The organism is Streptomyces sp. NPDC053673, assembly GCF_055585225.1.
Genome location: NZ_JBVJKN010000001.1, coordinates 54,544 through 111,473 on the forward strand (window position 1 = coordinate 54,544; position 56,930 = coordinate 111,473).

Here is a 56,930-nt window from a genome sequence, read left to right on the forward strand (position 1 = left end):
GACGTCATGACATCGATCGCCGCTTCCGGACTCTCCGACGCCGAACTGGAGATGTTCTTCTTCCTGCTCACCGTCGCCGGGAACGACACCGTTCGCAGCGCCGCGCCCGGCGGGCTCCTGGCGCTCGCCGAGCACCCGGACGAGCAGCGGCGGCTGCGGGCGGGGGAGGTGGCGGTGGACACCGCCGTGGACGAACTGCTGCGCTGGCACCCGCCCGTGCTGTCGTTCCGCCGCACGGCGACCCGTGACCTCACGCTCGGCGGGCAGGACGTGTGCAGAGGCGACAAGGTCGTCGTCTTCCACGCCTCGGCCAACTACGACGAGCGCGCCTTCACCGACCCGTACCGCCTCGATCTGTCCCGCTCGCCGAACCCGCACGTGTCCTTCGGGAACGGCCCGCACGTCTGCCTCGGCGCCCACTTCGCCCGCCTCCAGCTGCGCGTGCTGCAGGAGGAGGCACGGGAGGTGCTGCCGCCGCTCACCCTGGCCGCACCGCCCCGGCGGCTGGTCTCCAACTTCATCAACGGCATCAAGTCGCTGCAGTTGGCACTGGGCCGGGATCCGGCGAGGAGTCGGCCGTCACACGGTCCAGGTGCGGAAGATGGTGGCCGAACCGCTCCCGCTTGGTCCGCAGATAGGCGAGATTTTCCTCGCGCGGCGGGGTGAGCAGCGGCACCTGCTCGGAGACCTCGACACCGTGCTGGAGCAGCGCGTCGCGCTTGTCCGGGTTGTTCGACAACAGCCGTACGGAACGCACCCCCAGGTCGTGGAGCATGTCCGCCGCCACCCGGTAGTCGCGGGCGTCGGCCGGGAGCCCGAGAGCGAGATTCGCCTCGACGGTGTCCAGTCCCTCCGCCTGGAGCTGCATCGCCTGGAGCTTCGCCAGCAGGCCGATTCCCCGGCCCTCGTGCCCCTGGAGGTAGAGGAGCACACCACGCCCCTCGCTCACGATCGCGCGCAGCGCCGCGTCCAGCTGGTCCCCGCACTCGCAGTGCCGGGACCCGAAGGCGTCCCCGGTCAGGCACTCCGAGTGCACCCGGGCCAGTACGTCGTCGCCTTCGACGTCGCCGTACACCAACGCCATTTGTTCGTCCCCGCGACTGAGGTCCAGGTAGCCGACGGCGCGAAAAACGCCGTAACGGGTGGAAAGCTGGACCGTTGCCCTGCGTTCGACATCCAGGGAACGAACCTCTGTGTGCGGGGCGACATAGGTGTCTGTCATGGGTGGATCCTGTCGGGTAGTCTCTGGCCGGAACATGAAATCAATCGGAATATCTCAACTGGTCCTTCTGTTCAAGGGTGTTCGAGCAGGACAACTCGGGCCACAAGGAATAGAGCCGGGCAAGAAAGGGTCGGGGACATGAGTGGCCCGTATGCGCGACCGCCGGAATGGGGACTTCTGCCGCTGGAGACGACGGAGGACGCGGGGGCGGCGCGGGCCCGGATCGCCGTTCTGCCCGTGGGTAGTTTTGAGCAGCACGGACCGTACCTCCCCCTGATGACCGACACCATCATCGCCTGCGCCGTCGCCAGGGAGATCGCCGCAGCGTATCCGGTCCTCCGGCTGCCTCCGCTGACCGTCTCCTGCTCGCACGAGCACGCCGACTGGCCGGGCACCGTCAGCATGTCCGCCGCGACCCTCCACGCCGTCGTCCGGGACATCGCGGAATCGCTTCGCCGTTCCGGCGTCGCCGCACTGGTCCTGGTCAACGGACACGGCGGGAACTACGTCCTGCGCAACGTCGTGCAGGAGTCCGTGGGCAGCGGCACGCGCATGGCGCTTTTCCCCGGCTCGGACGACTGGAACGCGGCAAGGGACCGGGCCGGCGTACAGACGCCGTCCCACACCGATATGCACGCGGGTGAAGTCGAGACCTCGATCCTGTTGCACGAGGACCCGGAACTCGTCCCCTCCGGACATATGACCTCCGATTTCGTCGCCGACGACCGACGGCATTTGCTCACTCTCGGGATGCGGGCCTACACAGCGACCGGAGTCGTCGGCCGTCCGTCCTTGGCAACTGCCGAGAAGGGAAAGGAATTGCTGGCCGGACTCGTCGATTCGTTCGCCGGGTATTTCTCGCTCCTGGACCCGGCCGCGTCCCCGGACCCGGCCTCGCGGGGCACCCGATGAGCGGGACCGCCGCGGGGCGGCGCGCCCGCACGCTCGACGCGCCGGGAGCCTGGGACCTGCTGCTCGGACTGCGGACCGAGGCGGAGGCCGAGGCCGCCGGACTGCTGCGCGACGCCGACGGCCGGCGCCGCTGGCGGGACGCGTCGCACGAGGCGGACGTCCTCGCCGACCGCTACCTCCCCCTGTGCCTGGCCGGCCCCCGGTTCACCTTCGCCCAACTGGGCCAGAGTCTCGACGGTTTCATCGCGACCCGGAAGGGCGACGCCGACTACGTCACCGGCGCGCAGGACCGTGAGCACCTGCACCGCCTGCGCGCACTGTCCGACGCCGTGGTCGTCGGTGCCGGCACCGCCGTCGCGGACGATCCCCGGCTGACGGTCCGCGCCTGTGCCGGGCCCAACCCGGTGCGTGTCGTCCTCGACCCGCACCGCCGGGTGCCGACGCGACACCACGTGTTCACCGACGGGGCGGCGCCGACCCTCTGGGTGGTGAGCGCCGACAGCGAGTGCGGGCGCGCTGCTGCGGACACCGAGGGCATGAACGGCGTCGACGTGCTGGTCCTCCCCGACACCGCGGCGTTCGCCCCTCGGCGCCTGGTGCACGAGCTCGGGCGCCGCGGCCTGGGCCGTGTGATGGTGGAGGGCGGCGGCGTCACCGTGTCGCGCTTCCTGCACGACGGTGCGCTGCACCGGCTCTACGTCACCGTGGCACCGGTCCTGATAGGCGACGGTGTCCCAGGGCTCGGCTTCCCCGGCCCCGACCTGATGCGGGACGCGCTGCGGCCGCCGGTGCGACGGGCCGCCCTCGGCGAGGACACCCTCTTCGAACTCGACCTGCGCACGCCGCAGTCCGCCGATCCACTCGACGGCGAGCACGACGACTCCGGGCAGGGCCGCGGCGAACGCGAGCAGTCCGTAGGCCACGGCGACGGCCAGCCCCTGGGCGGAGCCCAGGCCGGCAGCTCCGAACGCCCAGGCGGTGACTCCCTCCCGGGGGCCCCAGCCGCCGATGTTCAGCGGTAGCACCATGGCGAGCAGCGCGAGCACCATCAGCGGCAGCAACCGGGCCGCCGGCGCCGTCGATCCGGCAGCTCGGGCGGCGAGGAGGAACAGGCCGAGGTGCCCCGCGAGCACGGCCACCGACGAGACCAGCACGCCCGGCCAGCTGCCCCGGGCGAGGAGCCCGAGGCGCGCCTCGGCGAGCGTGGTCCGGGCCGCGCGGCGCCACCGCGAGGTGCCCGGCTTCCCCCGGCGCCTTGCCACGCCCACGACCACCAGCCCGCAGACCGCGGCGACGGCAGCGGCGGCTCCCGTCGTCGCGGTGAGCCGGACCGCCTCCGCGGGGGCGGGGGCGACATGCGCGATCAGGAGCGTCGCACCGGCGGCGACGAGAACGGCCTGCCCCGCGATCCGTTCGAGCAGGACCGCCCGGACGCCCCGGCCGACGGCACCGGCGTTCCGTCCGTGCCGTACCGCGCGGTGGACGTCTCCGAGGACACCACCGGGCAGCGCCGCGTTCAGGAACAGCGCGCGGTAGTAGTCCGCCACGGCCCGGCCGAGCGGCAGCCTGATGCCCAGACCACGGGACACCAGGCACCAGCGCCACGCACTGAGCACGGTGGTGAACAGGCCGAGGCCGAGGGCGGCGAGCAGAGCGGAGCCGTCGATCCCGTGCAGCCCGTCCCGCAAGGCGCCGGTGCCCTGCCACCACAGCACCGCCGCGAGGATCCCCGCTCCGGCGAGCATGCCGAGGCGGGCCCGGACCGCGCGGATCACGAGGCGCCGCCCGTCCGCCGGGGCAGGGCGAGTACGTCACTGTGGTGCACCACCACAGCCAACTCGCCCGCCTCGCACGCCGCCAGACGCCGCCGCAGATAGGCGTCGGCGCGGGACGCGAGCTCCGGCCGCTGTTCCCGCGCGGCGCCGACCCAGCCCCGCAGCCACTCGGCGGTCAGTTCCGTCATCAGCGCCGCGTCGCGGGCGCCCGGGGCCGCGTCCTGCAGTCCGGCGGCCGCCCGGGAAGCGGCACCGAGACGCCACGGGCTGGTGTGCACCTGTACGGTCATGCCCTGACGGGCGAAGGCCACGGAGGCCGCCGCGACGGCGTCGGGCCCGAGCAGCCGGCGGCCGTGGTCCACCCGGCGCTGATGGGCGTTGAACGCGTCGGTGATCTCGGCGTCCATCGGATCGGCCGGGGTGAGGTCGACCCGGCCCAGCACGGACAGCGCCAGCAGTGCCGGGCAGCCGGCACCGGCGCAGGCCGCGACCAGCCCGTCCAACTCCTCGCGGGTGAGCACGTCCAGCAGGGCCGAGGCCGTCACCAGCGAGGTGCCGGCGAGGCCGTCCGCCGTCAGCCGGGCGATGTCACCACGCTCCGTCGTGACCGTGACCGGGCTGCCGTCCGCCGCCGTACGGGGCAGCCGGCCGGCGGCGAGGTCGAGCAGCTCGGGGTCGTGGTCGTGCAGGATCCAGTGCTGCGGCCCGTTCAGTCGAGGTGCCAGCCAGCGTCCCATGGAGCCGGTGCCGCAGCCGAGGTCGCGGATCGCCAGTGTCGTGTCCCGGCCCGGCCGGTGCCCCGGGCCGGCGGGGCCCGTCAGATGGCGGCGCAGCGGGCCGAGGAGTTCGGGCGCGCGGGACGCGGCGTCGGCGGCCTCACGCAGGGCCAGCCACTCCGGTGCGTAGCGCGTGACATCGGTCGTGGTCATGCGGCCTCCAGGGGTTCCTGCCGGATCTGTTCCAGCGCCTTGGCCAGGCTCCGTGACGTGGTCTCCCAGCCGGCCAGTGCGGTGCGCCGCCGTCGCGCGGCGGCCTTGGAGCGGTGCCGTTCGCCGGGGTCGCCGAGCCAGCGGCGCAGCGCCGCGGCGAGTGCCGCCGGATCCTCCGGCGGCACGAGGGTGCCCGGCACACTGCCGTCGGGTGTGTGCCCCATCGCCTCCGGGACTCCGCCGACGGCCGTCGCCAGTACGGGAACGCCGCGCGCGAGCGCCTCGGTCACGGCCATGCCGTACGTCTCGGCGCGCGACGCGAGCACGAGGAGGTCGGCGGCGGCGTAACTCGCGTTCAGCCCGGGGCCCTTCCGGGGGCCGGTGAGGTGCACCCGGTCGCCGAGACCGAGTTCGCGGATCAGCTCCCGTACCCGGCCGACGTAGCCGGGACTCTGGCCCAGCCCGCCGACGCACTCACAGGTCCACGGCTGGTCGGCGACCGACGCCAGGGCCCGCACCAGCAGATGCTGCCCCTTGCGGGGGGTCACCGACGCGACGCACAGCAGGCGCGGGGGCCTGCCGGTGCCGGATGCGGTAGCGGTCCCGGCACCGGTCGCCAGGGGCGCGATGTCCACTCCCGGGGCGGCGACATGGACCCGGGCGGGGCTGAGGCCGTGGTGGTCCACGAGCCGGCCCGCTGCCCACTCGCTGGTCGCCACGACCGCTGCCACGGCCCGCAGTGTCCGGCGCTCGCCCTCGTCCAGCGCCGCGGCCACGTCCGGGGCGAGGCCGGTCTCGTCGCCCAGTGGCAGGTGCACCAGCACCGCCAGGCGCAGCCGTTCGGCCTCGGGGACGACGACCTCCGGGACACCGCAGGCGACGAGTCCGTCCAGGAGGACGAGGGAGCCGTCCGGCCAGGCGCGCAGCGTCCGGGCCAGTTCCTCGCGCGCCTCGGCCCCGGGGTTCGGCCAGTCGCCCGCGACGGTGTGCTCGTGCACCTGCCAGCCGAGCTGCGGCAGTTCCCGGCACACCCGGCGGTCGTAGGTGTTGCCCCCGCTCGGTGACGCCGGATCGTCGACGCCTGCCGGCATCACGACCCGGACGGAGCGGCCGGGCGGGGCGGAGGCGGCCGCGCCGTTCGCTGCCCGGCTCACACGGCCCGCTCGTAACTCGCCCACGCGATGTGTGACTCGTGCAGGGTGACGGTGATGCCGGTCAGGCCCCGGGCGCCCTCGCCCAGCGCTCCGGCGTGCACCCGGTCGGCCAGGCGGTCGGCGATGACCTTGGCCAGGTACTCCGTCGAGGTGTTGACGCCGGCGAACTCGGACTCGTCATCGAGATTGCGGTAGTTGAACTCGCCCACGACGGCGTTCAGTTCGCGGGTGGCGAGACCGATGTCGACGACGATGTTGTCGGCGTCCAGCTCGGGACGCCGGAAGGTGGCGTCCACCAGATAGGTGGCTCCGTGCAGACGCTGGGCGGGTCCGAAGACCTCGCCGCTGAAGCTGTGCGCGATCATCAGGTGCTCGCGGACGGTGACGCTGAACAAGTGCGGTGACCTCCCGGTCGACGGTTCCGGCAGCCGACGGCTCTGCCTGCCCTTCACTACGGCCGCAGTGTCTCGTGCGTTCAGAGGACCAGGTCATCGGGTACCCGGGTCGCTCGGAACCGGGCCGTACGGGGCCCGTGCCGGGTTGCCGGACCGTCCGGGGACCTGTGCCCGGTTGCCGTGTTGCCGGCTCGCCGGGTTGCAGGTCGCCGGTCGCCGGTCGTCAGGGCCCGACGGTGCGGGCGGCCCCGGGCCGGACGCGATCGACGGCCGTGTCCGCGTCGTACCGGACGCGGTGGCACAGCCCGGGAAGGTCCCCCGCGGTGATCCTGGACATCACGGACGGCAGCTCATCGAACGCGCATTCGCCGGTGATCAGTGCGTCGAAGGCCGGGTCGGCGAGCAGGTCGAGCGAGAGCGCGAGCCGGTCGGCGAAGGTCCTGCGAGAGCGCCGCGCCTCCGCGACCCTGCCGACCTGACTGCCGCGCAGGACCAGACGGCCGGAGTGGAACGCCTCTCCCAGCGGGAGGCTGATCCGCCGGTCGCCGTACCAGCTCAGCTCCAGGACCGTGCCCTCCGGCGCGAGCAGTTCCAGGGCGCGGGTGAGTCCCGCCTCGGTCGCGCTGGCGTGGACGGCCAGGTCGCAGTCCCCCAGGGCGTCCTCGGGGAGCGCGAAGTCGACACCCAGTGCCCCGGCCACGGTGGCGCGGGCGGGATCGGGGTCGACCAACTGGACGCGGACGCCGGGGTACCGGGAGACGAGAGCCGCGACGGAGCAGCCGATCATGCCGGCGCCGACCACGGCGATTCGGTCGCCGACCATCGGCGCAGCGTCCCACAGCGCATTCACCGCGGTCTCCACCGTGCCGGCCAGCACCGCCCGTCCGGCCGGGACGGTGTCCGGCACGGGGGCCACGGCACTCGCCGGGACGACGTAGCGGCTCTGGTGCGGGTGGAGACAGAAGACCGTGCGCCCGACGAGGTGCCGCGGCCCCTCCTCGACCAGGCCGACGCTGAGATAGCCGTACTTGACGGGCCCGGGGAACTCGCCGTCCTGGAACGGCGCCCGCATCGCGGAGTACTGGCTCTCCGGTACGCCCCCGCGGAAGACCAGGCTCTCGGTCCCCCGGCTCACCCCGGAACAGAGCGCGCGCACCACGACGTCGTCGGCGCCCGGCTCGGGCAGCGCCACGTCCCGGATCTCGCCGTTGCCGGGGGAGCGGAGCCAGAAAGCACGTGCGGCGCGCTCCATCGACGGCCTCCTGCTGAACGCTCGCGGGTTGATTTACGTTCTGACAATCATGACGGCGCGCACACAGTACGCGGCGGGCATCGACTCTGTCACACGGCCGGAGGTACGCAGTGGCCCTGAGCGGCACGAACAGCACGAAGGCGCTGATCCCGGAGACGGCCGTGGGAGCGGGCGCGCAGATCCTGCTGCTGGCCGTGCTCGGCACGGCGACCGGATTCGGCCCCGCCGGATGGCTGACCGGCCTGGCCTTCACGGTCGTCACCTGGGCCCTGCTCACGCGTGCGCTGCGCCGTTCGCGGGGCGGACCGTTCGGTCCGGCCAACAGCGTGACCCTGGCCAGGACGACGCTTGTGGGGGGTGTGACGGCGCTGGTTGCCGAGTCCTTCGTGAGCCGTCCGCCGACCGTGCTCCTCGCCGTCCTCACCACGGTGGCGCTGGTCCTCGACGCGGTGGACGGCCAGGTCGCACGGCGCACCGGGACGGAGTCGTGCTTCGGAGCACGCTTCGACATGGAGGTCGACGCGTTCCTCATCATGGTGCTCAGCATCCATGTCGCCATGCCGATGGGCGCCTGGGTGCTGGTCATCGGAGCCATGCGCTACGCCTTCGTCGCGGCGGCCCGGGTGCTGCCGTGGCTGCACGGGCCGCTGCCCCCGAGCCTGGCCCGCAAGACGGTGGCCGCCCTGCAGGGGATCGTCCTCCTCGTGGCCGCCGCCGGGATCGTCCCGCGCCCGGCCGCGTACGTGGCCGTCCTCGCGGCGCTGGCATCGCTCGTCTGGTCCTTCGGACGGGACGTCAGGTGGCTGTGGGTCGTGAGGATCCGGGACGGCGCGGCCGTGTCCCGGGGGGCGGCGCACGCGAGGACGTGACGTGAACCGCCCCGCGCCCCGGGCGGTCAGGGGGACGGCGCGGCCGGAACGGACGGAGCGGCGCCGGGCTGCGGACCGTAGGCGGTCAGGAAGCGGTCCCGGAACGTGTCCATCCGCCAGACCGGAGCCCCGGGGCCCGGTGCCAGGCCCTCCTGCCAGCCCCATCCGGAGATCCGCCGCAGCACGGCCGGGTCGCGGGCGACGACGCTGATCGGTACGTCCCGGCCGAGTTCGCCGTCGGTCACCGTCCCGACGGGCTGGTGGTCGCCGAGGAAGACGAGCACGGTGTCGTCGTCGCCGTACTTCTCCACGTAGGAGATCAGGCTGGTGAGCGAGTACGTGATGGCCCGCTGGTACTCGGTACGCACCTGGTCGGGGTCCCTCCACACGTCCTCGGGATCCTTGCCCTCCTTCTTGACGGAGTGGTAGATCGAGCCGTCGCCGATCTCCTCCCAGCCGAGCGTTCTGGGTATCGGTGCCCAGGGGTTGTGGCTGGAAGCGAGAACTATCTCCGCCATCAGCGGCTCGTGGTCCCGTTTGCCGTGCTCCAGGCGTTCGAAGGCCGCCAGGCTGAACTGGTCGGGTACGGGCGTCCAGCTGAACTTCGGTCCCTGGTAGCCGAGGTTCCGGGAGTCGTAGACGTGGTCGAGACCGTAGAACCTCCCCTCCGGCCAGGACCGGGTGACGCCCGGCATGATGCCGACCGTCCGCCAGGCGCCTGCGTTCCGGAAGGCGCCCGTGAGGGTCAGCCGGTCGCTCGAGGTGAGGCTGCGGTAGCGCTGCTGATTCTTGATCCACAGGCCCGACATGAAGGTGGAGTGGGCGAGCCAACTGCCGCCGCCCGACGTCGGGGAGGTGAGAAAGGCGCTCCGGGAGAGGAAGCCGTCCGCGCGCAGCCGCCGGGTCCCGTCCGCGAGCACCGCCCTGGTCTGCGGCGCCATCCGGGGATCCTGGACCGCGCTGCGCCCGTAGCTCTCGATGAAGACGAAGAGGACGTCCTTGCCGCGCAGCCCGGTCAGCAACTGGTCGGCCGGGGTGCCGCGGAAGGCGTCGACGTCGGCCTCCTCCGAGAACGCCTGCCGGTCCTTCAGGCCCGCACGCACCTGGAGCGCGTGCTCCTGGGCGAACTCGGCCGTGGCGCGGGAGGCGAGCGGCACGGCGGCGATCTGTGTGCCGAACGCCGCGCAGGTGACCCAGGCGGTCCCGAGCAGGAGCGCCCCACGGCCGGCCGCGGCGCTGTGCCGGACGGCGACGCGGCTCAGCCGGACGACGGCCAGGGCCATGAGGACGAGCAGGGCGAGCACCAGGACCACGACCCCGGCCACGGCGGCTATCGCCCCGGTCGTCCCGGCGGAGTCGCTGAGGAACGCCTCGGCGTCGTCGAGCAGAATCCAGTCGAGCACCGGGTCGAACGGGCGGTCGAGAACCGAGTAGAAGCCCATGTCGAGCAGCTTCAGGACGGTCAGCAGGCCCAGCCCCGTCCCCGCGACCACGGCGGCCGCCCGCCTCCATTTCGGCCGCAGGACGAGCAGTACGGCCGTGCCGAACACGGCCTCCACCGGGATGCGGACGAACGCGGCGGGCGTGAGGCGGGGGAGTTCGTCCGGCAGCAGGAGGGCGACGTGCACGAGCACGGCGGCCAGGACGGTGGTGCCCCGGGTCACGGCCCGTGCGGCGCGCGGGTGCTTCTTCCGCCGGCCGTCGGGGACGGACCCGCCGGGGTCGTCGCCGTGGCGCACGGCGTCGGCGTCCGCCGGCTGCTGTGGCGAGCCGCGCCGTGGAGAGTCCTCCTCCGTGACGACGGCATCCTGGTCCGGCAGTTTTCGAGAGTGTGTCCAGAGCGACACCCGAAGGTCCTTCCGTGCGGATCGCGTTGACGGCACGGCGAACCTGACCCGTGGGCCCGGGGCCGCGGTTACCCGTACGGCCTGCCGACGGCATCCGTTCAAGTACGGGCGACGACGGGCGACGACGGGCGACGCCCGGGCCCGGGCGTCGCACACCACGCCGCTTCCCCGAGAGACCTCAGTCCTTGGCGCGGTGCGAGTTCCGGACAGCGGGCAGCGGCTCCTGCGCGGCACGGGTCACGTCGGCGACGAGCTCGACGACATCGGGCCCGTACGCCTGGGTGTTGACGACCTTGAGCAGCAGGACGAAGGAGCTGCTGCCGTGCTTGCGGGCCAGCTTCTGGTGGTGGCGGGCCAGATAGCGGGTGGCCGCCTGATTCGTTATCGCGCGCTGTCCGCAGAAGAGGAAGACCGGTCTGCCGGCCTCGCCGGCGGTCAGGCGCGCCAGGATGACGTACTCCGTGGTGCCCGCCTCCAGGCGGTAACGCTCGGAGCCGATCTGGAAGGCGCCCCGGTCGGGGCCCGGCTCCACATCCGTGTTGATCTTCACGCCGGGGAGGAGGGAGGAGAGATGGGCGGCCATCCGGCGATTGGAGTACGGGCCGCCGACGCAGAACTCCGTGCGCTCGCCGAATCCCTGCTGAGCGACATCGTGCTGGACGATCTGGGCGTTCGCCCCGCAGTCCTTGATCAGGGCGGAGAGTTCGAGCAGGGCGAACACGTCGAAGCGGTGGACCGCGCCCTCGCTGCCGGCCTCGCGATTGACGACGAGCAGACACTCGGAATTGCCGGGCAGACCGAAGAAGGCCTGCTTGCGGCGGAGCTTACGGCGCCACAGATACGTCCGGGCGAGCCAGCCGAGCGAGGCACTGATACCGGCGGCCACCACACCGAGCACGATGTTGCGCAGGTCTTCATTCATGGGCGCGCATGCTAGCGGGCCGTGCGGAACAGTGTTCGAGGCGGTCCTGACGAGCGGCGTACGGTGAAGTTACGCTCCGCGGACGTTCGCTGACCGGAGGTACGGATGCGTAGGAGTGCCGCTCGTCTCGTCACGATACCCGCCGTCGCGCTGGCGGTGCTGTCCGTAGGTGCGGCCGCGCCACCGACGCCGGCCCCAACCCCGGCCCCGGCCCCGGCCCCGGCCCCGGGTGTCCCGGTGAAGAAGCCGGTGGCCGTCGGCTACGGGGGAGCGGTCGCGAGCGTCGACGCGGACGCCTCGGCCGCGGGCATCGAGGTGCTTCGGCGCGGTGGCAACGCGGTGGACGCGGCGGTGGCGACGGCCGCGGCGCTCGGCGTCACCGAGCCGTACTCGGCGGGCATCGGCGGGGGCGGCTTCTTCGTCTACTACGACGCGAAGACGCGCACGGTCCACACGATCGACGGGCGGGAGACCGCGCCGCGCTCGGCGGACGCCTCGCTGTTCGTGGAGAACGGCAAGCCCATTCCCTTCGAGGAGGGCATGACCAGCGGCCTCGGCGTCGGCAGCCCCGGCACACCCGCGACCTGGGACGCGGCGCTCGACGCATGGGGAAGCCGGCCGCTCGGTCAGCTGCTGAAGCCGGCGGAGCGGCTTGCGAAGGACGGCTTCACCGTCGATGCGACCTTCCGCTCCCAGACCCAGGCGAACGAGGCGCGGTTCCGCGACTTCCCGGCCACGGCCGAGGTGTTCCTGCCCGGTGGGCAGCTGCCGGTGGTCGGGTCCGTGTTCAAGAACCCGGATCTCGCGCGTACCTACGAGGAGATCAGGCGCGAGGGCACCGGCGCGTTGTACCGGGGCCCGATCGCCCGGGACATCGTCGACACCGTACGAAAGCCCGGCGTACGGGAAGGCGCGACGCGCATCGTGCGGCCCGGTGACCTGACCCTGCGGGACCTGGCGGCGTACGAGACGCAGCAGCGGCGGCCCACGAAGGTGTCGTACCGGGGACTGGACGTGTACGGCATGGGTCCGGCGTCGTCGGGCGGTACGAGCGTGGGCGAGGCCCTGAACATCCTGGAGCGGACGGATCTGTCGGGCCTCTCGGAGGCGAAGTACCTGCACCGCTTCGTCGAGGCGAGCCGCATCGCGTTCGCGGACCGCGGGCGGTGGGTCGGCGACCCGGCGTTCGAGGACGTGCCGGTCCGGGAGCTGCTGTCGCAGCGGTTCGCCGACTCGCGCGAGTGCCTGATCCGCGACGACGCCGTGCTGACGAGCCCGCTCGCCCCCGGTGACCCGCGCAACCCGGCGGCGTGCGCGAGCGGCGGTACGGCGGCGCCGACGACGTACGAGGGCGAGAACACGACGCACCTGACCGCGTCCGACAAGTGGGGCAACGTCGTCGCGTACACCCTGACGATCGAGTCGACGGGCGGCAGTGCCATCACCGTCCCCGGGCGGGGCTTCCTGCTCAACAACGAGCTGACGGACTTCTCGTTCGCCCCGGCCGATCCGGCGGTCCACGACCCGAACCTGCCGGGGCCCGGCAAGCGCCCCCGCTCCTCCATCTCCCCGACGATCGTCCTGGACGACCGTGGCCGGCCGGTGCTGGCCCTCGGCTCCCCGGGCGGCGCGACGATCATCACCACGGTGCTCCAGACGCTGACGGGCGTCCTCGACCGCGGGCTTCCCCTGGTCGACGCGATCGCCGCCCCGCGCGCCAGCCAGCGCAACCAGCCGACGACAGAGCTGGAACCGGCGCTGTGGAACAGCCCGTTGCGGGCGGAGCTGGAGGCACTGGGCCACGCGTTCCGCCAGAACCCGGAGATCGGGGCGGCGACGGGTATCCAGCGCCTGCCCGACGGCCGCTGGCTCGCGGCGGCGGAGAAGGTGCGACGGGGCGGCGGCTCCGCGATGGTGGTCCGCCCGGCAGGCACACCGTAGGACCCGGGGCGGGTACGCGGGCCGGACCGGTCGGACACCGGTTCCGGCCCGCTGCGCTGTCACCCGCACGGGCGGTCCCGGTGGCGCCGCCGGGGACGAAGCCGCTTGCTGGTGAGGGGGGAGAAAGCGAGCGGCCCCGTGGACGCGAACGAACAGCGGATGGCGACGCCCCGGGCTGCGGGCGTGGCCGGGATCATCTTCGCTCTGCTGCTCGCGGCAGCGATCGTGCTGGTCCGGCTGGCGCTTCCGGAAGGGGCCGAGAACGCCGACGCCGGTGCGTTCGACGACCCGTCGAGCCGCGAGGCGGTGCACACGGCGCTCGGGCTCGTTCCGTTCGCCGGCATCTTCTTCCTCTGGTTCATCGGCGCCCTGCGTACTCGGGTCGGGGACGCGGAGGACAGGTTCATCGCCACCGCGTTCCTGGGCAGTGGCCTGATCTTCGTGGCCACGCTCTTCGCCGCCGCCGCGGCCGCCGACACCGTGCTGGCCACGGGAACCGCCACCACGGGCACGAACCCACCGCACGTGGGGTTCGGACGGGACTTCGCGTACACCCTGATGACGACCTATGCGATGCGGATGGCGGCCGTGTTCATCTTCACGACCTCGGCCATGGGGCGTCGCCTCGGCGCCCTTCCGCGCCCGCTCACGATCCTGGGATATCTCTGCGGTCTGACGCTGCTCCTCGCGCCGCGGGGCATTCCCTGGTCCGAACTGGTCTTCCCGTTCTGGGCCCTGATCATCAGCGTCCACATTCTCCGGGCCGGGCTGCGGTCCCGGCCCGCCCCCGTCGGCGTTCCGTGACCGTCACTCCTCCGGCTCGCCACGGCGAGCGGGGACACGCTCGCACTCCCATGCTGATGTCGGGGAAAGACCAGTCCAGGAAGGACGGATCTCGGTGAGGCTTGTCGTCGATCTCAACCGATGCCAGGGGTACGCGCAGTGCGCGTTCCTCGCTCCCGATGTGTTCGCCATGCACGGCGAAGAGGCGCTGCTCTACAACCCGCACGCAGACGAGGAGCAGCAGGAGCACGTGGCGCAAGCCGTCGCCGCGTGCCCGGTCCAGGCCATCAGCGTCGACAAGCTCGACGGGGACACGCCGGCGGAGGAGGCGTCACATGCACAGTGACGGATTCCTGCCATGGCTCAAACGCGAAGGGCGCATCGTGATCGTGGGCGCCTCCCTCGCCGGTCTGCGAGCTGCGGAAACCCTGCGGGACGATGGCTTCGCCGGTTCGCTCACACTGATCGGCGACGAGCCGTACGAGCCCTACGACCGGCCCCCGCTGTCCAAGCAGGTCCTACTGGACGTGGCGACCCCCGAACACACCGCCCTGCCCCGGCGCCGGAAACTGGACGCGCACTGGCGGCTCGGCGTCCCCGCCGCCGGGCTGGACATGGCGTCCAAGCGGGTGCGGCTGGCCGACGGCGACGAAGTGGAGTACGACCGGCTGCTCATCGCCACCGGCGTACGCGCGCGCCCGTGGCCGAAGGAGATGGAAGCCGGGCTCGACGGCGTCTTCGTCCTGCGTACCCGCGACGACGCGACCGCGCTGCACCGACGGCTCGCGGCAGGACCCCGCCGGGTGTTCGTGATCGGCGCCGGCTTCACCGGCTCGGAGATCGCCTCCGCCTGCCGTGAGCGCGGCCTGCCCGTCACCGTCGCCGAACGCGGAGCCGCGCCTCTCGTCGGCGCGCTCGGCGGCGTCGTCGGCGAGGTCGCCGCCGAGCTGCAGCGCGAGAACGGCGTGGACCTGCGCTGCGGTGTCATGGTCACCGCCCTGGAGGGCGACGCGGCGGGACGGGTCCGAGCGGCCCACCTCTCCGACGGTTCCACCGTGGAGACCGACGTCGTCGTCGTCTCGCTCGGCGCGACCCGCAACACCGAATGGCTCGCCGGCTCCGGACTCGGCGCCGGCCCCCGCGGAATCGCCTGCGACGCGGGCTGCCGCGCCTTCGACATCCGGGGCATCGTCACGGACGACATCTTCGTGGCCGGTGATGTCGCACGCTCCCCGCACCCGCTGTTCGGCTACCAGTTCCTGTCCCTGGAGCACTGGGGCAATGCCGTCGCCCAGGCCGAGACCGCGGCGCACAACATGGTCAGCGACAGCGTCGACCGACGCCCGCACATGTGGGTGCCCGCCTTCTGGTCCACCCAGTTCGGGGTGAACATCAAATCGGTCGGTGTGCCGTCCATGGGCGAGGAGATCCTCATCGCGCAGGGCTCGCTCGCGGAGCACAGATTCGTCGGCGTGTACGGGTACCAGGACCGCGTCATCGGCGCCGTCACCTTCGACCAGACGCGGTGGCTGCAGTTCTACGAGGAACTGATCGAGCGGACCGCGCCGTTCCCTCCGCCGTTCCCCACCGTGGACCGCCGGACCGAGGGCAAGCGTCCGCAGCCGGCCGATTTCCCCGACCCCTCGGTTCCCACGCATGGTCCGACCGTCACCGTCAGCGGCTATTCGCCGACCGACCGGCGGATCACCTTCACCCCCGGCCGGCACTGACCCGCGAGCGACCACAAGGACTCGTCATGACCCAAGCCACGCTCCTGCGGCAGATCATCGACTACAAGAACCGTTCGAACCCGTATCCCCTGTACTCGGAGCTCCGCAAGACGCCGGTGGTCGACGAGGGCGACGGCGCGTACGTCGTGAGCACCTACTACGAGATCCGGAGTCTGCTCCACGATCCGCGGGTCAGTTCCGACGCACGCAATCTGGCCTCGCCGGCCCCCAACGACCTGACCCCGCAGGAGGAGGAGTCGGCCCTGCCGCCGAGCTTCATCCGGCTCGACCCTCCGGAGCACGACCGGCTGCGGCGCATGACGAACCGCTCGTTCGGGCCGCCGCACTCGCCGCGTCGCATCCACGAGATGCGCGGCGAACTCGCCGGGATCGTCTCCGGCCTCATCGACGGCATCGGCGACCCGGGGCGTATCGATCTGGTCGAGCAGTTCTCCTATCCCTTCCCCGTGACCGTGATCTGCCGGCTGCTCGGTGTACCACGAGAGGACGAGTCGCGCTTCCACGTCTGGGCCGACACGCTCGCCGCCAGCCTGGATCCCACGCCTGGGCAGGACCCGACCGAGCGGAACCGGATCGCCCACGAGGCCCGTACGCAGCTGGGCATGTACCTGGCCGGGCTGATCGAGGAGCGCCGCAAGAACCCCGGCCACGACATGCTCTCCGAGCTGGCGACCGGCACCCACGGACCGGACGGAACCCTGACGACGATGGAGGTGCTCAGCACCGCGGCCCTGCTGCTGATCGCCGGCCATGAGACGACGGTCAACCTGATCACCAACGGCATGCTCACCCTGCTGCGCCACCCGGAGGTGCTCCAGCGACTGCGGGAGGACCCGGGGCTGGCTGTCCCCGTCGTGGAGGAGCTGCTGCGCTACGAGCCGCCCGTACAGCTGGTGCCGAACCGCACCACGCTCACGGACATCGAGATCCGTGGCGTCACCATCCCGAAGGGAGCCTCGCTCTGGCTCGTCGTGGCCTCGGGCAACCGCGACCCGCAGCGGTTCAACGACCCCGAACGGTTCGACCCGGACCGGAAGGACATCCAGCATCTCGGCTTCGGCAGCGGTATCCACAGCTGCTTCGGCGCGCCGCTGGCCCGGCTGGAGGCGCAGCTCGCGCTGAGCGAGCTGGCGCGCAGGCTCGACAACCCCCGTCTGGTCGAGGATCCACCGGAGTACCGGCAGAACGCGGTGCTGCGAGGCCCCCGCCATCTGAACATCGTGTGCGACGGCATCCGCCCGTAGGTCGTCCCTTCGACGTTCCGCCCGCCCGGCGGCGTCCGGCAGGCGCGGTCAGAGGGCGGTGAGGATCCGCGGGCCGTCGTCCGTGATCGCCACCGTGTGCTCGGCGTGCGACGCACGGGAGCCGTCCGACGTGCGGAGCGTCCAGCCGTCGCGGTCGGTGCGGTGGCCGTCGCCGCCGCCCCCGATCAGCATCGGCTCGATGGCGAGCACCATCCCGTGGCGCAGCGGCATTCCGCGGCCCGGGCGGCCCTCGTTCGGCACGCCCGGATCCTCGTGCATCGTGCGGCCCACGCCATGGCCGCCGTAGCCGGACAGAATCCCGTAACCCGCGGCGCGGCACACGCGGCCGATCGCATGGGCGATGTCCCCGATGCGGTTGCCGACGACCGCCGCGGCGATGCCCGCCTCCAGGGCCTCGTACGCGGTGTCGATGAGGCGTACGTCCGCGGGGCGGGGGCGGCCGACGGTGAAGCTGATGGCCGAGTCGCCGACCCAGCCGTCCAGGACGGCGCCGCAGTCGATGCTCACGAGGTCGCCGTCGCGGAGCCGGTAGCCGCCCGGGATGCCGTGCACGATCGCGTCGTTGACGGAGGCGCAGATGACGGCGGGGAAGGGCGTGGGGGCCCAGTCGGGCCGGTAGTTCAGGAAGGGCGAGCCCGCACCCGCCTCGCGCAGCACCGCGCGGGCGGCTTCGTCCAGGGTCCGGAGCGTGACGCCCACGGCAGCCTTGTCCCGTACCGCGGCCAGTGCCTGGGCGACGACCCGGCCGGCGGCTCGCATGGCGTCCACGGATGCGTCTGTCTTGATCTCCACCATGCCAATTACTATACCGGTTGAGGCGGTATTAGAATGACGCCATGGTGCGCACCCCCCTGACCCCCGAAGAGCGTGAACGCGGCGAGCGGCTCGGCCGGCTGCTCCGTGAGGCGCGCGGCACACGGAGCATGGTGGACGTCGCGGCGGCCGCCGGACTCTCCGCCGAGACCCTGCGCAAGATCGAGACCGGCCGCGCCCCGACCCCCGCCTTCTTCACCGTTGCGGCGCTCGCCGGGACGCTGGGCCTGTCCATGGACGAGCTCGTCGCGCGCTGCGCGCTCGTGTCCGTGTAGAGGTCGTCCTGCGCGGCGGCCGCCGGTTGTACCCGGCCGTGGCGCGGCGACCCGACCTCGGCCGGCGGCGCGATCACCGGATCCGCGTGCGGGGCCTAAGGGCAGCCCTGAGCAAGGACTGCGGGCGACGAGAACCCGCCACGCGTCGCATACGAAAGCATCCCGCTCGGCCGCTCGCTGCTCGGACCGCTCGGCACCGCCCGCGCCTGGTCACGGGTTCATGTGGCAGGGACGGCCGAGACGGCCGGGATTGCCGAGGCCCGTGAGGCCTGCCGGTGCGGCGCGGCGGGGCGTAGTCTCGCGCCGTGGACCTCCAAGAGCTCAACCGCGCGAAGTACATCAGCCTCACCACATTCCGCAAGGACGGGACGGGCGTCGCAACCCCCGTGTGGTTCGCCGTCGAGGGCGGTGAGCTGTACGTCTGGACGCGCTCCGACTCATGGAAGGTGAAGCGGCTGAGCAGGGACAGCCGCGTCACCGTGAGCGCGTGTGACGTGCGCGGCCGGGTCGTGGAGGGTGCGCCGTCCGCGGAGGGCACGGCGCGGCTGCTGGGCGACGCGGACATGAAACGGGTCAGGAAGGCCCTCGCCCGCAAGTACACCTGGCAGTTCTGGCTCGTCGACCTGCCGGCCGCCGCCGTACGGCTCGGCAAGCGCCCGCACACCGGCATCGCAGTGACGCTCGGGCCGTCTTGAGGTGTCCGCCCCGCCGACGAAAACTCCGCGTAGCCGGGCCGTAACACGGCTGAGGTCGAATGCCTACGGACCGTAGGCGGAGGGCGGGCAGACGTCATGGTGCATCAACTCCCCGTGGAAGCAGGGGTGTTCGCGCAGTACCTGAGAGAGCTGACGGAGCGGCTCGACCGGGGGAGCGGCTGGTACGGAGTGTTCTGGCAGCGCGACCCCGACGGGCTGCTGGCCTGCCTCGACGGCGCCGAGATCCCTCCGTGGGACGTGGTGGAGTCGCTGCTCCACGACCTCGCGGCCGACGAAGGCGAGACCGTGCGCGCCCGGGCGCTGCACACCGCCGCGGCTGCCGCGCACGACCGCCGCGGGGGCGGCCGGGAGGCCCTCCAGGAGCGCCTCGAGGGGATGCTCCGTGAACAGCTGTACGCGGCGGACCGCGGTCAGGAGCTCCTGCGCCGACTGGCCGCCCTGCCCGAGGGCACCTCCGAGTACCAGCGCCTCGCGCACGACCTGTCCTGGACCAACGACGACCACACCCGGGCGACGGCTCGCTGCGCGGAACTGTCCGCCCGTCTCGCTGCCCTGGCGCCCGCTGCCACGGCGCCGGAGTGGGTCGACGGGGCACCGCACGCCCCGGGCGGCCCCGCAGGAGCGGGGCCGGGTGCGCAGCCGGCATCGGCGTTGCCCGGATCACCGCCCGACTCGTGGTTCCGGCCGGGCGGCGGCGACGTGGACGCTCCGGTGGCGCGCGACACGGGAACCTCCGACGCCGGAACTCCCGAAGCCGGAACCTCCGACGCCGGAAAGCCCGGGGCCCCGGACGACCCGTCGGGCGACGGCCGTCGTGGGGCGCGGAGGTGGCTCGGGGGGAAGCGGCGCCCGCGAGGGGCCCGGTATGCGTGGCTGGACGGGAACAGCGACGGAGACGAGGGCGAGGCCGTCGTCGTCCCTGTGCTGCCCGTTGCCGAAGAGCGGCCGCGGGGGGCGCGGTTCGGCGGAGGCGATGACCGTGAAGAGGTGCCGCCCCAGCGCGTCGCGCGCGGCCACCAGGGGGCGGGGGCGGGGGCGGGCGCGGACGCCGAGGCGCGGCGCGCCGCCGGCCGGACCGTGGCCGCTCTCGTGCAGCTTCGCGCCGAGGGGCGCGGCGGTGAGGCGCACGCCGTGCTGTGCGAGGCCGCCGTGGGCCCCGCCGCCTGGCTGCCGGTGCTGGCGGCGGAGCTCTACCGCGCGGGACTCGGCGCGGATTGGGCCACGCTGCTCTGGGAGGTGGCGTCGCTGCCGCCCGCGCAGCTCGCCGCCGCCGCCGGCGCGCTCGCCGCGGCCGGGAGGGCCGAGGACTGCGGGCATCTGCTGCGCCAGGGTGTCTCCCGCCCCGCCGCCGAGATCGCCGACGCCGTGCTCCTGCTCACCGAGGCCGGCGACCGCAGCGAGGCGGACGCCCTGCTCGCCGCCTTCGTCCGGGCCCGTAGCCCGGAGGACGCCGCACAGCTCGCCGCTCCCGACCCCCGCGGACTCGTGCCGCAACTGCTCGTCGCGGCCCGCGGGGTGTCCTCCGACCACGAGCGCGATCTCGTGCACGCCCTGCGTGTCGCGGGACTCATCAGCGCCTGAAAACATACGGTATACGCTTGTATGTCGACTGCTTGAGTGCGAAACATGATCGACACTGCGGGTTGACGACGATGGTCTTGCCCCCGTGTGTGACGGGGCTTACGTTCTCCTCCTACGTACCGCGTCTACGTGCGTAGAGGCTCTGACGTCTTTGTCGAAGGAGCAGCTCATGACCAATGTCGTACGCGCCGCACTGGTCCAGGCGACCTGGACCGGCGACACCGAATCCATGATTGCCAAACACGAGGAGCACGCCCGCGAAGCGGCTCGGCAGGGCGCCAAGGTCATCGGATTCCAGGAGGTCTTCAACGCGCCGTACTTCTGCCAGGTGCAGGAGCCGGAGCACTACCGCTGGGCCGAGCCCGTCCCGGACGGCCCCACGGTCCTGCGGATGCAGGACCTCGCCCGGGAGACCGGCATGGTGATCGTCGTCCCCGTCTTCGAGATCGAGGGCACGGGCTTCTACTACAACACCGCCGCGGTGATCGACGCCGACGGCACCTACCTCGGCAAGTACCGCAAGCACCACATCCCGCAGGTCAAGGGATTCTGGGAGAAGTACTACTTCAAGCCCGGCAACGCCGGCTGGCCCGTCTTCGACACCGCCGTCGGCAAGGTCGGCGTCTACATCTGCTACGACCGGCACTTCCCCGAGGGCTGGCGCCAGCTCGGCCTCAACGGCGCCCAGTTGGTGTACAACCCGTCGGCCACCTCACGCGGTCTCTCCTCCTACCTCTGGCAGCTGGAGCAGCCCGCCGCCGCCGTCGCCAACGAGTACTTCATCGCCGCCATCAACCGCGTCGGCCAGGAGGAGTACGGCGACAACGACTTCTACGGCACGAGCTACTTCGTCGACCCGCGCGGCCAGTTCGTCGGCGACGTCGCCAGCGACAAACAGGAAGAACTGATCGTCAGGGACCTGGACTTCGGCCTCATCGAGCAGGTCCGCCAGCAGTGGGCGTTCTACCGCGACCGCAGGCCCGACGCCTACGAGGGGCTGGTGCGGCCATGAGCGATCTCTACGCCCGGCACCGGGCCGTCATCCCCGACTGGGTCGCCCTCTACTACCGGCAGCCCATCGAGATCAGCCACGGCGAGGGCCGGTACGTCTGGGACACGGCCGGCAACCGCTACCTCGACTTCTTCGGCGGCATCCTCACCACCATGACCGCCCACGCCCTCCCCGAGGTCACCAAGGCGGTGAGCGAGCAGGCCGGGCGGATCATCCACTCCTCGACCCTGTACCTCAACCGTCCCATGGTCGAACTCGCGGAGCGCATCGCCGCCCTCTCCGGCATCCCCGACGCCCGCGTCTTCTTCACCACCTCCGGCACCGAGGCCAATGACACGGCCCTGCTGCTCGCCACCGCGTACCGCAGGTCCGGCCAGATCCTCGCGATGCGCAACAGCTACCACGGCCGCTCCTTCTCGGCCGTCTCCATCACCGGCAACCGCTCCTGGTCGCCCACCGGTCTCTCCCCGGTGCAGACGCTGTACGTGCACGGCGGCGTCCGCACCCGGGGACCGTACGCCCGGCTGTCGGACGCGCAGTTCATCGAGGCCTGCGTCGCCGACCTGGAGGATCTGCTCGGCCACACGCACGACGTCGCCGCGCTGATCGCCGAGCCCGTCCAGGGCGTCGGCGGCTTCACCTCCCCGCCCGACGGGCTGTACGCCGCGTTCCGCGAGGTCCTGGACCGGCACGGCATCCTGTGGATCTCCGACGAGGTGCAGACCGGCTGGGGCAGGAGCGGCGACCACTTCTGGGGCTGGCAGGCCCACGCCGAGAACGGCCCGCCGGACCTTCTCACCTTCGCCAAGGGCATCGCGAACGGCATGTCCGTCGGCGGCGTCGTCGGCCGCGCCGAGGTGATGAACTGCCTCGACGCCAACTCGATCTCCACCTTCGGCGGCTCGCCCGTCACCATGGCCGCCGGTCTGGCGAACCTCTCGTACCTGCTGGAACACGATCTGCAGGGCAACGCGCGACGCGTCGGCGGACTGCTCATCGAGCGGCTGCGCGCCATCGCCGCCGCCGTGCCCGCCGTCCGTGAAGTGCGCGGCCGCGGACTGATGATCGGCATCGAACTGGTCAGGCCCGGCACGGACGAGGCGTCACCGGAAGCCGCCGCGGCCGTCCTCGAAGCGGCCCGCGAGGGCGGACTGCTCATCGGCAAGGGCGGCGCACACGACACCAGCGTGCTGCGGATCGCACCACCGCTGTCGCTCACCGTCGCCGAGGCCGAGGAAGGCGCCGCGATCCTCGAACGGGCCCTGCGCGGCCTCTAGTTCACGCGAGGGGAAACTATGACCAACCGCACCCTGATCCGCGGCGGACTCGTCATCACCGCCGCCGACGAGACGCACGCCGACGTACTGATCGAGGACGGCAGGATCGCCGCCCTGGCCGCGCACGGCTCCACCGTGGCCGGGAGCTGGACCGCCGACCGCACCATCGACGCCACCGGAAAGTACGTCATCCCGGGCGGAGTCGACGCGCACACCCACATGGAGCTGCCGTTCGGCGGGACCTTCGCCTCCGACACCTTCGAGACCGGAACCCGCGCCGCCGCCTGGGGCGGCACCACCACCATCGTGGACTTCGCCGTCCAGTCGATGGGCCACGCACTGCGCGAAGGGCTGGACGCCTGGTACGCGAAGGCCGACGGCAACTGCGCCGTCGACTACGCCTTCCACATGATCCTCTCCGACGTCAACGAGTCGACGCTCAAGGAGATGGACCTCCTCGTCGAGGAGGGCGTCACCTCCTTCAAGCTCTTCATGGCCTACCCCGGCGTCTTCTACAGCGACGACGGACAGATCCTGCGAGCCATGCAGCGCGGCGCCTCCAACGGCGGGCTCATCATGATGCACGCCGAGAACGGCATCGCGATCGACGTCCTCGTCGAACAGGCCCTGGCGCGCGGCGAGACCGCCCCCCGCTACCACGGCGAGGTCCGCAAGGTGCTGCTGGAGGCCGAGGCCACGCACCGCGCGATCCAGCTCGCCCGGGTCGCCGGAGCGCCCCTGTACGTCGTCCATGTCTCCGCCGACGAGGCGGTCGCCGAGCTCGTCGCCGCCCGTGACAAGGGACTTCCCGTCTTCGGCGAGACCTGCCCGCAGTATCTGTTCCTCTCCACCGACAACCTCGCCGAGCCCGGCTTCGAGGGCGCGAAGTACGTCTGCAGCACCCCGCTGCGGCCGAAGGAGCACCAGGCCGCACTGTGGCGGGGGCTGCGCACCAACGATCTCCAGGTCGTCTCCACCGACCACTGCCCGTTCTGCTTCACGGGTCAGAAGGACCTCGGCCGCGGCGACTTCTCCAAGATCCCCAACGGGCTGCCGGGCGTGGAGAACCGGATGGACCTGCTGCACCAGGCGGTCCTCGACGGACACCTCACCCGGCGCCGGTGGATCGAGATCGCCTGCGCAACGCCCGCCCGGATGTTCGGCCTCTACCCGAAGAAGGGCACCATCGCGCCGGGGGCCGACGCCGACGTCGTCGTATACGACCCGCACGCCGAGCAGACCCTGTCGGCCGAGACCCACCACATGAACGTGGACTACTCGGCCTACGAGGGCAAACGGATCACCGGACAGGTCGAGACCGTTCTCTCGCGCGGCGAAGTCGTCATCGACCAGCGGGAGTTCACCGGCCGGGTCGGCCACGGCGTGTACACCCCCCGCTCCACCTGTCAATACCTGAACTAGGAGGCCCCCGGTGGACTTCGGACTCGTGCTGCAGACCGATCCGCCCGCCTCGGCGGTCGTCGGCCTGATGCGGCGTGCGGAACGCAACGGCTTCCGCTACGGCTGGACCTTCGACTCTGCGGTGCTCTGGCAGGAGCCGTTCGTCATCTACAGCCAGATCCTGGAACACACGCAGAAGATGCACGTCGGCCCCATGGTCACCAACCCCGGGACCCGGACGTGGGAGGTCACCGCCTCCACCTTCGCCACCCTCAACGACATGTACGGCAACCGCACCGTCTGCGGCATCGGGCGAGGCGACTCCGCGATGCGGGTCGCGGGCCGCAAACCCAACACCCTGGCGCGCCTCGGTGAGGCGATCGGCGTCATCCGCGACCTCGCCGAAGGCCGGCAGGCCGTCGTCGACGGACAGCCGCTGCGGATCCCCTGGGTCCGGAACGGGAAACTGCCCGTGTGGATGGCGGCGTACGGACCGAAGGCGCTCGCGCTCGCCGGACAGCAGGCCGACGGCTTCATCCTGCAGCTCGCCGACCTCTACCTCACCGAATGGATGGTGAAGGCGGTACGAGCCGCGGCCGCCGACGCAGGACGCGACCCGGACGCGATCACGATCTGCGTCGCCGCGCCCGCCTACGTCGGCGACGACCTGGCGCACGCGCGCGACCAGTGCCGCTGGTTCGGCGGGATGGTCGGCAACCATGTCGCCGATCTGGTCTCCCGCTACGGCGAGCACTCGGACATGGTGCCGGAGGCGCTGACCGCGTACATCAAGGAGCGGCACGGCTACGACTACAGCCACCACGGCCGGGCCGGTAATCCGTCCACGGACTTCGTGCCCGACGAGATCGTGGACAGGTTCTGCCTGCTCGGCCCGGCGTCCGCGCACATCGAGAAGCTGACGGCGCTGCGTGAACTGGGCGTGGACCAGTTCGCCGTCTACAACATGCACGACGCGAAGGAAGCGACGATCGACGCGTACGGCGCCGAGATCATCCCTGCCTTCAACCGCTGAAGGGCACCCGCCACTGCTGAAGGGCCAAGGCCATGACCGCGACCGTCCCCCCGGCCCCGTCCGACTCCGATCAGATAATCGACGCACAGGGCCGGGTGGAGCTCGCGCCCGGCGCGGTCCCCGACGAAGGCCGCTTCGTCAACGGTGATCTGCTGCCCGTACCGGTCGTCCGCCGCCACTGGACGACGTACAACTTCGCCGCGCTGTGGGTCGGCATGGCCCACAACATCCCGTCCTGGCTGCTCGCCTCCGGGCTCGTCGCGCTCGGCATGGACTGGAAACAGGCCGTCTTCACGATCGCGCTGGCCAATGTGATCGTGCTGTTCCCGATGCTGCTCACCGGGCATGCCGGACCCAAGTACGGCATTCCCTTCCCGGTGCTCGCGCGCTCCTCGTTCGGGCTGCGCGGCGCCAACCTCCCGGCACTCATCAGGGCCGCGGTGGCCTGCGCCTGGTTCGGCATCCAGACCTGGATCGGCGGCCAGGGCATCTTCGTTCTGCTCGGCACGATCTTCGGCGGCTGGACGCAGGCCGCCGAGATCGCCGGCCAGCCCTGGACCCTGTGGCTCTGCTTCATCGTCTTCTGGGCGATCGAACTGGCCATCATCTACCGGGGCATGGAGACCCTGCGCCGGTTCGAGAACTGGGCGGCGCCGTTCGTCATCGTCGGCGCGCTGGTGCTGCTGGTGTGGATCGCGATCAAGGCGGGTGGCTTCGGCCCGCTGCTGGACCAGCCCTCCAAGCTCGGCTGGGGCGAGGACTTCTGGCCCGTCTTCTTCCCCTCCCTCATGGGAATGATCGCCTTCTGGTCCACGCTGTCCCTGAACATCCCGGACTTCACCCGCTTCGGCTCCGGACAGCGCGCCCAGGTCTGGGGCCAGACGCTGGGGCTGCCGACGACGATGACGCTGTTCGCGCTGCTGTCCGTGTTCGTCACCTCCGGCTCCCAGGCCGTGTACGGCGCGCCGGTCTGGGACCCGGTCCAGCTCGCCGCCAAGGCCGACAACGTCTTCGGGCTGCTGTTCGCCCTGGTGACGGTGCTGATCGCGACGATCTCGGTGAACATCGCGGCGAACGTCGTGTCACCCGCGTACGACCTGGCGAACCTCGCGCCGCGCTTCATCAACTTCCGCACCGGTGCACTGATCACGGGAGTCGTCGGCGTCCTCATCATGCCGTGGAAGCTGACCGAGACCCCGGAGCTGTACATCTTCACCTGGCTCGGACTGGTCGGCGGGCTGCTCGGCACGGTCGCGGGCATCCTCATCGCCGACTACTGGATCATCCGCCGCACCCGCCTCGCCCTGGCGGATCTCTACCGGCCGCACGGACGCTACTGGTACGCCGCAGGCTGGAACTGGCGAGCCGTCTGCTCGTTCGCGGTGGGCGGCGTACTGGCGATCGGCGGCTCGCACTCCGCGCCCGGCAAGGGACCCTTCCCCGAGGAAGGACTGATCCCCGTCCTGAAGCCCCTCGCGAACTACGGCTGGGCGGTGGGGCTCGCGGCCGCGATGCTCCTGTACACCCTGCTGATGCTGCCTCACCGGGCCCGGCACCGCTGAGCAACCGGCTCAAGGGCCCGGACCAGCCGCTCCCGCAGCCGGTCCGGGTCGCCGGGGCAGGACGCGCGATCGACGCGCCAGCCCCGTACCGTGACGAGCCCGAAGTCCGCCGGGTGCTCGCCGAGCACCCGGCGCAGCAGGCGCGGGGTGAGCCGGGTCCGGGGACATTCGGCGAGCAGGACGGCGTCGCACAGATCCTTCCTCGGCCGGAGTCCGGGGCGGGTGCACGGTCAGATGCGTCTCGAAGTCCCCCGTGAATTCCCGTACTGCGAGCATGCGGCCGACCGTAGCCATGGCCACCGACACTCCCGCCCGCCCCGCGGACGAGGCCGTCAGCGGCTGTCGCGCTGCGCCTCCACGATCCGGCGGATGGTGCGGTCCGCTCCGCTCGCGCGCCGCTGTACGCGTTCGGAGAAGCCCGGGAACTGGCCGCCGATCGCGGTGAGGACCTTCATCTCGACCGGGGCGACATTCACTTCGGCCCGGTCCTGTTCGATGGAGCGGACGACACCGGCGACGACCTGGCGCGGCGAGACCGTACGCAGTCCGCCCGGTGCCTCGGCGCCGGTCGCCGCGAACATGCCCGCGTCGCGTACGAAGCCGGGCTGGATGAGGGAGACCCCGACACCGTGCTCGTGGAGGTCCTGACGCAGCGCGAGCGCGAAGCCCCGCAGACCGAACTTGGTGGCGTTGTAGAGGGCGGAGCTCTTGGTCGCCGTCTTGCCCGACATCGAGCCGACGAACGCCAGATGGCCCCGGCGAGCCTCGACCATCGCCGGGGCGAGGAGGCGGGCCAGCATCGCCGGAGCGCGGAGGTTGACCGCGAGGGCCCGGTCGATCTGGTCGGGGGTGTAGTCGAGAAGCTCGCCGCTGGACGGCAGGGCGGCGTTGGCGATGAGGATCTCGGTACCCGCCGCTTCGCGGGCGAGCCGTTCGACATCGTCGGGGTCAGCCAGATCGGCGACGATTCCGCGGGCGTCGAACGCCTTCACGAGAGGTTCGAGGGCGTCGGCGCGGCGGCCCGTGAGGATCAACCGCGCGCCGCGCGCAGCGAGTTCGGCGGCCAGGGCGGCGCCTATACCGCCGGTGACACCCGTGAGCAGAACGGTTGATCCGGTGATGCGCATCTGGTTACCCTCCAGTTCTGTTCGTTCGAACGAACGATAGGGAGCCGAAGGTGGCCATGTCCACAGCAGATTTCTCAGGACTTGCCGAACAAGCACGGAAGTTGGCCGAGGGCCAGGTCACAGCGGTGGAGCTGGTGCAGGCCTCGCTCGAACGCATCGAGGCGAGCCGGCCCACCCTCAACGCCTTCCGGCACGTACGGGCGCAGGAGGCGCTCGCCGAGGCCGAGAACGCCGACCGGCGGCTCGCGGCGGGGGAGCGGCTGCCCCTGCTCGGCGTCCCGCTCGCCGTCAAGGACGACACCGATGTGGCAGGGCTGCCGACCTTGTTCGGCTGCCGCGGCGAGATCGCGCCGGCGACCGCCGACGGCGAAGCCGTAAGACGACTGCGGGCGGCCGGTGCCGTCATCGTCGGCAAGACCAACTCCTGCGAGCTGGGCCAGTGGCCGTTCACCGAGGGCCCCGCCTTCGGCGCCACCCGCAACCCGTGGTCCACGGACCACACCCCGGGCGGATCCTCCGGCGGTTCCGCGGCCGCCGTCGCCGCCGGACTCGTCCCCGCCGCCCTCGGCTCGGACGGGGCGGGCTCCATCCGGATCCCCGCCGCCTGGACCCATCTCGTCGGTATCAAGCCGCAGCGCGGCAGGGTCTCGCTCTTTCCGCACACCGACGCCTTCCAGGGCCTCGCCGTCAACGGCCCGCTGGCGCGCACCGTCGCCGACGCGGCGCTGCTGCTCGACGTCGTCCAGGGCGCCCACCCGGAGGATCTGCACCGGCCGGAGGCCATCGACGCCTCGGCCGCCGCCCGCCGCGACCCGGGCCGGCTGCGGATCGCCCTCGCCTGGCGTCCCCCGCTCACTCTCACCCGTGCCAAGCCCCACCCCGAGGTCCGCCGCGCCGTGACCGAGCTCGCCGAGGCCCTCGCCCGACTCGGCCATCATGTCGAAGAGGCCCGCCCCCGCTACGGGCTGATCGGCATCGGCTTCGTCCCCCGCGGCACGGCGGGCGTCGCCGAAATCGCCGCCCTGCACCCCGAACCGGACCTGCTCGACCCGCGCACCCGCACCGCCCTGCGCAACGGCAAGCTGCTCGGCGGCCGGATCGTGCGCGCCGCCCGCGCCCGCGAGGTCCGCCAGCACCGCCGCATCGGCGCCCTGTTCGACACGTACGACGTCATCCTCACCCCGACCACCGCGGCGCCCCCGCCGCGGATCGGCACCTTCGACGGGCTCAGCACCTGGCGCACCAACGCGACGATGGCCGCGGCCTGTCCCTACGCCTGGCCGTGGAACGTCCTCGGCTGGCCCGGGGTGAACGTCCCCGCCGGATTCACCACCGAAGGTCTGCCCGTCGGCGCCCAGCTGCTCGGTCCCGCGGGCGGGGAGGAGCGGCTCATCTCGCTGGCCGCCCAGCTGGAGGACGAGCGCCGCTGGTACGAGCGCCACCCCGACCCCTTGATCAGCTGGAGTGCGCCGGTGGAACAATGACGCGCATGTCCAGCGAGCCCGCCGCGCCAGCCGTCCCGTCCATACCTTCGACGCGCCGGCGCATCATCGGTGCCGTCCTGCGCATCATCGGCCAGGACGGCATCGCCGCGGTCACCAACCGGCGGATCGCCAAGGAGGCCGGCGTGTCGCTCGGTTCGGTCACGTACCACTTCACCAGCCAGCACGAGCTGCTGCGTGAGTCGCTGCTGCACTTCGTCCGCGAGGAGACCCGGCGCCTCACCGAACTCGCCGACGCCGGCGAGGCCGACGGTGTCGATCTCGACGGCGCGGCGGCCCTGGCCGGACAGGTCGCGGACGGCACCGTCTTCGACAGCGAGCACATCGCGCCGTTCGAGCTGTACATCCAGGCGGGCCGCGACGAGCGGCTGCGCGAAGCCGCCGCCGAGTGCTTCACCGCCTACGACCGCCTCGCCGCCCAGATCCTCACGGCTCTCGGCGTTCCCGATGCCGAACGCCTCGCTGCGACCACCGTCGCCCTGGTCACCGGCCTCCAGCTGCGCCGCCTGGCCACCGGCTCCCCGGCGGAGGACCTCGCGGACGCGCTGCTCCTCCTGGTGCGGGTCGCGGGCTGATCACGGGACCGGGCGGGGTGAACGACGCAACGCCGGCCGTCGGCCGCCCCGAACCATGGCCTTCGTCAGGTGGTCCACGTAAGGCCGGCGGAGGCGTGCGTCTCGTTCCGGCCACGCTGCCGAACGGGTCAGTGCCGGGCCGGGTCTCACCGTCGGACGCATGACCGCGACGTACGTTGTGCTTGGCACGCGTCTTCTCTCGGCGCCCTTCCGGGTGCTTGCGCGCCGTCGCACCGACCTCACGGCCGAAAGAGACACCTGGGATGGCACCTGAGACGGCACCTGGGACGGCACCTGGGACGGTATTCGGGATCTTCTGCACGCATGTGCGGCGCCTGTTCGCGGCCAAGGCCCACGGCCGGATCGCGGCGGCCGCTCTCGCTGCTGCGGGGCTGCTGGCCGTCACGGCGTGCGCCGGCACGTCCACGACGGCCCCGCCGGCCGCGGCGGCTCCGACGCCCTCTCCCGGCGCTTCGGTCCGCGCACTGACTCCCGCCGTGTCGGCACAACTCGACAAAGCCGTCACCCGGACGATGCGCCAGGCGGGTGTGCCCGGCGTCATCGTGGGCCTGTGGATCAAGGGAAAGGGCAGCTACGTCCGTGCGTTCGGCGTCGCGGACAAGAGCAGCGGCGCCGCCATGTCGGACGGGCTGCGCATGCGGATCGGCAGCGAGACGAAGACGTTCACCGTGACCGCCCTCCTGCGGTTGGTGGACGAGGGGAAGGTCGGTCTCGACGACCCGGTGTCGAAGTACGTGCAGGACGTCCCGGACGGCGACCGGATCACCCTGCGCCAACTGGCCGAGATGCGCAGTGGGCTGTTCTCCTACAGCGAGGACCCCGATTTCGACAAGGCCTTCCTCTCCGACCCCGACCGGCCGTTCACGCCACGGCAATTGCTCGACTACGCCTTCAGACATCCGCCGAATGCCGAGCCGGGGAAGAAGTTCGAGTACTCCAACACGAACCTGATCCTGCTCGGCCTGGTCGTGGAGAAGGCGAGCGGCCGGCCCCTTGCCGACTACATCAAGCAGCAGGTGCTGGAACCGAGTCACCTGGACCACACGCTCTTCCCCACCGGGGCCGAGTTCCCGGATCCGCACGCACACGGCTACACCAACCAGACGCTGAACGGCGAGGTCGCGGATGCGACGGACTGGAACCCGTCATGGGGCTGGGCCGCCGGAGCGATGATCTCGGACCTGGCCGACCTCCGCGCGTGGGCGCGCATCGTCGCGACGGGCACCCTGCTCGAGCCCGCCACGCAGGCACAGCGACTGCGGATGCTGCCCACCGGCTATCCCGGAACCGGTTACGGCCTCGGCATCTTCACCAACCACGGCTGGATCGGGCACAACGGTTCTCTGCCCGGCTACCAGTCCGTGACGGTCTACCTGCCGTCGGCGAACGCGACTCTGGTCGTGCTCAGCAACACGGACATCCCGTACCAGGGCAACGAGAACAGCACGCTCTTCGCCAAGGCCATCACCACCGTCGTGACCCCCGGCAACATCTACGACCTGCCGCCCACACCGCCCACCTCGGCGTCCCCCTCGCGCTGACGGGAACCCCCGCTCACGAGAGAAGCACCGTCGACGGGAACCGCCACCGTCTCCTCGTCATCCTCCCGACCGGATGTCGACGGAAGGCGAGGACAGGGCGATGGGCGAGACGGCGCGGCGGGGCAGCGGGGCGGAAACGGGCGCGGGGGCCGCGGGGACCGGCAGGTTCACCCGTCGCGGCCTGCTGGGTGCGGGAGTTGCCGCCGGTGCGGGCGTGGCAGCGGGCGCCTGGGCGGCGACCGCCTCCGCCGGCCAGACGGCCCGGGCGCCCCGTCCGCCTCGCGCCGGTGACTGGGCGGCGCTGGCCCGCGGGCTGGACGGAACGCTCGTACGGCCCGGCGACCGCGACTACGACACCGCACGCAAGCTGTTCAACCCCCGCTTCGACGGGGTGCGGCCGACCGGGATCGCGTACTGCGCACGGCCCGAGGACGTCCGCAGCTGCCTGGAGTTCGCCCGCCGCCACCAGGTACCTGTCGCGGTGCGCAGCGGCGGCCACTCGTACGCCGGCTGGTCGTCCGGGCCCGGCCTGGTCGTCGACGTACAGAAGATGGCGTCCGTCTCGCTCTCGGGGGGCACCGCGACGGTCGGCGCCGGCGCCAAACTGATCGACGTGTACGACCGGTTGACGTCTCGCGGGCGGACCGTACCCGCCGGGTCATGTCCCACCGTGGGCGTCTCCGGACTCGCCCTCGGCGGCGGCATCGGCGTCGTCAGCCGCGCCTACGGTCTGACGAGCGACAGCGTCACCGGCGCCCGCATCGTCACCGCCGACGGCCGAATACGCAACGTGGACGCCCAGCACGAGCCCGATCTGTTCTGGGCGCTGCGCGGCGGCGGCAACGCCCAGTTCGGTGTCGTCACCGAGCTGCGGCTGCGCACCCACGCGGCGCCGCAGTGCACGACGTTCTTCCTGAGCTGGCCCTGGTCCCGGGCCGAAGCCGTACTGCGCGAGTGGCAGCGCTGGGCTCCCACCGCGCCCGACGAGATCTGGGCGAATCTGCACCTGTCCGCCCCGGTCGGAGGACAGCCGGGATCGGTGCGGGTCGGCGGCCTGAGCCTTGGCCGCCGCGGGGACCTCGAGAACCGCCTCGACCGCCTCGCCGACGCCATCGGTGCGCCCGCACGATCGGTGTCCGTACGCACCCGGCCGTTCATGGACGCGATGAAGGTGATGGGCGGCGTCTCGGGCTTCACCATCGCCCAGGCCCACCAGCAGGGCAGTCTGCCCGGCCGTACGCCCCAGGGCCGGGTGGCGCGCGAATCGTACGCGGCACGCTCGGACTTCTACACCCGGCGCATCCCGGCCGACGGGGTGAAGGCCCTGCTCGCCCGGGTGCAGCGGCTCGCCGGGCTCCACGGAGGCGGCGCGGGCAGCATCGCGCTGGACGCACTGGGCGGCGCGGTGGGGCGGGTACGGGCGGCCGACACGGCGTTCGTCCACCGCGACGCGCTGTTCCTGGCCCAGTACATCGTCTCCTGGCCGGACAACGCCTCCGCGACCACCGTGGCCCGGCACCAGGCCTGGCTCGACGGTACGCACGGGGCGATGCGGCCCTGGGCGAGCGGCCAGGCGTACCAGAACTACACGGACCCCAAACTGCGGGACTGGCGCCGGGCGTACTACGGCGCGAACGCCGACCGTCTTGCCCGGGTGAAGACGTCGTACGACCCGGGGCGTCTGTTCCGCCACCCCCAGGCCTTCTGACGGAGAGAAACAGAACGAAGAGGACCGAAGAAGAGAACAGAGAAGAAGAGAACAGAGGGGAGGTGTGCACGGGCACCGGGACCGGGGCGCGGCGGGAGAATCCCACAGACCGGCCCTACGGCACCCGGGCGGTCCACTCCCGCGTCGCGAACTTCGCCGCCACGAGCTCCTGTGCCCGGGCCATCTCCTCGTCCGTCACCTTGCCCTCCGTCAGCCCGTACCGCCCGCGGAACGAGTCGATCATCCGCTCGATGACCGCCTCGCGCGGCAGTCCGGTCTGCCGGCGCAGCGGATCCACCCGCTTCTTCGCGCTCTCGGTGCCCTTGTCGGACAGTTTCTCGCGCCCGATGCGCAGCACATCGACCATCTTGTCGGCGTCGATGTCGTACGCCATCGTCACGTGGTGCAGCACCGCGCCGCCGTCCACCACCCGCTTCTGCGCCGCGCCCGCGATCTTGCCCGCCTCGGTGGCGATGTCGTTCAGCGGCTGGTACCAGGCCTTGATGCCCATGTCGCCGAGCGCGCCCAGCACCCAGTCGTCGAGATACGCGTAACTGTCCGCGAAGGAGAGGCCGGAGACGAGGGAGCCGGGCACGGACAGGGAGTACGTGATCGTGTTGCCCGGCTCGATGAACATCGCTCCGCCGCCGGAGGTCCGGCGCACGACCGTGATGCCGTGACGCTCCGCCGCGGCCGGGTCGACCTCGTTGCGCAGGGACTGGAAGCTGCCGATGACGACGGCCGGGGCGTCCCACTCCCACACGCGCAGCGTCGGCGGGCGCCGGCCGGCCGCGACCTCGGCGGTGAGGACCTCGTCGAGAGCCATGTGCAGGGCGGGCGGCTGCGGGCCGTCGTGGACGAGCTGCCAGGCGTAGTCGGTCCAGTCGGTGGCGTGCGCGAGGGCGCGGCGCACGGCGACGCCGATGCCCTCGGTGGTCAGCCCGTACATCTCGGTGCCGGGCGGCAGCGCCGCGTCGATGCGGACCGCGAGCCCGGCGGCGTCGGTGTCGGCCGGGGCGCCCTCCAGGGCGCGGTCGATGGCGGGGAGGGCCTCGTCGGGTTCGAGGAAGAAGTCCCCGGCCACCCGTACGTCGCGCAGTGCCCCGTCCCTCACATCGAGATCGACGACGACGAGCTTTCCGCCAGGGACCTTGTACTCACCGTGCACCGCGCTGCCTCCAACCCCTTCGTTCCGTCAGCAGAAGGCCGACGGAGAGAACGCCCACGGAGCGAGCGCCGAGGACGACAACGCCCACGGCAAGAACGCCGAGGACGACAACGTCATTCCCGGGACAGGAGCGGTCGCATGTTGGCGCGCCGGGATACCGGAGCTGCGTACGCTGCCGAGTACGGCCCGACAGGTCTCCTGCCATCTGGTGGGCGAGGACGGCACGGCCCCGACGCGACCGCCGCACCCGCATCCGCCCCCGCACACGGATCCCCGCACACGGATCCCCGCATACCGATGGAGCCACCGCGCATGTTCACCACCCGGCCGACTCTTCAGGGCACCTTCGGCATGGTGTCCTCCACCCACTGGCTGGCCTCGCAGTCCGCGATGGCCGTGCTGGAGGACGGCGGGAACGCCTTCGACGCCGCCGTCGCCGCGGGCTTCGTCCTGCATGTCGTCGAGCCGCACCTCAACGGGCCCGCCGGCGAGGTCCCGATCATCCTCGCTCCGGCGGGAGGCGAAGTGCGGGTGCTGTGCGGGCAGGGCCCCGCGCCGGCCGGCGCCACCATCGACCACTACCGCGCGCTCGGGCTCGGGCTCGTCCCCGGGACCGGGCCGCTGGCCGCCGCCGTGCCCGGCGCCTTCGACGCCTGGATGGTGCTGCTGCGCGACCACGGCACCAAGACGCTCGCCGAGGTGCTGAAGTACGCCATCGGGTACGCGGGGGATGGGCATGCGCCGGTCGAGCGGGTGGGGCAGACCGTGGAGACCGTACGCGCGCTCTTCGAGACGGAGTGGACGACCTCCGCCGAGGTGTATCTTCCGGGCGGCAGGGCCCCGAGGCCCGGCGAGCTGTTCCGTAACCCGGCGCTCGCCGCGACCTGGCGGCGCCTGATCGCGGAGGCCGGCGGTGGCGGGCGGACCGAACAGATCGAGCGGGCGCGGGCGGTCTGGCGCGACGGCTTCATCGCCGAGGCCCTCGTCCGCCGGTCCGATGTGCCCACGACGGACACCAGCGGAACGCGGCACACCGGGACGCTCACCCGGGCCGACCTGGCGGGCTGGTCGGCGACGTACGAGGCGCCGGTGACGTACGACTGGAACGGCTGGACGCTGTGCAAGACGGGCGGCTGGAGCCAGGGGCCGGCCTTTCTGCAGCAGCTGGCGCTGCTGCCGCCCCAGCTGCCGGAGTACGGCTCCGCCGAGTACGTCCATCTGCTCGTCGAGGGCTGCAAGCTCGCGATGGCGGACCGGGAGGCGTGGTACGGCGATGCCGTTGACGTCCCCCTGGAGGCGCTGCTGTCGGAGCCGTACAACGCGCAGCGGCGGGCGCTGATCGGGGAGATGGCCTCGTACGAGCTACGGCCGGGGAGCCCGGAGGGGCGGTCACCCGTGCTCAGCGCGCATGCTCTCGGCGTCGCGGCGGGGGAGAAGCCCGGCTTCGACGTGGTGATGATCGCGGGTGCGGGCGAGCCGACCGTCGCCGAGGACGGCGGCACACGGGGTGACACCTGTCATCTGGATGTCGTCGACCGCTGGGGCAACATGGTCGCGGCCACGCCCAGCGGCGGCTGGCTCCAGTCCAATCCGGTCGTGCCGGAACTGGGCTTTCCGCTCGGCACGCGGCTGCAGATGGCCTGGCTGGACCCGGGACTACCGAACTCGCTCACGCCGGGCCGCCGCCCCCGTACGACCCTGACGCCGTCGCTGGCTCTGCGGGACGGAGTGCCGGTGATGGCCTTCGGCACGCCGGGCGGCGACCAGCAGGACCAGTGGCAGCTGCACTTCTTCCTGGCCGTGGCACTGCGCGGTCCGGTGCGGGGCGGGCCGGACCTCCAGGGTGCGATCGACGCGCCGAACTGGCACAACGACAGCTTCCCGGGCTCCTTCCATCCGCGCGGGATGCGGCCCGGTGCCGTCACCGTCGAGTCGCGGACGGACCCGGAGGTGGTGGCGGAGCTGCGGCGGCGCGGTCATGACATCACCATCGGCGAGGCATGGTCGGAGGGGCGGCTGTGCGCGGTCGCACGGGACCCGGAAACCGGTGTCCTTCTCGCCGCGGCAAACCCCCGTGGCATGCAGGGTTACGCGGTCGGCCGCTGACCGTGCACCCTGTGTACACCTCCCGGTCACCGTGACTTCGCCGGGTGTCCATCGCCCGGTCGCCCGGTGGCAGCTGGGATGTCAGTGGGGCGTGCTTTGCTGGACGCATGACCGAAGAGTTTCTGTCCGGGACGACAGGGAACCCCTGGGATTCCGGAAACCTCGCCCTGGTCGAGGAGGCGGTCCGCAAGGCGGCCGCCTCCGAGATCATGCCGCGCTTCCGCCAGCTCGCCGCGCACGAGATCGTCGAGAAGAACGGTCCGCACGACCTGGTGACGGTGGCCGACCGCAGCGCCGAGGAGCACCTGACGGCGTCCCTCACCGCGCTGCTGCCGGGCTCGGTCGTGGTGGGCGAGGAAGCGGTCCACGCGGACCCGGCGGTGTACGACGCGCTGCGCGGCGACGCGCCCGTGTGGATCGTCGACCCGGTGGACGGCACGCGGCAGTTCGTGCACGGCGACCCCGGATTCTGCACGCTCGTCGCGCTGGCGCGGCACGGCGAGGTGCTTGCGTCCTGGACGTACGCCCCGGCGCTGGACGAGATGGCCGTCGCGGTGCGCGGCCACGGCGCGCGGGTGGACGGCACGCCGATACGATCGGGCTCACCGGAGCCCGGTGCGGTCCTCGAAGTGGCCACCTCCCACCCGGACTTCACCACTCCGGAACAGCAGGAAGCCCTCCTGGCGCTGCGCACCGACGGCGTTCACGCCCGCCCGTGCGGCTCCGCCGGCCTGGAGTACCTCGCGGTGGCCCGCGGCGAGCTCGACGCGGTCGCGTTCTCCTGGGAGAACGCGTGGGACCACGCGGCGGGCCTCCTCCTCGTCGCCGAAGCGGGCGGCGCGGACCTGACCCTCACCGGTGGGCCTTTCCGCATCACGGGCGGCAACGCGCTGCCGTTCACGGCGGCGCGTGACGCGGCGACGGCGGTGTTCCTCCACGGTCTCCTGGCAGCGGCGAGGGTGTAGACCCCGCGGGCAGGGGCGCGAGGCGGCCGGGAGGCGGCGGTACGGGCCCCGCGTCCCGGCCGTGCGTCCGAGCCCTGCATCCGGGCCCTGCATCCGGGCCCTGCATTCGAGCCCTGTGTCCCAGCCCTTCGTCCCGGCGCCGTGCTTCCGGGCCCCGGGGCACGCTCGCCCGCCGGGCGGCGGACGGTGGCGTTCCCGGACCGATAGGATCATGTTCCATGAGTGCCCCGGAGCCCACCATCGTCGCCACCTCCGGTGGCCACCGTGTCGGCGGCCGCACCATGGTGACGTTCCATTCACTGGTGCACCACGCGGTCGAGCTGTCAGGAGTCCACGGACGCCGGCCCCGGATCATGTACATCGGCACCGCCATCGGCGACGCGGAGCACTTCACCTCGCGCATGACCGAGGCCGCGCGCGTGGCCGGATTCGATCTGACGCCCCTTCATCTCTTCCCGATGCCCAACCTCGACGACATCGAGGGCACGGTTCTCGACCAGGACGTCGTGTGGGTCATGGGCGGCTCGGTGGCCAATCTGCTCGCGGTGTGGCGGGTCCACGGACTCGACGCCGTCCTGCGCAGAGCCTGGGAGGCCGGTGTCGTCCTCAGCGGGGTCAGCGCCGGATCGATCTGCTGGTTCCGCGGTGGCGCCACCGACTCCTTCGGGCCCGATCTGCGACCGCTCACCAACGCCCTGGGCTTCCTGCCGTACGGCAACGGCGTCCACTACGACACCGACGCGGGCCGCCGGCCGCTGGTGCACCGACTGGTCGCCGAGGGTACCCTGCCCGTCACGCACTGCACCGACGACGGAGTGGGCCTGGTCTACCGCGGCACCGAACTGGTCGAAGCAGTCACAGAAGTGCCGGGGAAGGGCGCCTATGTCGTCGTACGCGAGGGCGACGCGGCCGTCGAAGAGCGCATCGAACCCCGCAGACTGCCCGCACCACGGTCCTGATCTGCGCCGGGCGGGGCAGCCCCCGGCATCGTTGTCGGTGCCGCCCAATATGCTGGATTCCTTGGCCATCGGCTGACGAAGGAGTCCCAAGGTGCCGTCGATGCTCGATGCCGTCGTCGTGGGGGCGGGACCCAACGGGCTGACCGCCGCCGCCGAGTTGGCGCGCCGCGGCTTCTCCGTCGCCGTGTTCGAGGCCCTGGACACCGTGGGCGGCGGCGCCAGGACCGAGGAGCTGACGCTCCCCGGCTTCCGGCACGACCCCTGTTCCGCCGTGCACCCGCTGGGCGCGGGCTCACCCGCCTTCAAGGCCATGCCGCTCGCGCGGTACGGGCTGGAGTGGCTCCATCCGCCGCTCCCCATGGCGCACCCCTTCGACGACGGCACCGCCGCCGTGCTGTCCCGTTCCGTCGCCGAGACCGCCGCCTCGTTCGGGCCCCGGGACGCCGGCGTGTACCGCCGCCTCGTCGCCCCCTACCTCGGCAAGTGGGACACCCTCGCCCGTGACTTCATGTCCCTCCCGCTCACCGCGCTGCCCCGCGATCCCGTCACCCTCGCCCGCTTCGGGCTCGACGGGCTCCCGCCCTCCACCTGGCTGTTGCGCCGGTTCCGCGACGACCGGGCCCGCGCGCTGTTCGCCGGGCTCGTCGCCCATGTCATCGCCCCGCTCCACGGCATCGGCACCGGCGCGGTCGGGCTCGTCTTCGCACTCGCCGCGCATGCCGGGGGCTGGCCGCTGCCGCGGGGCGGCTCGCAGTCGATCTCCGACGCCCTCGCCGCCTACGTACGAGACCTCGGCGGCACGATCCACACCGGCTCCGAGATCAAGCGCCTGGACGATCTGCCTCCCGCCCGCGCGTATGTCTTCGACACCTCCCCGACGGCCCTGGCCAAGATCGCGGGCCTGGGTCGGGCGTACGACGGGTACCGCTACGGCGCGAGCGTCTTCAAGATCGACTACGCCCTGGACGGCCCCGTTCCCTGGACGGCCGCCGAGCCCCGGCGCGCCGGTACCGTCCAGATCGGCCCCAGCAGCCGCGAGATCGGTGCCGCGCTGCGCGAGGCGTCCGGCGGCACCGCGCCCGCCACGCCGTTCCTGATCACCGCCCAGCCCAGCCTCGTCGACCCCTCCCGGGCGCCCGAGGGCAAGCATGTCTTCTGGGCGTACGGGCACGTCCCGCACCGCTGGGAGGGCGACCTCACCGACGCGATCGAGCGCCAGATCGAGCGCTTCGCCCCCGGCTTCCGCGACCGCGTCCTCGCCCGCGCCACCGCCGGCCCGCCCGAGCTCGCCGCGCGCAACGCCAACTATGTGGGCGGCGACATCGCCTGCGGCGCGGCCGTCGGCCTCCAGCTGCTCCTTCGCCCCAAGCTGTCCCTGTTCCCGTACTCGACCCCGCACCCGGCGGTCTTCCTGTGCTCATCCGCGACTCCGCCGGGGCCGGGCGTGCACGGCATGTCGGGGCACAACGCGGCGAAGGCGGTGTGGCGGCATCTGCGGGGCGGGCGCTGACCGCGGGATGATGTCGGTATGACCAACCGTGCCTCCCTCACCCTCGTCCACGGCGACATCACCGAGCAGCACGCGGACGCCATCGTCAACGCCGCGAACTCCTCACTCCTCGGCGGCGGGGGTGTCGACGGAGCGATCCACCGGCGCGGCGGGCCGGAGATCCTCGACGAGTGCCGGAAACTCCGCGCCTCGCAGTACGGCAAGGGACTGCCGACCGGGCAGGCCGTCGCGACCACGGCCGGCAGGCTCCACGCGCAGTGGGTCATCCACACCGTCGGTCCCGTGTACAGCACGACCGACGACCGCTCCGCCCTGCTCGCGTCCTGCTACCGCGAGTCGCTGCGCGTCGCCGACGAGCTGGGCGCGCGGACGGTCGCGTTCCCGGCCATCTCCACCGGGGTCTACTCCTGGCCCATGGACGATGCCGCCCGCATCGCTGTCGGGACCGTGCGGGACGCGAAGACAGCGGTGGAAGAGGTGCGCTTCGTCCTCTTCGACGAGCGGGCGTACGCGGCGTTCGCCGCGCAGGTGCGCTGACGGCGGCACGGTCCGGAGCATCGACCCTGCTTCGGCCCTCCGCCGATCCGCAGGCTGTGCTCTCAGTGCCATCCGTACCGGTGCCTGGCCTCGGTGTTCGATGCCGGCGCGGTGTTTGCGACCGGGGCGGCGTCGGGTCGTCAGGGCGAGGCGCTACGATCACGGCATGGTTACGGCCTGGTCGTCCTCCCGCATGTCGCGGGCCCGCACATCGGCGGGTCCGTCGCGCATGCTGTGGGTGGCCATGATGCTGTTCGCGTTCGTGTACGCGCACGGCGTGAGTGCCGAAGGCGTCACCGGCCATCTCGACGCAGGCGCGACCCTGCGCGCGGCGACTGCGATGGACGGCCACGCGATGGACAGCCACGCGGCCGAGGACGTGCCGGTGGACCACCACGGTGGTGGTCACGGCCCGTCCCATCCGGCTCAGGAGTGCGTGCCCGGCCAGCCGGAGCAGACCCCTGCTCTGGACGCCCCAGGCGCCTGTGCCTTCGTCGAGGAGGCCATTTCTCCGTCGGGCCCACCAGCTCCGGTCGCTTTCGGTGACGTGGCGTCGGCCAAGCAATTGCCGAGCACGTCGATAAGAGCCACAGTTCTGCAGGTCTAGGATGCGGTGTCTGCCCGCCGGCTCCCGACGCATTCCCGTCTGACACAGTTCCGGGACAGCCCGCCGCGGCTGTGCGCGATGTGGCCGGCCAGTTCGCCGCCACCTGCCTCGCCCCATGCGCAACCGCGCGATGCGAGGCGGATCTCTGCGGCGACGTCCTGACACTGCCCGCCCCGCCCGCCGTTTCGACGCACCGCATGGTGCGTGACGGCCCTCCTGCGGAGGAACTGTGCTCCCGCCGTCCCGCGTTCGCCCGCTCCCGGCTGCCTCTGTGCCGTGCCGGGCGCTCGCCCTGCTCCTGAGCGCGCTGCTCCTGATCGCGCTCGACTGTGCGCCGCTGCTGCACGGGTCCGGCCATGCTCACGGCTCGGCCCGTACGGTCCCGGGCGCCCCACGGAGTGTCGAGCCGGTGCCGTTTGCTGCGGTTCCTGCCGACTCCTCCTGCTCGCCGACCGGTTCGCAGATGGAGCTGACCGGACGTCAGCAGGTGCGTGCGCCGATCACCGCGGCGGCGAAGGCCGAAGCAACGGTGGCGCGCGCGGCGGCACCCGACGGGGCCCGGGTGCCGGGGGAGGCCCGGAGATCCGTGTCCGGCCGCAACGTGCTGTGCGCGCTCTGCCGGTGGCGGACGTAGGCCATGCCCTTCGAGCCGCAGCATGCCGCGGCCGCCGCTCCCTGCCACCGAGCCCTGGGGCCGTCCGCCCGGGACGGGGCGGCGTGCGAGAGATCAGCACCCGACGCGCCAATCACCGAAGGACGAGAGCCGACTGATGCACTCTCCCAACACCGCACGACATCTCACCAAGCTCGGCCACGCCGCCCTGACCGGTCTGGTCGGCAACACTCCCCTCCTGCACGTCGGCGAGCCCTTCGCCCCTGCAGGACGGGGCTTCTGGGCGAAGCTGGAAGGCTTCAACCCCGGCGGCATCAAGGACCGTCCCGGACTGCACATGGTCGGACGCGCCCGGGCCCGGGGGGATCTGAAGCCCGGAGGCAGGATCATCGAGTCCACCAGTGGAACCCTCGGCCTCGGCCTGGCCCTTGCGGGCATGGTCCACGGCCATCCGGTCACCCTGGTCACCGACCCGGGCCTGGAACGGTCCATGACCCGGCTGCTGACCGCCTACGGTGCCCAGGTCAACGTCGTCTCCGAGCCCCACCCCACCGGTGGCTGGCAGCAGGCACGACGGGACCGCGTCACCCAGCTGCTGCGGCAGCACCCCGGATCGTGGTGCCCGGACCAGTACAACAACCCGGACAACACCACCGCGTACACCCCGCTCGCCCTCGAACTCGCCGCGGAACTGGGCCACATCGACGCCTTGGTGTGCAGTGTCGGCACCGGTGGGCACTCCGCGGGCGTGTCCCGCGTTCTTCACCAGCTCTACCCCGACCTGCGGCTCGTGGGCGTGGACACCATCGGCTCCACGATCTTCGGCCAGCCAGCCCGCCCCCGCCTCATGCGCGGACTCGGGTCGAGCATCTATCCCCGTAACGTCGCCTACGACAACTTCACCGAGGTGCACTGGGTCGCCCCGGGTGAGGCGGTGTGGGCCTGCCGGCAGCTGGCCGCCTCGCACTACGCCACCGGCGGGTGGAGCGTCGGCGCGGTCGCCCTGGTCGCCGGATGGCTGGCGCGCGCTCTGCCCGAGGACACCCGGATCGCGGCGATCTTTCCCGACGGGCCGCAACGCTACCTGGCCACCGTGTACGACGACGACTACTGCGCCGCCCACGGCCTCCTCGACGCGCCGCCCGCGTCCGAGCCGGACGTGATCGGCTGCCTGGACGAGAAGGAAGTCACCCGCTGGACCCGGTGCACGAGCGTGGTCGACCCACTCGCCCCCGCCCGAGCCGCGGGCACGGACGAACCGGCCGCCGACGACAGGCACCCAGAGGCCGGTGCCGACGACGGGCACCCACAGGCCGGTGCCGACGACAGGCGCCCCGAGGCCGATACGGAGGAGGCCCGGTGAAGGCCGCCGTCACGCAGGTTCGTGGCTACCCGCGGAGTGTCCAGCTGTTGATGGTGAACCAGTTCACCATCAACCTCGGCTTCTACATGCTGATGCCCTATCTCGCCACGCACCTGGCCGGGCCCCTCGGGCTGGCCGGATGGCTCGTCGGGCTGATCCTCGGGGTACGCAACTTCAGCCAGCAGGGCATGTTCCTGGTCGGTGGCACACTGGCCGACCGGCTCGGCTACAAGCCGGTGATCATCACTGGGCTCGTGCTGCGCACCGCAGGCTTCGCGACCCTCGGTCTGGTCGACTCGGTGCCGGCTTTGATCGCCGCCTCCGCCGCCACGGGACTGGCCGGCGCGTTGTTCAACCCGGCCTCCCGCGCCTATCTGGCAGTGGATGCGGGGGAGCGCCGGGTGGAGGCCTTCGCGTTGTTCAACGTCTTCTACCAGGCCGGAATCCTGCTCGGCCCGCTGGTGGGCATGGTGCTGACCGGTGTCGACTTCCGCGTCACGTGTCTGACGGCGGCCGGCATCTTCGCGGTGCTGAGCCTCGTGCAGATCCGCGCCCTGCCGGCGCGGAAGGCCGACGACGAACAGGTGCGGGCGAACGGGCGGCGGGAGAGCGTGCTGTCGCAGTGGCGCGGCATCCTGGCCAACCGGCCGTTCCTGCTGTTCTCGCTCGCCATGATCGGCTCGTACGTGATGTCCTTCCAGGTCTATCTCGCCCTGCCGCTGGAAGTACGGCGCCTCGGCGGTGAGGGGAAGTTCGGCACGGCGGCGGTGGCGGTGCTGTTCGCTGTGTCGGGTCTGAGCACGATTCTCGGTCAGACGAGGGTGACCGCGTGGTGCAAGGCCCGAATGGAGCCGGGCCGCGCGCTCACCTGGGGCCTGCTGACGATGGGCGTCGCGTTCGTACCGCTGCTGATCGCCACGGCGATACCGGTACCGGACGGCGGGACCGGGCTGTGGCTGCTCGCAGCGGTGCCGCCCGCGCTGTCGGCGCTGCTGCTCGCCGCGGGGACGATGATCGCCTATCCGTTCGAGATGGACACCATCGTCCGCCTCTCCGGTGACCGCCTCGTCGCCACGCACTACGGCCTGTACAACACCATCTGCGGTGTCGGTATCACCCTGGGCAACCTCCTCACCGGGGTCGCACTGGATGCCGCCCGCAACGCCGGAGTGTCCGCGCTGCCGTGGATCGCCCTGCTCCTGCTGGGCCTCGCCTGCGCCGCCGCCCTGTACGGGCTCAACCGCACCGGTCGCCTCGCGGACCCGGCGCGCGCCGCCCGACCCCAGGCCGCCACGGCCTGACGCGACGGGCCGTCACAGGGCCGGGGCGGGTGGCCGTACGCCGCCCGCCCCGGCTCGGCCGCCTCGATCGAAACACCTGGGGTCGCTTGCGAAAAATACGGGGCGGGGGTATACATGATCGAGGATTACCGATACCCCCCTAGGGTATCGGTACCTACCTAGCCCACTCCGTGGGCACGGGCGGCCCGAGGCCTGTCCGGAACCCGCCGCCGGAACCCGTCCGCGGACCCGGCGCGGCCTGACCTTCTTCCACCAGTTCGAGGAGCAGTGATGACAGCCACGGTGCCCGGTACCGCTGAGGTCGAACTCGCCATCGGTGGCATGACCTGTGCCTCGTGCGCCGCCCGTGTCGAGAAGAAGCTCAACCGCATGGACGGGGTGGAGGCCACGGTCAACTACGCCACCGAGAAGGCCAGGGTCAGCTACCGCGGCGAGGACGTGTCCGTGGCGGACCTGATCGCCACCGTGGAGGCGACCGGCTACACCGCCGCACCTCCGGTGCCCCCTCGCGCGAGCGTTCCGGGGGGATCCGCCCGAACCGCAGAAACCGCAGCAGCGGCAGAAGCCGAAGGGGCGGATGAGCTGCGGCCGCTGCGGCACCGCCTGATCACTGCGGTGGCACTGTCCGTCCCCGTGATCGCGATGGCCATGGTGCCCGCGCTGCAGATCGAGTACTGGCAGTGGCTTTCGCTGACACTGGCCGCTCCGGTCGTGACCTACGCGGCCTGGCCCTTCCACCGGGCCGCTTTCACCAACGCCCGGCATGGCGCAGCGACCATGGACACGCTGATCTCGCTCGGTACGTCGGCCGCGTTCCTGTGGTCGCTGTGGGCGCTGTTCTTCGGGACCGCCGGGATGCCAGGCATGACGCACCCCTTCGAGCTGACGATCTCGCGCAGTGACGGTGCAGGGAACATCTATCTGGAGGCCGCCGCCGGCGTCACCGCGTTCATCCTGGCCGGGCGGTACTTCGAGGCCCGGTCCAAGCGCAAGGCCGGCGCCGCGCTGAAGGCGCTGCTGGAGCTGGGCGCGAAGGAGGTCACGGTCCTGCGCGACGGCCGCGAGCACCTGATCGCCACCGCCGATCTACGGGCCGGGGACCGTTTCCTGGTCCGGCCGGGCGAGAAGATCGCCACCGACGGCACCGTTGTCGAGGGTTCCTCCGCCGTGGATGCCTCCATGCTCACGGGCGAGTCCGTGCCGGTGGAGGTCGGCGTGGGTGACGCCGTCACCGGAGCCACCCTCAACGCCGGCGGACGGCTCGTCGTCGAGGCCACCCGGGTCGGCGCCGACACCCAGCTCGCCCGGATGGCCAAGCTGGTGGAGGACGCGCAGAACGGCAAGGCGTCGGCCCAGCGCCTCGCCGACCGCATCTCCGCCGTCTTCGTGCCGGTCGTCATCGGCCTCGCGCTCGGCACCCTCGGCTTCTGGCTGACCAACGGCGCAGGCCTGACGGCCGCGTTCACCGCCGCCGTCGCCGTACTGATCATCGCCTGCCCCTGCGCCCTGGGCCTGGCCACCCCGACGGCCCTCATGGTGGGCACCGGGCGCGGCGCCCAGCTCGGCATCCTCATCAAGGGCCCCGAGGTCCTGGAGAACACCCGCAAGGCCGACACGATCGTCCTCGACAAGACCGGCACCGTCACCACCGGCAGGATGACCCTCCTGAAGGTCCACGTCACCGATGCGACGGACGAGCGGGAAGTCCTGCGGCTGGCCGGTGCGTTGGAGCACTCCTCCGAGCACCCCGTCGCGCAGGCGGTGGCCAAGGGGGCGGCCGACCGCGTCGGAACGCTGCCCACGCCCGAGGACTTCGCGAACATCCCGGGCCTCGGCGTTCAGGGCGTCGTCGACGGCCACGCAGTCCTGGTGGGCCGCGAGAAGCTCCTGGCCGAGTGGGCCATGGCACTGCCCGTGGAGCTCGAGCGCGCCAAGGCGGAGGCGGAGGCCGCCGGGCGTACCGCCGTCGCGGTGGCGTGGGACGGCGAGGCGAGGGCGGTCCTGGAGGTCGCGGACGCGGTCAAGGAGACCAGCCCCGAAGCGATCCGCCGGCTGCGCGCCCTCGGCCTGACCCCGATCCTGCTCACCGGGGACAACAAGGCGGTCGCCGCCTCCGTCGCCGCCGAGGTGGGGATCGCACCCGACGACGTGATCGCCGAGGTCATGCCCCAGGACAAGGTCGACGTGATCAAGCGTCTCCAGGCGGAGGGCCGCAGCGTCGCCATGGTCGGCGACGGCGTCAACGACGCGGCGGCGCTCGCCCAGGCCGATCTGGGTCTGGCGATGGGTACCGGCACGGACGCGGCGATCGAGGCCGGCGACCTCACTCTCGTACGAGGAGACCTGCGAGCCGCCGCGGACGCCATCCGGCTCGCACGCCGCACGCTCGGCACGATCCGCTCGAACCTCTTCTGGGCCTTCGCCTACAACGTCGCCGCCCTGCCACTGGCCGCGGCCGGGCTCCTCAACCCGATGATCGCGGGCGCGGCGATGGCCTTCTCCTCGGTCTTCGTCGTCGGCAACAGCCTGCGCCTGCGCGGCTTCCACGCCGTCGGCTGATCAAGGAACACCGGCCGGGACGCGGACGCACGACGGTCACGGTCATGGACGGAACGCGATGACCCGCAGCCGTACGGCCCCGCGGCTCGGGTTATCGTCGGCAACAGGAACGGAGGTACGCGTGATGGTGCGGCAGTACACACGAGCGGTGGGCGTGGCAGCGCGTCTCCTGCTTGTCGTCGTGCTGGCACTCGGCGTGTTCGTCATGCACACCGTCGGTCACCCCAGTGAAGACCCCGGTACGGGGATGCTCTCCTCCTCGCACACGGCCGGCACGGGCGCCATGCCCGCGCACGGACACCACGCGGACGCCGTCACGGATACCGGCCCGCCCCCTGCCGTGGTGGCGACGGACCTGAATGCCGCCCCGGTACTGGCCGGCGGCGGCGCCCCCGCATCGCCGGACGGGCATGAGCCCGGCATGGCCATGGACATGGTCTCGCTGTGCGTGGCGGTCCTCGGCACCTGGGCGCTGGCCTTGCTGCTCCCCGTGGTGTTCGTGGGCCGACGCGAATGGCTTGCCCGGCTCGCCGCCGGGGTTCTCGCGGCCGTACGCGCCAACCCTCCGCCCAGAGCGCCCGACCTCGCACAACTCTCGATTCTGCGGATCTAGGCCGCTGATCCTTCGCGGGCGCGCCCTTTCCGGGCTGCCTGCGACGACGCCTGCCCATCCGCTCATTCAGAATCGATCACACGAGGTACAGACATGACCGTCTTCAAGCGCGCCTTCCACCGGCCACTGCACCGCCGCGTCGCGGCGGTGGGAGCCGTCGCCGCCGGGGCCCTGCTGCTCGCCGCCTGCGGCGGCGACAGCACACGACCTGCCGATTCCGCGCCGGAAGCCGGCGCATCGGCGGCGGCCGGCGCGTTCAACGACGCGGACACCGCGTTCGCCCAGGGGATGATCCCGCACCACCAGCAGGCCCTTGAGATGGCCGAGCTGGCCGACGGCCGCGCCTCCGACCAGGAGATCAAGACCCTGGCCGGGCAGATCGAGAAGGCGCAGGACCCCGAGATCAGGACCATGCGGTCCTGGCTCAAGTCCTGGGGAAAGCCGGAGTCGCCCGGCATGGATCACGGAGCGGGCCACGGTGACGGGGAGATGCCCGGGATGATGTCCGGGCAGGACATGGATGCGCTCATGGCCGCCAAGGGCACCGACTTCGACCGCAAGTTCGCCCAGATGATGATCGACCATCACAACGGCGCCATCGACATGGCGAAGGACGAGCAGAAGAACGGCCGCAACGCCGCCGCCAAGAAGCTCGCCGACGATGTCGTCAAGAACCAGTCGACCGAGGTCAAGCAGATGCAGAGCATCCTCGACCGCCTCTGATCCGCACCGTACGCACCGCTGTTCCGGGCCTCCGCGCGAGGCCCGGAACAGCGGCGTAGGCTGCTCGGATCAGTGCGTGAGATCGGACGGGTCGGTGTTGGCTCCGCACAGCACGATCGCGATCTTCTCCCCGGCCGTCGGTACGTACGCTCCGGACAGTACGGCGGCGAGCGCCGTGGCGGCGCCGTGCTCAACGGCGATCCTGCGGTCGTCCCACACAGCCTGCCGGGCACTGACGATGGCCTCGTCGGAGACGAGGACGGAGCGGACGTCGGCGCGTTGCGCCCACTGCAGCGCCATCAGTGAGGCACGGCGGGCGCCGAGCGAATCGGCCGCCACACTGTCCACGGTCACGTCCACGGGCTCCCCGGCCGCGATGGCGGCGTCGAGCGCGCGGCAGTTCTCGGGTTCGACCGCGACGACGCGGATGCCGTGCTCGTGTGCGGCCGTGGTGACGCCGGTGAACAGACCGCCCCCGCCGACCGCGACGACCACCGTGTCCAGTCCGGGCAGCCGGGCGTGGATCTCTTCGAGCAGGGTTCCGGCTCCGGCCGCGATCAACGGGTGGTCGTAGGCGTGGGACTGGAGCGCACCGGTCCGCTCGGCATGGGCCCGCGAAGCATCGAGCGCCACCGCGTACTCGAGGCCGACCTGGCGGACGTCGGCACCCAGCGCGGTCAGCCTGGCGGTCTTCACCGCAGGCGCGTTCTCCGGGAGGAAGACGGTCGCCTCGATGCCGTGCTCCCGAGCCGCCCAGGCGCAGGCGAGGCCCGCGTTGCCTCCGCTGGCGATCACGACTCCGGCGTCCGGCATGCTGCCGGCCTCGACATGCGCGGCGGTGAAGTTCAGTGCGCCGCGGGCCTTGAACGAACCGGTGTGCTGGGAGAATTCGTACGCGAGCCAGCCGTCCGCTGCACCGAGAGCACCGAGAGCACCGCGGTCCACGGGGCTCAGGGTGACCGGGCGGATGCGCCCGGCGATGCGTCCGGCGGCCGTCTTCACGTCGTCGTAGGCAATGGTCACGGCAGGCAGCTCCAACGGTTCGGTCTCACGGGGCAGGTCTCACCGGCATGTCCGGTTGCAGTCCATCATCGACGAGTCGGCGCAGAGGCTCAGGTGCGTGCCTCAGTACGTGATTCTGGTGCGTGGCTCAGGTACGTGGCTCAGGTACGTGGCGGGCTCAGGACTCAGCTGCTCCCGCCGCTGTGATCCGTCCCGCCGAGCCCCGGCGCGCCCCACACCGGGAACCAGCGGCCCAGGTCCGTCTCGATCCGCAGGTCGTCCGCGAGCAGCGCCCTGACCTGGAGTTCCAGGGCGTTGTCGCGCCTCTCGCCGGCTCTGGGAAGCGGTGCGAAGGGATAGAAGGTGCCGCGCTTGTAGAGATAGACCAGTGCCAGCACGCGTTCCCCCGCGGCCTCGCGGAAGCCGATCAGGGAGCAGAGCAGCTGCGGGCCGAAGCCGGCGTCCTGGAGGAGGGTGTTGACCGCGTGCAGGTCGTTGACCAGCGAAGCCGTGTCGTCGGCGGGATGGCGGGCGAGGAGCCAGGTGTAGCCGTAGGCGTCCTGGCTGAACTCGACGGGTACGCCGCCCCGGCCGGTGTCGGCGTCGAGCAGTTCCCGTACGTCCTCCTGGACCCCGGCGAAGGCGCCGCCCTCGACACTGGCGAAGCAGACCGATCCGATGCCGGTCGGAGTGAACCCGGCACCCGCCTGGAGGGTGATCGCGGCGGCGGGCAGGCCGAAGAGCTGGTCGAGGTCGGGGCGCACCGGCTTGCTGCGGCCGAGAATGGTGTCGAGGAGTCCCACGGGCAGAACCTCACGATCGGCTTGCGTTTCTCACCTGCGGCCGAGCTGCGCCGAGATCCTGCCGAGCTGGTCCAGGCGCTGCTCCAGCGTCGGGTGCGAGGAGAGCAGCCTGCTCAGGCTCTCCTTGGAGGAGAACGCGGGCGCGAACCAGAAGGCGTTGAACGGCTCCGCCTTGCGCAGGTCCTGCGTCGGGATCCTGGCCATCTGGCCGGTCACCTTGGTGAGCGCGGAGGCGAGCGCCGACGGACGGCCGGTCAGCAGCGCGGCGGCGCGGTCGGCGGACAGCTCGCGGTAGCGGGAGAGCAGCCGGGTCAGCAGGAAGCTGATCACGTAGACGACCGCGCTGACCAGGGGGATCACCAGCATCGCGATGGCGGTGTTGCTGTCGCGGGTGTTCCGGCCGAGCCCGCTGTAGAGCCAGACACGGATCATCACGCCCGCGAGGACGCCCAGGAACGAGGCGATGGTCATCACCACGACATCGCGGTGGGCGACATGCGACAGCTCGTGTGCGAGGACACCCTCCAGTTCCTCCGGCTCCAGACGACGGAGCAGGCCGGTGGTGGCGCAGACCAGCGCGGCGTTCTGGTTGCGGCCGGTGGCGAAGGCGTTCGGCACATCGCTGTCGGCGATCGCCACGCGAGGCTTGGGCATGTCGGCCAGTGCGCAGATGCGGTCCACGGCCCCGTGGAGCTCGGGCGCCTGCTCGGGGGTGACCTCTCGGGCCCCCATGCTGTAGGCCGCGATCCGGTCGCTGAACCAGAACTGCGCGATGAACAGAACGCCCGCGATCACCAGGATGATGGGCCATGAATCCCGGAGGACGGCCAGCAGGACGCCGACGAAGACGACATAGAGCAGGCCGATCAGGAACATCGTCGTCACCATGCGGGTGGTGAGTCCCCGATCCGGGGCGTAGCGCGAATAAGACCGGGTCCCTGGCATCTGATCAGCCTCCAGGCGGAGCTCTGTCGCCGTGCTCCTCTCCTTCGATTGTGCACCTTTCATGCATATATCAGGCCACCCTCGATCCCTCCCACCGCGCCGACCCGTACCTGCTCCACGCCGAGCTGCGCAAGACAACCGTGGTGCGCGAGGAGGGCGGGAGCCATGGGTCCGGTCCGGCACGGCCCGCGTCGACATCGTCGACGACTTCGCCCATCCGTTCCCGGTCACGGTGATCTGCAGACTGCTGGGAGTACCCCGCGAGGACGAACCGCGATTCCAGGCACTGTCCGACGCGAACTGCGCCGCGGCGACGAACCCGATCCGGCCGCCCGGGTGGTCGAGCCCCACTGGCCCGTCTCGAGACGCGGTTGAGGGATTCGTCGGGAGCCGGATCCCCGGGCGGACAGCGGCAGAGGCTCACCCCTCGTTCGTGCGCCCGTGGCCGCTTACGCGACCGCCTGTCACCGTTGCCTCAGCCGTGTAGAGAAGTCGTGCCATCTCGGACTCCGTTTCGGACCTGCAGATTGCCCCGGCCCAAGGCTGGGACCTTTCCAATGTCTGGATCGCAACCGATGAGCCCATCGGGACCGAGCACACGAGTGTCAGCAGTGCTGACGCCAGAAGCAGCTCGGCCGACATGGCAAGCCGGGCCCTCGGCCCCTGCTGCCGGCCGCCTAGGTCCTGTCCGGGCGATCTTCGAGGAACAGGCCGCGGCGTCAGATGCGGTACATCGCAAGGCGGAGGATCGACCTCGTACTGGACGTACTTGGGCGACTCCGACAACACAGCGAGGTGCCGCAGCTGTCGTCGCGGCCCCGACAAGATCGCCCGGACAGGACCGAGGGCCGCCTGTGTGACCTGCAAGGGCGGTCAGGTTGAGGCCTCGCTTCATCGGCGTAACCTGGAACCAGGCCAGGCGGCAGGCGTGCCGCAGAGGGTGTCGGGGTGTCGAGCCGGTGGGGGCTTGGGCCGTACCCGCTGCCGCGGAGCGGCTCGTTTTCCGAGCGGGATTCCAGGAGTGGTGCACGAGGAGCGGTGGCCATGGGCAAGCCCTCGGTCGAACAGTTGCGGGAACGCGTGCGCGGGGCGGTCATCACCCCCGAAAGCGACACCTACGACGAGGCACGCAAGATCCACAATGCCATGATCGACCGGCGCCCGGCGGTCGTCGTGCGGTGCGTCAACGCCGGAGACGTCATGGCCGTGGTCGACTTCGCGCGAGAGGCGGGGCTCGACCTGGCGGTGCGCGGTGGCGGGCACAGCGTGCCGGGCTTCGGTACCTGCGACGACGGTGTGGTTGCCGACCTGTCCGGTATGCGAGGCGTCCGTGTTGATCCCGGGCGACGGACGGCGCGCGCGGAGGGTGGAGCGACCTGGGGCGACTTCAACGCGGCGACTTATGCGTTCGGCCTTGCCACCACCGGCGGAATCATCTCCACGACCGGCATCGGCGGGCTGACCCTCGGCGGCGGCATCGGTTACCTGGCCCGGGGTCTCGGCCTGAGTTGCGACAACCTGGTCTCGGCCGATGTGGTCACCGCGGACGGCCGGTTCCTCGTCGCGAGCGAGAAGGAGCACGACGACCTGTTCTGGGCCATCCGCGGCGGCGGCGGCAACTTCGGCGTGGTGACCTCCTTCGAGTTCCGGCTGGGTCCGGTCAAGGACGTCTACGGCGGACCGATCCTCTACGAACTGGACGACGCCGGCACCGTTCTGCGCGCGTTCCGCGAACTCATTGCCGACGCACCGGAGGAACTCGGCGGGTTCCCCGGCTTCCAGATCGCGCCGCCCCTGCCGTTCATCCCGGAGAACCGGCACGGCGACCGGTTCGCCTTGGTCGTGGCGTGCTGGGCCGGACCCCTCGATCAAGGAGAGCGCGCCGTCAAGGTGTTCCGTGACATGGCACCGGTGGTGGCCGAGCACGTCGGCCCCATGCCGTATCCCGCGCTCAACAGCGCGTTCGACGCGCTCTACCCTCCTGGCCTGCAGCACTACTGGAAGGCCAACTTCGTGACCGAGCTGAGTGACGAGGCGATCGCGGCACATCTCGAGCACGGGCCGCGTGTGCCCGTCGTCAATTCGACGGCCCACATCTACCCCATCAACGGCGCCTGCCACCGTGTGGCACCGGAAGCGACGGCCTTCGCCTACAGGAACGCCACGTTCGCCACCGTCATCGCGGGCATGTGGCCCGATCCTGCGGACAACGAGGCCAACATCGCCTGGGTGCGCGACTATTACGCGGCGACCGCAGCGCACTCGGAGGAAGGCGGCTACATCAACTTCATGGCCGACGACGACCAGGACCGGATCAGGGCCAACTACAGGACCAATTACGACCGCCTCGTCGAGATCAAGCGGGTGTACGACCCGGGCAACCTGTTCCATGTGAACCAGAACATCAAGCCGTAGCCGCGCGCAGCTTGTGTCGGCGGCGGGATGCCAGGGGATGCCAAGTGCGATGCCGAGCCTGCCCTGGCGGGATGCCGACACTGCTCTGGCGGGATTCCGGGGCTGCCCTGGCCTCGCCGCGTTGATGTCGTTTTTCCGCCAGCGACGTCCGCTCCCGGTCCCCGATGCTTGAGCCATGCATCCCGCCGTGCACACCGCCATGCACACCGACACCGAGCGCTGCGTACGGGCCGTCCGGTCCAAGGACGCCCGCTTCGACGGCTGGTTCTTCACCGCGGTCCTGACGACCCGGATCTACTGCCGCCCCAGCTGCCCCGCCGTACCGCCCAAGGCCGAGAACATGACCTTCTACCCGAGCGCGGCCGCCTGCCAGCAGGCCGGGTTCCGGGCGTGCAAGCGGTGCCGCCCAGACACCAGCCCCGGGTCCCCGGAGTGGAACGCCCGCGCCGACTCCGTCGCCCGCGCCATGCGGCTCATCCAGGACGGCGTCGTCGACCGCGAGGGCGTACCCGGACTGGCCGCCCGGCTCGGCTACTCCACCCGGCAGATCGAGCGCCAGCTGCTCGCCGAGGTCGGCGCGGGCCCGCTCGCCCTGGCCCGGGCGCAGCGCGCCCAGACCGCCCGGCTGCTCATCGAGACGACCGCGCTGCCGATGGCCGAGGTCGCCTTCGCCGCCGGCTTCTCCTCCATCCGGACGTTCAACGACACCGTCCGCGAGGTCTTCGCGCTCCCGCCGAGCGACCTGCGCACCCGCGCGGCAGGCCGCGGCAAGGAGCCGGTCGGTGCGACCCCCGGCGTGCTCGCGCTGCGTCTGCCCTTCCGGGCGCCCCTCAACCCGGACAACCTCTTCGGGCATCTTGCCGCGACCGCCGTCCCCGGCGTGGAGGAGTGGCGCGACGGCGCCTACCGTCGCACGCTCACACTTCCGCACGGCCACGGCATCGTGTCCCTCGCTCCCCGACCCGACCACATCGCCTGCCGGCTGTCCCTCACCGACCACCGCGACCTGACGTTCGCCATCAGCGTCTGCCGCCGGATGCTCGACCTCGACGCCGATCCCGTCGCCATCGACGACCAGCTCCGCACCGACCCGCTGCTCGCGCCGCTCGTCGACAAGGCGCCGGGCAGGCGGGTGCCGCGCACCATCGACGTGGCGGAGTTCGCGGTGCGGGCCGTCCTCGGCCAGCAGGTCTCCACGGCGGCCGCCCGCACCCACGCCGCCAGGCTGGTCACCGCCCACGGCACCCCGGTCGACGACCCCGAGGGCGGCCTCACCCATCTGTTCCCGGCCCCCGAGGCACTCGCCGGAATCGACCCGGAGACCCTCGCCTTCCCCCGCAGCCGCCGCACCACCCTCACCACACTGCTCGGCGCTCTCGCCGACGGCACGCTCCGGCTCGGCGCCGGCAGCGACTGGAGCGAGGCCCGCGCCCAGCTCTCCGCACTGCCCGGCTTCGGCCCCTGGACCGTCGAGGTCATCGCGATGCGCGGGCTCGGTGACCCGGACGCGTTCCTCCCCACCGACCTCGGCATCCGCCGTGCCGCCGAGGACCTCGGCCTGCCGTCGACCCCCGCGGCGCTCACCGCCCGCGCCGCTGCCTGGCGGCCCTGGCGCGCCTACGCCGTCCAGTACCTGTGGGCCACCGGCGACCACCCCATCAACCGCCTGCCCGCCTGAGGACCGTGATCATGACGAGAAACCACACCGTCGTCGACAGCCCGTACGGACCGCTCACCCTCGTCGCCACCGACTCCGTCCTGAGCGGCCTCTACATGACCGAACAGCGCCACCGCCCCGCCGAGGAGACCTTCGGCGAACCCGACCCCCGCCCCTTCGGCGAAGTGATCCACCAGCTCGACGCCTACTTCGCGGGCGAGCTGAAGCACTTCGACCTGCCCCTGCACCTCGCGGGCACACCGTTCCAGCGCAGTGTCTGGGAGCAGCTGTGCCTGATCCCGTACGGCGAGACCCGTACGTACGGGGATCTCGCCGACGCGCTCGGCAACCCCGGCGCCTCACGCGCGGTCGGCCTCGCCAACGGCAAGAACCCCATCGGGATCATCGTGCCCTGCCATCGCGTCATCGGCTCCACGGGCAGCCTGACCGGCTACGGAGGCGGCCTCGACCGCAAGCAGCGCCTGCTGGCCTTCGAGAGCGGAGCGCCGGAGGGCGCGCTGTTCTAAGGGCTGTCCCGCAATACCCGGCGGACCAGCGCGCGGCGTCAGATGCATGGGGTCTCCCCGGGCCCGGAGGGCCGAGAGGACGCATCGCAAGGCGGAGGGTCGCCCCAATACTGGATGTATCGGGATGATTCGACAACGCAGCGAGGTGCCGTAGCTGTCGTCGTGCGCCCGGTGGGTACTGCGGGACAGCCCTTAGGGTCTGTCCGCCCTTCGGGCGTGTCCTCGATCGCCGGACGCTGCTCATGCCGAGCCCCACCGGCGCGACTGAGGCGCGGGGCCCGGGGCAGAGCCCCGGTCACGGGAAGGGGCCGTCGCCGATCCGCTCCAGCAGCGCCGGAAGCGCCGTACCGATCGGCTCGCGGATGATCTCGGCCGCGACCTCGTCGTACGGCGTCGGCTCGGCGTTCACGACGATGAGCCGGGCGCCGTTCTCCGAGGCGATCCCCGCGAGCGAGGCGGCGGGCTGGACCTGGAGGCTGGAGCCCACCGCGATGAAGACCTCGCACGCCTTCGCGATGCCCATCGCCTCGCCCAGCACCACCGGGTCGAGCCGCTGCCCGAACATCACCGTCGCCGACTTGAGAATCCCGCCGCAGACCCGGCACGGCGGGTCCTCCTCACCCTCGGCGACCCGCACGAGCGTGTCCTTCATGGGCGAGCGCACATGGCAGCGCGTGCACTCCACCTGGCGTGCGGTGCCGTGGAGTTCGAGGACCTTGCGCTCGGGCATTCCGGCCAGCTGGTGCAGCCCGTCGACGTTCTGCGTGATCACCCGCACCGCCACGCCGTTCCGCTCGCGCTCCAGCCCGGCGATCGCCCGGTGCGCCGCGTTCGGCTCGGCGCGCAGCGTCGGCGCGTCCCGTCGCATCCGCCAGGCCCGTCGACGGATCTCCGGATCGGCCATGTAGTAGTCGTACGTGACGAGCTTCTCGGCCTCCGGATCGCGCCGCCACAGCCCGTTCGGCCCGCGGTAGTCGGGAATGCCGGAGTCCGTGGAGATACCGGCGCCGCTGAGAATCGCGACGAGAGTCATACGGCGAGCGTACGCAGCGGCGCGGCGCGTCGGCGAACGGATTACCGGGTCGCAGCCCGGACCTCAGCCCGCCGGACGCCCGTCCACCAGCTCGACCGGACCCGTGCCCTCCGTCAGCGCGTCCAGCGCCGCCAGGACGCGGAGGCCCAGCGCATCGAGCAGATAGGTCGTGATCTCGTCGCGCGCCACCAGCTTCCAGGAGATCAGCTCCTCCTCCTGGAGCCGGATGTCCCTGAACCGCTCCCCGCTGAGCACCCCGCCGTCGTACACGTACGCGACGATCGGGGGCCGTGCCGCCCCCCGCACCCAGTCGACCGCGAGCAGCCGCCCGGGCTCGACGTCCAGCCCGATCTCCTCCAGCGT

49 protein-coding genes and 3 pseudogenes (2 of these 52 only partly in view) are annotated in these 56,930 nt (G+C 71.7%); 36 read left to right on the top strand and 16 right to left on the bottom strand.

Annotated elements, in window-relative coordinates:
- Window positions 1-552, top strand: a pseudogene (locus ACZ6ZQ_RS00310) (cytochrome P450); its annotated part reaches 675 nt to the left of the window's first position; the annotation flags it as partial.
- On the opposite strand, the gene ribA reads toward ACZ6ZQ_RS00310, so the two are convergent.
- Entirely contained in the window at window positions 530-1,222 is a 693-nt protein-coding gene (ribA, locus tag ACZ6ZQ_RS00315) for a GTP cyclohydrolase II (protein ID WP_469766296.1), read from the bottom strand. The pseudogene ACZ6ZQ_RS00310 and the gene ribA overlap by 23 nt on opposite strands.
- A 138-nt stretch (window positions 1,223-1,360) precedes the next feature.
- Between ribA and ACZ6ZQ_RS00320 the strand changes: the two genes are divergently transcribed.
- Together ACZ6ZQ_RS00320 and ACZ6ZQ_RS00325 are read left to right on the top strand one after the other, a co-directional pair.
- Window positions 1,361-2,134, top strand: coding sequence for a creatininase family protein (locus ACZ6ZQ_RS00320; protein WP_469766297.1), 774 nt, complete (start codon window positions 1,361-1,363; stop codon window positions 2,132-2,134).
- Window positions 2,131-2,805: pseudogene (locus tag ACZ6ZQ_RS00325) on the top strand (RibD family protein); the annotation flags it as partial. The gene ACZ6ZQ_RS00320 and the pseudogene ACZ6ZQ_RS00325, both read left to right, overlap by 4 nt.
- A gap of 171 nt (window positions 2,806-2,976) precedes the next feature.
- Here ACZ6ZQ_RS00325 and ACZ6ZQ_RS00330 read toward each other — a convergent pair.
- The 5 genes and pseudogenes from ACZ6ZQ_RS00330 to ACZ6ZQ_RS00350 form a co-directional block, all read right to left on the bottom strand.
- Window positions 2,977-3,879: pseudogene (locus tag ACZ6ZQ_RS00330) on the bottom strand (lysylphosphatidylglycerol synthase transmembrane domain-containing protein); the annotation flags it as partial.
- Window positions 3,880-3,905: 26 nt separating this feature from the next.
- Window positions 3,906-4,838, bottom strand: coding sequence for a methyltransferase domain-containing protein (locus tag ACZ6ZQ_RS00335; RefSeq protein WP_469766298.1), 933 nt, complete (start codon window positions 4,836-4,838; stop codon window positions 3,906-3,908).
- Window positions 4,835-5,929 (bottom strand): glycosyltransferase family 4 protein, encoded by a 1,095-nt coding sequence (locus ACZ6ZQ_RS00340; RefSeq protein WP_469766795.1) that lies wholly within the window; start codon window positions 5,927-5,929, stop codon window positions 4,835-4,837. Before ACZ6ZQ_RS00340 ends, ACZ6ZQ_RS00335 begins: the two co-directional genes overlap by 4 nt.
- A 59-nt stretch (window positions 5,930-5,988) precedes the next feature.
- Window positions 5,989-6,387, bottom strand: a complete 399-nt coding sequence (locus ACZ6ZQ_RS00345; RefSeq protein ID WP_469766299.1) for a 6-pyruvoyl trahydropterin synthase family protein — start codon at window positions 6,385-6,387, stop codon at window positions 5,989-5,991.
- Between the two features lie 223 nt (window positions 6,388-6,610).
- The gene (locus ACZ6ZQ_RS00350) at window positions 6,611-7,639 is read right to left on the bottom strand and encodes a zinc-dependent alcohol dehydrogenase (protein ID WP_469766300.1); all 1,029 of its coding nucleotides are present in this window, start codon (window positions 7,637-7,639) and stop codon (window positions 6,611-6,613) included.
- 110 nt (window positions 7,640-7,749) lie between these two features.
- Between ACZ6ZQ_RS00350 and ACZ6ZQ_RS00355 the strand changes: the two genes are divergently transcribed.
- A complete protein-coding gene (locus ACZ6ZQ_RS00355) occupies window positions 7,750-8,508 on the top strand; it encodes a CDP-alcohol phosphatidyltransferase family protein (protein ID WP_469766301.1) in 759 nt (252 codons plus the stop codon).
- A gap of 26 nt (window positions 8,509-8,534) precedes the next feature.
- Here the strand turns inward: ACZ6ZQ_RS00355 and ACZ6ZQ_RS00360 are convergent, their stop codons facing one another.
- Together ACZ6ZQ_RS00360 and ACZ6ZQ_RS00365 are read right to left on the bottom strand one after the other, a co-directional pair.
- Window positions 8,535-10,355 carry an alkaline phosphatase family protein gene (locus tag ACZ6ZQ_RS00360; protein ID WP_469766302.1) on the bottom strand — a complete coding sequence of 607 codons (1,821 nt, stop codon included), beginning with the start codon at window positions 10,353-10,355 and terminating at the stop codon, window positions 8,535-8,537.
- A gap of 178 nt (window positions 10,356-10,533) precedes the next feature.
- Window positions 10,534-11,277 (bottom strand): hypothetical protein, encoded by a 744-nt coding sequence (locus tag ACZ6ZQ_RS00365; RefSeq protein WP_469766303.1) that lies wholly within the window; start codon window positions 11,275-11,277, stop codon window positions 10,534-10,536.
- A gap of 105 nt (window positions 11,278-11,382) precedes the next feature.
- Here ACZ6ZQ_RS00365 and ggt point away from each other — a divergent pair, with 105 nt between their 5' ends.
- From ggt to ACZ6ZQ_RS00390, 5 genes are all read left to right on the top strand, one after another.
- A complete protein-coding gene (gene ggt, locus ACZ6ZQ_RS00370; RefSeq protein WP_469766304.1) occupies window positions 11,383-13,218 on the top strand; it encodes a gamma-glutamyltransferase in 1,836 nt (611 codons plus the stop codon).
- Between the two features lie 138 nt (window positions 13,219-13,356).
- Window positions 13,357-14,022 carry a hypothetical protein gene (locus ACZ6ZQ_RS00375; protein WP_469766305.1) on the top strand — a complete coding sequence of 222 codons (666 nt, stop codon included), beginning with the start codon at window positions 13,357-13,359 and terminating at the stop codon, window positions 14,020-14,022.
- 94 nt (window positions 14,023-14,116) lie between these two features.
- A complete protein-coding gene (locus tag ACZ6ZQ_RS00380) occupies window positions 14,117-14,347 on the top strand; it encodes a ferredoxin (RefSeq protein WP_469766306.1) in 231 nt (76 codons plus the stop codon).
- Window positions 14,337-15,731 (top strand): NAD(P)/FAD-dependent oxidoreductase, encoded by a 1,395-nt coding sequence (locus ACZ6ZQ_RS00385; RefSeq protein WP_469766307.1) that lies wholly within the window; start codon window positions 14,337-14,339, stop codon window positions 15,729-15,731. The genes ACZ6ZQ_RS00380 and ACZ6ZQ_RS00385 overlap by 11 nt, the downstream gene beginning before the upstream one ends.
- Window positions 15,732-15,757: 26 nt before the next feature.
- The gene (locus tag ACZ6ZQ_RS00390; RefSeq protein ID WP_469766308.1) at window positions 15,758-16,996 is read left to right on the top strand and encodes a cytochrome P450; all 1,239 of its coding nucleotides are present in this window, start codon (window positions 15,758-15,760) and stop codon (window positions 16,994-16,996) included.
- A 48-nt stretch (window positions 16,997-17,044) separates the two neighbouring features.
- Here the strand turns inward: ACZ6ZQ_RS00390 and map are convergent, their stop codons facing one another.
- Complete coding sequence (gene map / locus ACZ6ZQ_RS00395) at window positions 17,045-17,812, bottom strand: type I methionyl aminopeptidase (RefSeq protein WP_469766309.1); 768 nt, start codon at window positions 17,810-17,812, stop codon at window positions 17,045-17,047.
- A gap of 41 nt (window positions 17,813-17,853) precedes the next feature.
- Here map and ACZ6ZQ_RS00400 point away from each other — a divergent pair, with 41 nt between their 5' ends.
- From ACZ6ZQ_RS00400 to ACZ6ZQ_RS00435, 8 genes are all read left to right on the top strand, one after another.
- Complete coding sequence (locus ACZ6ZQ_RS00400) at window positions 17,854-18,105, top strand: helix-turn-helix domain-containing protein (protein ID WP_469766310.1); 252 nt, start codon at window positions 17,854-17,856, stop codon at window positions 18,103-18,105.
- 305 nt (window positions 18,106-18,410) lie between these two features.
- Entirely contained in the window at window positions 18,411-18,800 is a 390-nt protein-coding gene (locus tag ACZ6ZQ_RS00405) for a PPOX class F420-dependent oxidoreductase (protein WP_469766311.1), read from the top strand.
- Window positions 18,801-18,896: 96 nt separating this feature from the next.
- Window positions 18,897-20,402, top strand: coding sequence for a UL36 very large tegument protein (locus ACZ6ZQ_RS00410; protein WP_469766312.1), 1,506 nt, complete (start codon window positions 18,897-18,899; stop codon window positions 20,400-20,402).
- A gap of 169 nt (window positions 20,403-20,571) precedes the next feature.
- Window positions 20,572-21,414 carry a nitrilase-related carbon-nitrogen hydrolase gene (locus ACZ6ZQ_RS00415; RefSeq protein ID WP_469766313.1) on the top strand — a complete coding sequence of 281 codons (843 nt, stop codon included), beginning with the start codon at window positions 20,572-20,574 and terminating at the stop codon, window positions 21,412-21,414.
- Complete coding sequence (locus ACZ6ZQ_RS00420) at window positions 21,411-22,691, top strand: aspartate aminotransferase family protein (RefSeq protein ID WP_469766314.1); 1,281 nt, start codon at window positions 21,411-21,413, stop codon at window positions 22,689-22,691. The genes ACZ6ZQ_RS00415 and ACZ6ZQ_RS00420 overlap by 4 nt, the downstream gene beginning before the upstream one ends.
- Before the next feature lie 18 nt (window positions 22,692-22,709).
- Window positions 22,710-24,113, top strand: coding sequence for a dihydropyrimidinase (gene hydA / locus ACZ6ZQ_RS00425; protein WP_469766315.1), 1,404 nt, complete (start codon window positions 22,710-22,712; stop codon window positions 24,111-24,113).
- A gap of 10 nt (window positions 24,114-24,123) precedes the next feature.
- Window positions 24,124-25,125, top strand: coding sequence for a TIGR03842 family LLM class F420-dependent oxidoreductase (locus tag ACZ6ZQ_RS00430; protein WP_469766316.1), 1,002 nt, complete (start codon window positions 24,124-24,126; stop codon window positions 25,123-25,125).
- A gap of 32 nt (window positions 25,126-25,157) precedes the next feature.
- Window positions 25,158-26,687, top strand: coding sequence for an NCS1 family nucleobase:cation symporter-1 (locus ACZ6ZQ_RS00435; RefSeq protein ID WP_469766317.1), 1,530 nt, complete (start codon window positions 25,158-25,160; stop codon window positions 26,685-26,687).
- 332 nt (window positions 26,688-27,019) lie between these two features.
- Here ACZ6ZQ_RS00435 and ACZ6ZQ_RS00440 read toward each other — a convergent pair whose 3' ends face one another.
- A complete protein-coding gene (locus ACZ6ZQ_RS00440; protein ID WP_469766318.1) occupies window positions 27,020-27,814 on the bottom strand; it encodes an SDR family NAD(P)-dependent oxidoreductase in 795 nt (264 codons plus the stop codon).
- 56 nt (window positions 27,815-27,870) lie between these two features.
- On the opposite strand from ACZ6ZQ_RS00440, the gene ACZ6ZQ_RS00445 reads away from it, so the two are divergent.
- The 4 genes from ACZ6ZQ_RS00445 to ACZ6ZQ_RS00460 all read left to right on the top strand — a co-directional run bounded on the left by ACZ6ZQ_RS00445 (window position 27,871) and on the right by ACZ6ZQ_RS00460 (window position 33,161).
- Window positions 27,871-29,298 carry an amidase gene (locus ACZ6ZQ_RS00445; protein ID WP_469766319.1) on the top strand — a complete coding sequence of 476 codons (1,428 nt, stop codon included), beginning with the start codon at window positions 27,871-27,873 and terminating at the stop codon, window positions 29,296-29,298.
- On the top strand, window positions 29,295-29,891 hold the full coding sequence (locus ACZ6ZQ_RS00450; protein WP_469766320.1) for a TetR/AcrR family transcriptional regulator: 597 nt from the start codon (window positions 29,295-29,297) through the stop codon (window positions 29,889-29,891). Before ACZ6ZQ_RS00445 ends, ACZ6ZQ_RS00450 begins: the two co-directional genes overlap by 4 nt.
- Window positions 29,892-30,154: 263 nt before the next feature.
- Complete coding sequence (locus ACZ6ZQ_RS00455; RefSeq protein WP_469766321.1) at window positions 30,155-31,453, top strand: serine hydrolase domain-containing protein; 1,299 nt, start codon at window positions 30,155-30,157, stop codon at window positions 31,451-31,453.
- Window positions 31,454-31,526: 73 nt separating this feature from the next.
- Window positions 31,527-33,161 carry an FAD-binding oxidoreductase gene (locus ACZ6ZQ_RS00460; RefSeq protein ID WP_469766322.1) on the top strand — a complete coding sequence of 545 codons (1,635 nt, stop codon included), beginning with the start codon at window positions 31,527-31,529 and terminating at the stop codon, window positions 33,159-33,161.
- Between the two features lie 115 nt (window positions 33,162-33,276).
- On the opposite strand, the gene ACZ6ZQ_RS00465 is transcribed toward ACZ6ZQ_RS00460, so the two are convergent.
- Window positions 33,277-34,329, bottom strand: a complete 1,053-nt coding sequence (locus ACZ6ZQ_RS00465) for a lipoate--protein ligase family protein (protein ID WP_469766323.1) — start codon at window positions 34,327-34,329, stop codon at window positions 33,277-33,279.
- A gap of 312 nt (window positions 34,330-34,641) precedes the next feature.
- On the opposite strand from ACZ6ZQ_RS00465, the gene ACZ6ZQ_RS00470 reads away from it, so the two are divergent.
- The 12 genes from ACZ6ZQ_RS00470 (at window position 34,642) to ACZ6ZQ_RS00525 (ending at window position 48,185) form a co-directional block, all read left to right on the top strand.
- Window positions 34,642-36,435 carry a gamma-glutamyltransferase family protein gene (locus ACZ6ZQ_RS00470; protein WP_469766324.1) on the top strand — a complete coding sequence of 598 codons (1,794 nt, stop codon included), beginning with the start codon at window positions 34,642-34,644 and terminating at the stop codon, window positions 36,433-36,435.
- Between the two features lie 107 nt (window positions 36,436-36,542).
- Window positions 36,543-37,400 carry an inositol monophosphatase family protein gene (locus ACZ6ZQ_RS00475; RefSeq protein WP_469766325.1) on the top strand — a complete coding sequence of 286 codons (858 nt, stop codon included), beginning with the start codon at window positions 36,543-36,545 and terminating at the stop codon, window positions 37,398-37,400.
- A 218-nt stretch (window positions 37,401-37,618) separates the two neighbouring features.
- Complete coding sequence (locus ACZ6ZQ_RS00480) at window positions 37,619-38,359, top strand: Type 1 glutamine amidotransferase-like domain-containing protein (RefSeq protein WP_469766326.1); 741 nt, start codon at window positions 37,619-37,621, stop codon at window positions 38,357-38,359.
- Between the two features lie 91 nt (window positions 38,360-38,450).
- Window positions 38,451-39,869, top strand: a complete 1,419-nt coding sequence (locus tag ACZ6ZQ_RS00485; RefSeq protein ID WP_469766327.1) for a phytoene desaturase family protein — start codon at window positions 38,451-38,453, stop codon at window positions 39,867-39,869.
- Between the two features lie 18 nt (window positions 39,870-39,887).
- Window positions 39,888-40,406 carry an O-acetyl-ADP-ribose deacetylase gene (locus ACZ6ZQ_RS00490; RefSeq protein WP_469766328.1) on the top strand — a complete coding sequence of 173 codons (519 nt, stop codon included), beginning with the start codon at window positions 39,888-39,890 and terminating at the stop codon, window positions 40,404-40,406.
- Window positions 40,407-40,572: 166 nt separating this feature from the next.
- Entirely contained in the window at window positions 40,573-41,013 is a 441-nt protein-coding gene (locus ACZ6ZQ_RS00495; RefSeq protein WP_469766329.1) for a hypothetical protein, read from the top strand.
- 271 nt (window positions 41,014-41,284) lie between these two features.
- A complete protein-coding gene (locus tag ACZ6ZQ_RS00500; RefSeq protein WP_469766330.1) occupies window positions 41,285-41,647 on the top strand; it encodes a hypothetical protein in 363 nt (120 codons plus the stop codon).
- A gap of 136 nt (window positions 41,648-41,783) precedes the next feature.
- Entirely contained in the window at window positions 41,784-42,989 is a 1,206-nt protein-coding gene (locus ACZ6ZQ_RS00505) for a PLP-dependent cysteine synthase family protein (protein ID WP_469766331.1), read from the top strand.
- Between the two features lie 50 nt (window positions 42,990-43,039).
- Window positions 43,040-44,290, top strand: coding sequence for an MFS transporter (locus tag ACZ6ZQ_RS00510; RefSeq protein WP_469766796.1), 1,251 nt, complete (start codon window positions 43,040-43,042; stop codon window positions 44,288-44,290).
- A gap of 270 nt (window positions 44,291-44,560) precedes the next feature.
- Window positions 44,561-46,849 carry a heavy metal translocating P-type ATPase gene (locus tag ACZ6ZQ_RS00515; protein WP_469766332.1) on the top strand — a complete coding sequence of 763 codons (2,289 nt, stop codon included), beginning with the start codon at window positions 44,561-44,563 and terminating at the stop codon, window positions 46,847-46,849.
- A gap of 154 nt (window positions 46,850-47,003) precedes the next feature.
- Window positions 47,004-47,462, top strand: a complete 459-nt coding sequence (locus ACZ6ZQ_RS00520; RefSeq protein ID WP_469766333.1) for a DUF6153 family protein — start codon at window positions 47,004-47,006, stop codon at window positions 47,460-47,462.
- A 93-nt stretch (window positions 47,463-47,555) separates the two neighbouring features.
- Complete coding sequence (locus tag ACZ6ZQ_RS00525) at window positions 47,556-48,185, top strand: DUF305 domain-containing protein (RefSeq protein ID WP_469766334.1); 630 nt, start codon at window positions 47,556-47,558, stop codon at window positions 48,183-48,185.
- A 69-nt stretch (window positions 48,186-48,254) separates the two neighbouring features.
- On the opposite strand, the gene ACZ6ZQ_RS00530 is transcribed toward ACZ6ZQ_RS00525, so the two are convergent.
- The 3 genes from ACZ6ZQ_RS00530 to htpX form a co-directional block, all read right to left on the bottom strand.
- Complete coding sequence (locus tag ACZ6ZQ_RS00530) at window positions 48,255-49,208, bottom strand: threonine/serine dehydratase (RefSeq protein WP_469766335.1); 954 nt, start codon at window positions 49,206-49,208, stop codon at window positions 48,255-48,257.
- Between the two features lie 164 nt (window positions 49,209-49,372).
- Window positions 49,373-49,990, bottom strand: coding sequence for a PspA-associated protein PspAB (gene pspAB, locus ACZ6ZQ_RS00535; protein WP_469766336.1), 618 nt, complete (start codon window positions 49,988-49,990; stop codon window positions 49,373-49,375).
- Window positions 49,991-50,020: 30 nt separating this feature from the next.
- On the bottom strand, window positions 50,021-50,935 hold the full coding sequence (gene htpX, locus ACZ6ZQ_RS00540) for a zinc metalloprotease HtpX (protein WP_469766337.1): 915 nt from the start codon (window positions 50,933-50,935) through the stop codon (window positions 50,021-50,023).
- 1,044 nt (window positions 50,936-51,979) lie between these two features.
- Between htpX and ACZ6ZQ_RS00545 the strand changes: the two genes are divergently transcribed.
- The 3 genes from ACZ6ZQ_RS00545 (at window position 51,980) to ACZ6ZQ_RS00555 (ending at window position 55,534) form a co-directional block, all read left to right on the top strand.
- Window positions 51,980-53,350 carry an FAD-binding oxidoreductase gene (locus ACZ6ZQ_RS00545; RefSeq protein WP_469766338.1) on the top strand — a complete coding sequence of 457 codons (1,371 nt, stop codon included), beginning with the start codon at window positions 51,980-51,982 and terminating at the stop codon, window positions 53,348-53,350.
- A gap of 199 nt (window positions 53,351-53,549) precedes the next feature.
- A complete protein-coding gene (locus ACZ6ZQ_RS00550; RefSeq protein WP_469766797.1) occupies window positions 53,550-55,028 on the top strand; it encodes an AlkA N-terminal domain-containing protein in 1,479 nt (492 codons plus the stop codon).
- A gap of 11 nt (window positions 55,029-55,039) precedes the next feature.
- Window positions 55,040-55,534 (top strand): methylated-DNA--[protein]-cysteine S-methyltransferase, encoded by a 495-nt coding sequence (locus ACZ6ZQ_RS00555; protein ID WP_469766339.1) that lies wholly within the window; start codon window positions 55,040-55,042, stop codon window positions 55,532-55,534.
- Between the two features lie 295 nt (window positions 55,535-55,829).
- Here the strand turns inward: ACZ6ZQ_RS00555 and ACZ6ZQ_RS00560 are convergent, their stop codons facing one another.
- Window positions 55,830-56,567 carry an SIR2 family NAD-dependent protein deacylase gene (locus tag ACZ6ZQ_RS00560; RefSeq protein WP_469766340.1) on the bottom strand — a complete coding sequence of 246 codons (738 nt, stop codon included), beginning with the start codon at window positions 56,565-56,567 and terminating at the stop codon, window positions 55,830-55,832.
- Window positions 56,568-56,630: 63 nt separating this feature from the next.
- Window positions 56,631-56,930: the 3' portion of an NUDIX domain-containing protein gene (locus ACZ6ZQ_RS00565; RefSeq protein WP_469766341.1), read on the bottom strand. It continues 192 nt past the right edge of the window; only the last 300 of its 492 coding nucleotides appear in the window; its start codon lies beyond the right edge, outside the window — the gene reads right to left on this strand; its stop codon occupies window positions 56,631-56,633.

Coding starts and splice junctions, on each gene's coding strand:
- ACZ6ZQ_RS00525 (WP_469766334.1), top strand. CDS start 47,556: ATGACCGTCTTCAAGCGCGCCTTCCACCGGCCACTGCACCGCCGCGTC.
- ACZ6ZQ_RS00490 (WP_469766328.1), top strand. CDS start 39,888: ATGACCAACCGTGCCTCCCTCACCCTCGTCCACGGCGACATCACCGAG.
- ACZ6ZQ_RS00445 (WP_469766319.1), top strand. CDS start 27,871: ATGTCCACAGCAGATTTCTCAGGACTTGCCGAACAAGCACGGAAGTTG.
- ACZ6ZQ_RS00515 (WP_469766332.1), top strand. CDS start 44,561: ATGACAGCCACGGTGCCCGGTACCGCTGAGGTCGAACTCGCCATCGGT.
- ribA (WP_469766296.1), bottom strand. CDS start 1,222: ATGACAGACACCTATGTCGCCCCGCACACAGAGGTTCGTTCCCTGGAT.
- ACZ6ZQ_RS00385 (WP_469766307.1), top strand. CDS start 14,337: ATGCACAGTGACGGATTCCTGCCATGGCTCAAACGCGAAGGGCGCATC.
- ACZ6ZQ_RS00420 (WP_469766314.1), top strand. CDS start 21,411: ATGAGCGATCTCTACGCCCGGCACCGGGCCGTCATCCCCGACTGGGTC.
- map (WP_469766309.1), bottom strand. CDS start 17,812: ATGGTGGAGATCAAGACAGACGCATCCGTGGACGCCATGCGAGCCGCC.
- ACZ6ZQ_RS00335 (WP_469766298.1), bottom strand. CDS start 4,838: ATGACCACGACCGATGTCACGCGCTACGCACCGGAGTGGCTGGCCCTG.
- ACZ6ZQ_RS00450 (WP_469766320.1), top strand. CDS start 29,295: ATGACGCGCATGTCCAGCGAGCCCGCCGCGCCAGCCGTCCCGTCCATA.
- ACZ6ZQ_RS00545 (WP_469766338.1), top strand. CDS start 51,980: ATGGGCAAGCCCTCGGTCGAACAGTTGCGGGAACGCGTGCGCGGGGCG.
- ACZ6ZQ_RS00510 (WP_469766796.1), top strand. CDS start 43,040: ATGGTGAACCAGTTCACCATCAACCTCGGCTTCTACATGCTGATGCCC.
- ACZ6ZQ_RS00365 (WP_469766303.1), bottom strand. CDS start 11,277: ATGAATGAAGACCTGCGCAACATCGTGCTCGGTGTGGTGGCCGCCGGT.
- ACZ6ZQ_RS00495 (WP_469766329.1), top strand. CDS start 40,573: ATGGTTACGGCCTGGTCGTCCTCCCGCATGTCGCGGGCCCGCACATCG.
- ggt (WP_469766304.1), top strand. CDS start 11,383: ATGCGTAGGAGTGCCGCTCGTCTCGTCACGATACCCGCCGTCGCGCTG.
- ACZ6ZQ_RS00435 (WP_469766317.1), top strand. CDS start 25,158: ATGACCGCGACCGTCCCCCCGGCCCCGTCCGACTCCGATCAGATAATC.
- ACZ6ZQ_RS00390 (WP_469766308.1), top strand. CDS start 15,758: ATGACCCAAGCCACGCTCCTGCGGCAGATCATCGACTACAAGAACCGT.
- ACZ6ZQ_RS00400 (WP_469766310.1), top strand. CDS start 17,854: ATGGTGCGCACCCCCCTGACCCCCGAAGAGCGTGAACGCGGCGAGCGG.
- ACZ6ZQ_RS00550 (WP_469766797.1), top strand. CDS start 53,550: ATGCACACCGACACCGAGCGCTGCGTACGGGCCGTCCGGTCCAAGGAC.
- ACZ6ZQ_RS00560 (WP_469766340.1), bottom strand. CDS start 56,567: ATGACTCTCGTCGCGATTCTCAGCGGCGCCGGTATCTCCACGGACTCC.
- ACZ6ZQ_RS00470 (WP_469766324.1), top strand. CDS start 34,642: ATGTTCACCACCCGGCCGACTCTTCAGGGCACCTTCGGCATGGTGTCC.
- ACZ6ZQ_RS00320 (WP_469766297.1), top strand. CDS start 1,361: ATGAGTGGCCCGTATGCGCGACCGCCGGAATGGGGACTTCTGCCGCTG.
- ACZ6ZQ_RS00350 (WP_469766300.1), bottom strand. CDS start 7,639: ATGGAGCGCGCCGCACGTGCTTTCTGGCTCCGCTCCCCCGGCAACGGC.
- ACZ6ZQ_RS00505 (WP_469766331.1), top strand. CDS start 41,784: ATGCACTCTCCCAACACCGCACGACATCTCACCAAGCTCGGCCACGCC.
- ACZ6ZQ_RS00440 (WP_469766318.1), bottom strand. CDS start 27,814: ATGCGCATCACCGGATCAACCGTTCTGCTCACGGGTGTCACCGGCGGT.
- hydA (WP_469766315.1), top strand. CDS start 22,710: ATGACCAACCGCACCCTGATCCGCGGCGGACTCGTCATCACCGCCGCC.
- ACZ6ZQ_RS00415 (WP_469766313.1), top strand. CDS start 20,572: ATGACCAATGTCGTACGCGCCGCACTGGTCCAGGCGACCTGGACCGGC.
- ACZ6ZQ_RS00475 (WP_469766325.1), top strand. CDS start 36,543: ATGACCGAAGAGTTTCTGTCCGGGACGACAGGGAACCCCTGGGATTCC.
- ACZ6ZQ_RS00460 (WP_469766322.1), top strand. CDS start 31,527: ATGTCGACGGAAGGCGAGGACAGGGCGATGGGCGAGACGGCGCGGCGG.
- ACZ6ZQ_RS00480 (WP_469766326.1), top strand. CDS start 37,619: ATGAGTGCCCCGGAGCCCACCATCGTCGCCACCTCCGGTGGCCACCGT.
- ACZ6ZQ_RS00455 (WP_469766321.1), top strand. CDS start 30,155: ATGGCACCTGAGACGGCACCTGGGACGGCACCTGGGACGGTATTCGGG.
- htpX (WP_469766337.1), bottom strand. CDS start 50,935: ATGCCAGGGACCCGGTCTTATTCGCGCTACGCCCCGGATCGGGGACTC.
- ACZ6ZQ_RS00555 (WP_469766339.1), top strand. CDS start 55,040: ATGACGAGAAACCACACCGTCGTCGACAGCCCGTACGGACCGCTCACC.
- ACZ6ZQ_RS00340 (WP_469766795.1), bottom strand. CDS start 5,929: ATGCCGGCAGGCGTCGACGATCCGGCGTCACCGAGCGGGGGCAACACC.
- ACZ6ZQ_RS00410 (WP_469766312.1), top strand. CDS start 18,897: ATGGTGCATCAACTCCCCGTGGAAGCAGGGGTGTTCGCGCAGTACCTG.